This window comes from Neobacillus vireti (genome assembly GCF_036962465.1).
Classification (GTDB): Bacteria; Bacillota; Bacilli; order Bacillales; family Cytobacillaceae; genus Neobacillus; species Neobacillus vireti_B.
Map to the genome: position 1 here is coordinate 1 of NZ_JBALNF010000017.1, position 57,671 is coordinate 57,671.

The 57,671-nt window shown below is 39.7% G+C and carries 54 protein-coding genes, 1 riboswitch and 3 other annotated features; of the genes, 46 read left to right on the forward strand and 8 right to left on the reverse strand.

Features of this window, described 5'->3' with window-relative positions:
- Positions 1–156: 156 nt before the first annotated feature.
- A complete protein-coding gene (locus V7077_RS07820) occupies positions 157–1,077 on the reverse strand; it encodes a nuclease-related domain-containing protein (RefSeq protein ID WP_335500131.1) in 921 nt (306 codons plus the stop codon).
- 197 nt (positions 1,078–1,274) lie between these two features.
- Between V7077_RS07820 and V7077_RS07825 the strand changes: the two genes are divergently transcribed.
- The 13 genes from V7077_RS07825 (at position 1,275) to thrS (ending at position 16,406) form a co-directional block, all read left to right on the forward strand.
- On the forward strand, positions 1,275–1,991 hold the full coding sequence (locus V7077_RS07825; RefSeq protein WP_335500132.1) for a response regulator transcription factor: 717 nt from the start codon (positions 1,275–1,277) through the stop codon (positions 1,989–1,991).
- Complete coding sequence (gene pnpS, locus V7077_RS07830; protein ID WP_335500133.1) at positions 1,988–3,424, forward strand: two-component system histidine kinase PnpS; 1,437 nt, start codon at positions 1,988–1,990, stop codon at positions 3,422–3,424. The genes V7077_RS07825 and pnpS overlap by 4 nt, the downstream gene beginning before the upstream one ends.
- Positions 3,424–6,060, forward strand: coding sequence for a DNA polymerase I (gene polA, locus V7077_RS07835; RefSeq protein ID WP_335500136.1), 2,637 nt, complete (start codon positions 3,424–3,426; stop codon positions 6,058–6,060). Before pnpS ends, polA begins: the two co-directional genes overlap by 1 nt.
- Positions 6,061–6,075: 15 nt before the next feature.
- A complete protein-coding gene (gene mutM, locus V7077_RS07840; protein ID WP_335500138.1) occupies positions 6,076–6,903 on the forward strand; it encodes a DNA-formamidopyrimidine glycosylase in 828 nt (275 codons plus the stop codon).
- A 102-nt stretch (positions 6,904–7,005) separates the two neighbouring features.
- Positions 7,006–7,641, forward strand: a complete 636-nt coding sequence (ytaF, locus tag V7077_RS07845; RefSeq protein WP_335500140.1) for a sporulation membrane protein YtaF — start codon at positions 7,006–7,008, stop codon at positions 7,639–7,641.
- A 19-nt stretch (positions 7,642–7,660) separates the two neighbouring features.
- Positions 7,661–8,266: a dephospho-CoA kinase gene (coaE, locus tag V7077_RS07850; RefSeq protein WP_335500142.1), complete on the forward strand. Its 606-nt coding sequence runs from the start codon at positions 7,661–7,663 to the stop codon at positions 8,264–8,266.
- A gap of 168 nt (positions 8,267–8,434) precedes the next feature.
- Positions 8,435–9,466: a glyceraldehyde-3-phosphate dehydrogenase gene (locus V7077_RS07855; protein ID WP_335500144.1), complete on the forward strand. Its 1,032-nt coding sequence runs from the start codon at positions 8,435–8,437 to the stop codon at positions 9,464–9,466.
- 136 nt (positions 9,467–9,602) lie between these two features.
- On the forward strand, positions 9,603–10,001 hold the full coding sequence (locus tag V7077_RS07860; protein WP_215044049.1) for a hypothetical protein: 399 nt from the start codon (positions 9,603–9,605) through the stop codon (positions 9,999–10,001).
- A gap of 173 nt (positions 10,002–10,174) precedes the next feature.
- The gene (gene nrdR, locus V7077_RS07865; protein ID WP_144564449.1) at positions 10,175–10,636 is read left to right on the forward strand and encodes a transcriptional regulator NrdR; all 462 of its coding nucleotides are present in this window, start codon (positions 10,175–10,177) and stop codon (positions 10,634–10,636) included.
- Positions 10,637–10,694: 58 nt separating this feature from the next.
- On the forward strand, positions 10,695–12,089 hold the full coding sequence (locus V7077_RS07870; protein WP_335500147.1) for a replication initiation and membrane attachment family protein: 1,395 nt from the start codon (positions 10,695–10,697) through the stop codon (positions 12,087–12,089).
- Between the two features lie 10 nt (positions 12,090–12,099).
- Positions 12,100–13,026 carry a primosomal protein DnaI gene (gene dnaI / locus V7077_RS07875; RefSeq protein WP_335500149.1) on the forward strand — a complete coding sequence of 309 codons (927 nt, stop codon included), beginning with the start codon at positions 12,100–12,102 and terminating at the stop codon, positions 13,024–13,026.
- Between the two features lie 143 nt (positions 13,027–13,169).
- Positions 13,170–14,051: a putative sporulation protein YtxC gene (gene ytxC / locus V7077_RS07880; RefSeq protein WP_335500151.1), complete on the forward strand. Its 882-nt coding sequence runs from the start codon at positions 13,170–13,172 to the stop codon at positions 14,049–14,051.
- 87 nt (positions 14,052–14,138) lie between these two features.
- Positions 14,139–14,389: a binding site (T-box leader), on the forward strand.
- An 82-nt stretch (positions 14,390–14,471) separates the two neighbouring features.
- On the forward strand, positions 14,472–16,406 hold the full coding sequence (thrS, locus tag V7077_RS07885) for a threonine--tRNA ligase (protein ID WP_335500153.1): 1,935 nt from the start codon (positions 14,472–14,474) through the stop codon (positions 16,404–16,406).
- 68 nt (positions 16,407–16,474) lie between these two features.
- Here thrS and V7077_RS07890 read toward each other — a convergent pair whose 3' ends face one another.
- Positions 16,475–18,691 (reverse strand): glycerophosphodiester phosphodiesterase family protein, encoded by a 2,217-nt coding sequence (locus V7077_RS07890; RefSeq protein WP_335500155.1) that lies wholly within the window; start codon positions 18,689–18,691, stop codon positions 16,475–16,477.
- Positions 18,692–19,044: 353 nt separating this feature from the next.
- Positions 19,045–19,177 (forward strand) — a sequence feature (ribosomal protein L20 leader region).
- Positions 19,178–19,318: 141 nt separating this feature from the next.
- Here V7077_RS07890 and infC point away from each other — a divergent pair.
- The 4 genes from infC to V7077_RS07910 all read left to right on the forward strand — a co-directional run bounded on the left by infC (position 19,319) and on the right by V7077_RS07910 (position 20,934).
- Positions 19,319–19,822 carry a translation initiation factor IF-3 gene (gene infC, locus V7077_RS07895; RefSeq protein WP_141561135.1) on the forward strand — a complete coding sequence of 168 codons (504 nt, stop codon included), beginning with the start codon at positions 19,319–19,321 and terminating at the stop codon, positions 19,820–19,822.
- Between the two features lie 19 nt (positions 19,823–19,841).
- The gene (rpmI, locus tag V7077_RS07900) at positions 19,842–20,042 is read left to right on the forward strand and encodes a 50S ribosomal protein L35 (protein WP_098532742.1); all 201 of its coding nucleotides are present in this window, start codon (positions 19,842–19,844) and stop codon (positions 20,040–20,042) included.
- A gap of 36 nt (positions 20,043–20,078) precedes the next feature.
- Positions 20,079–20,438, forward strand: coding sequence for a 50S ribosomal protein L20 (gene rplT, locus V7077_RS07905; RefSeq protein ID WP_215044035.1), 360 nt, complete (start codon positions 20,079–20,081; stop codon positions 20,436–20,438).
- Positions 20,439–20,673: 235 nt separating this feature from the next.
- Positions 20,674–20,934, forward strand: a complete 261-nt coding sequence (locus V7077_RS07910; protein WP_335500158.1) for a DUF1294 domain-containing protein — start codon at positions 20,674–20,676, stop codon at positions 20,932–20,934.
- A 21-nt stretch (positions 20,935–20,955) separates the two neighbouring features.
- Here V7077_RS07910 and V7077_RS07915 read toward each other — a convergent pair whose 3' ends face one another.
- The gene (locus V7077_RS07915) at positions 20,956–21,327 is read right to left on the reverse strand and encodes a sigma-w pathway protein ysdB (RefSeq protein WP_335500160.1); all 372 of its coding nucleotides are present in this window, start codon (positions 21,325–21,327) and stop codon (positions 20,956–20,958) included.
- A gap of 136 nt (positions 21,328–21,463) precedes the next feature.
- Between V7077_RS07915 and dut the strand changes: the two genes are divergently transcribed.
- From dut to V7077_RS07930, 3 genes are all read left to right on the forward strand, one after another.
- Positions 21,464–21,907 (forward strand): dUTP diphosphatase, encoded by a 444-nt coding sequence (gene dut / locus V7077_RS07920; RefSeq protein ID WP_335500162.1) that lies wholly within the window; start codon positions 21,464–21,466, stop codon positions 21,905–21,907.
- A 44-nt stretch (positions 21,908–21,951) separates the two neighbouring features.
- Complete coding sequence (locus V7077_RS07925) at positions 21,952–22,545, forward strand: YdeI/OmpD-associated family protein (protein ID WP_335500164.1); 594 nt, start codon at positions 21,952–21,954, stop codon at positions 22,543–22,545.
- Positions 22,546–22,721: 176 nt separating this feature from the next.
- Positions 22,722–23,807 carry a M42 family metallopeptidase gene (locus V7077_RS07930; protein WP_335500165.1) on the forward strand — a complete coding sequence of 362 codons (1,086 nt, stop codon included), beginning with the start codon at positions 22,722–22,724 and terminating at the stop codon, positions 23,805–23,807.
- 161 nt (positions 23,808–23,968) lie between these two features.
- Here V7077_RS07930 and sspI read toward each other — a convergent pair whose 3' ends face one another.
- A complete protein-coding gene (sspI, locus tag V7077_RS07935) occupies positions 23,969–24,175 on the reverse strand; it encodes a small acid-soluble spore protein SspI (RefSeq protein WP_098526887.1) in 207 nt (68 codons plus the stop codon).
- 121 nt (positions 24,176–24,296) lie between these two features.
- Here sspI and V7077_RS07940 point away from each other — a divergent pair, with 121 nt between their 5' ends.
- From V7077_RS07940 to V7077_RS07955, 4 genes are all read left to right on the forward strand, one after another.
- Positions 24,297–25,058: a TrmH family RNA methyltransferase gene (locus V7077_RS07940; RefSeq protein ID WP_335500167.1), complete on the forward strand. Its 762-nt coding sequence runs from the start codon at positions 24,297–24,299 to the stop codon at positions 25,056–25,058.
- A gap of 60 nt (positions 25,059–25,118) precedes the next feature.
- Positions 25,119–25,362 (forward strand) — a binding site (T-box leader).
- A gap of 71 nt (positions 25,363–25,433) precedes the next feature.
- Positions 25,434–26,471 carry a phenylalanine--tRNA ligase subunit alpha gene (gene pheS, locus V7077_RS07945; protein WP_335500169.1) on the forward strand — a complete coding sequence of 346 codons (1,038 nt, stop codon included), beginning with the start codon at positions 25,434–25,436 and terminating at the stop codon, positions 26,469–26,471.
- A gap of 54 nt (positions 26,472–26,525) precedes the next feature.
- The gene (gene pheT / locus V7077_RS07950) at positions 26,526–28,940 is read left to right on the forward strand and encodes a phenylalanine--tRNA ligase subunit beta (RefSeq protein WP_335500171.1); all 2,415 of its coding nucleotides are present in this window, start codon (positions 26,526–26,528) and stop codon (positions 28,938–28,940) included.
- Between the two features lie 232 nt (positions 28,941–29,172).
- Entirely contained in the window at positions 29,173–30,150 is a 978-nt protein-coding gene (locus V7077_RS07955) for a nuclease-related domain-containing protein (RefSeq protein ID WP_335500173.1), read from the forward strand.
- 143 nt (positions 30,151–30,293) lie between these two features.
- On the opposite strand, the gene V7077_RS07960 is transcribed toward V7077_RS07955, so the two are convergent.
- Together V7077_RS07960 and rnhC are read right to left on the reverse strand one after the other, a co-directional pair.
- Complete coding sequence (locus tag V7077_RS07960) at positions 30,294–30,590, reverse strand: 4a-hydroxytetrahydrobiopterin dehydratase (RefSeq protein WP_335500175.1); 297 nt, start codon at positions 30,588–30,590, stop codon at positions 30,294–30,296.
- A gap of 60 nt (positions 30,591–30,650) precedes the next feature.
- Positions 30,651–31,604 carry a ribonuclease HIII gene (rnhC, locus tag V7077_RS07965; RefSeq protein ID WP_335500178.1) on the reverse strand — a complete coding sequence of 318 codons (954 nt, stop codon included), beginning with the start codon at positions 31,602–31,604 and terminating at the stop codon, positions 30,651–30,653.
- A 143-nt stretch (positions 31,605–31,747) separates the two neighbouring features.
- Here rnhC and zapA point away from each other — a divergent pair, with 143 nt between their 5' ends.
- The 13 genes from zapA to V7077_RS08030 all read left to right on the forward strand — a co-directional run bounded on the left by zapA (position 31,748) and on the right by V7077_RS08030 (position 47,160).
- Positions 31,748–32,008 carry a cell division protein ZapA gene (gene zapA / locus V7077_RS07970; RefSeq protein WP_215044009.1) on the forward strand — a complete coding sequence of 87 codons (261 nt, stop codon included), beginning with the start codon at positions 31,748–31,750 and terminating at the stop codon, positions 32,006–32,008.
- A gap of 6 nt (positions 32,009–32,014) precedes the next feature.
- Positions 32,015–32,557 (forward strand): CvpA family protein, encoded by a 543-nt coding sequence (locus V7077_RS07975; RefSeq protein ID WP_335500181.1) that lies wholly within the window; start codon positions 32,015–32,017, stop codon positions 32,555–32,557.
- An 81-nt stretch (positions 32,558–32,638) separates the two neighbouring features.
- A complete protein-coding gene (polX, locus tag V7077_RS07980) occupies positions 32,639–34,354 on the forward strand; it encodes a DNA polymerase/3'-5' exonuclease PolX (RefSeq protein WP_335500183.1) in 1,716 nt (571 codons plus the stop codon).
- Between the two features lie 18 nt (positions 34,355–34,372).
- Positions 34,373–36,730 (forward strand): endonuclease MutS2, encoded by a 2,358-nt coding sequence (locus tag V7077_RS07985; protein WP_335500186.1) that lies wholly within the window; start codon positions 34,373–34,375, stop codon positions 36,728–36,730.
- An 18-nt stretch (positions 36,731–36,748) separates the two neighbouring features.
- Complete coding sequence (locus V7077_RS07990) at positions 36,749–37,156, forward strand: DUF350 domain-containing protein (protein ID WP_335500188.1); 408 nt, start codon at positions 36,749–36,751, stop codon at positions 37,154–37,156.
- Between the two features lie 279 nt (positions 37,157–37,435).
- On the forward strand, positions 37,436–39,142 hold the full coding sequence (locus V7077_RS07995; protein WP_335500190.1) for an AMP-binding protein: 1,707 nt from the start codon (positions 37,436–37,438) through the stop codon (positions 39,140–39,142).
- A 388-nt stretch (positions 39,143–39,530) separates the two neighbouring features.
- Positions 39,531–40,115: a TetR/AcrR family transcriptional regulator gene (locus V7077_RS08000; protein ID WP_335500192.1), complete on the forward strand. Its 585-nt coding sequence runs from the start codon at positions 39,531–39,533 to the stop codon at positions 40,113–40,115.
- A 22-nt stretch (positions 40,116–40,137) separates the two neighbouring features.
- Complete coding sequence (locus tag V7077_RS08005) at positions 40,138–40,911, forward strand: enoyl-CoA hydratase (RefSeq protein ID WP_335500193.1); 774 nt, start codon at positions 40,138–40,140, stop codon at positions 40,909–40,911.
- 109 nt (positions 40,912–41,020) lie between these two features.
- Positions 41,021–41,794, forward strand: a complete 774-nt coding sequence (locus V7077_RS08010) for an electron transfer flavoprotein subunit beta/FixA family protein (RefSeq protein ID WP_335500195.1) — start codon at positions 41,021–41,023, stop codon at positions 41,792–41,794.
- Positions 41,795–41,833: 39 nt separating this feature from the next.
- Positions 41,834–42,811 (forward strand): electron transfer flavoprotein subunit alpha/FixB family protein, encoded by a 978-nt coding sequence (locus V7077_RS08015; protein ID WP_335500197.1) that lies wholly within the window; start codon positions 41,834–41,836, stop codon positions 42,809–42,811.
- A gap of 297 nt (positions 42,812–43,108) precedes the next feature.
- The gene (gene trxA, locus V7077_RS08020) at positions 43,109–43,423 is read left to right on the forward strand and encodes a thioredoxin (protein WP_335500199.1); all 315 of its coding nucleotides are present in this window, start codon (positions 43,109–43,111) and stop codon (positions 43,421–43,423) included.
- Between the two features lie 133 nt (positions 43,424–43,556).
- A complete protein-coding gene (gene uvrC, locus V7077_RS08025) occupies positions 43,557–45,329 on the forward strand; it encodes an excinuclease ABC subunit UvrC (RefSeq protein ID WP_335500202.1) in 1,773 nt (590 codons plus the stop codon).
- Between the two features lie 66 nt (positions 45,330–45,395).
- Positions 45,396–45,572: riboswitch (Lysine riboswitch) on the forward strand.
- A 367-nt stretch (positions 45,573–45,939) separates the two neighbouring features.
- Positions 45,940–47,160: an aspartate kinase gene (locus tag V7077_RS08030; RefSeq protein WP_335500205.1), complete on the forward strand. Its 1,221-nt coding sequence runs from the start codon at positions 45,940–45,942 to the stop codon at positions 47,158–47,160.
- A gap of 96 nt (positions 47,161–47,256) precedes the next feature.
- On the opposite strand, the gene V7077_RS08035 is transcribed toward V7077_RS08030, so the two are convergent.
- A complete protein-coding gene (locus tag V7077_RS08035; RefSeq protein ID WP_335500264.1) occupies positions 47,257–47,682 on the reverse strand; it encodes a YslB family protein in 426 nt (141 codons plus the stop codon).
- Between the two features lie 458 nt (positions 47,683–48,140).
- Between V7077_RS08035 and V7077_RS08040 the strand changes: the two genes are divergently transcribed.
- The 6 genes from V7077_RS08040 to V7077_RS08065 all read left to right on the forward strand — a co-directional run bounded on the left by V7077_RS08040 (position 48,141) and on the right by V7077_RS08065 (position 54,570).
- Complete coding sequence (locus V7077_RS08040; RefSeq protein WP_335500207.1) at positions 48,141–48,752, forward strand: succinate dehydrogenase cytochrome b558 subunit; 612 nt, start codon at positions 48,141–48,143, stop codon at positions 48,750–48,752.
- Between the two features lie 51 nt (positions 48,753–48,803).
- On the forward strand, positions 48,804–50,555 hold the full coding sequence (gene sdhA / locus V7077_RS08045; protein WP_335500208.1) for a succinate dehydrogenase flavoprotein subunit: 1,752 nt from the start codon (positions 48,804–48,806) through the stop codon (positions 50,553–50,555).
- Positions 50,556–50,576: 21 nt separating this feature from the next.
- On the forward strand, positions 50,577–51,341 hold the full coding sequence (sdhB, locus tag V7077_RS08050; RefSeq protein WP_335500210.1) for a succinate dehydrogenase iron-sulfur subunit: 765 nt from the start codon (positions 50,577–50,579) through the stop codon (positions 51,339–51,341).
- Positions 51,342–51,481: 140 nt separating this feature from the next.
- Positions 51,482–52,066, forward strand: coding sequence for a class D sortase (locus V7077_RS08055; protein WP_335500212.1), 585 nt, complete (start codon positions 51,482–51,484; stop codon positions 52,064–52,066).
- A 165-nt stretch (positions 52,067–52,231) separates the two neighbouring features.
- On the forward strand, positions 52,232–52,456 hold the full coding sequence (gene gerE, locus V7077_RS08060) for a spore germination transcription factor GerE (protein WP_007087335.1): 225 nt from the start codon (positions 52,232–52,234) through the stop codon (positions 52,454–52,456).
- Positions 52,457–52,713: 257 nt separating this feature from the next.
- Positions 52,714–54,570 (forward strand): PAS domain S-box protein, encoded by a 1,857-nt coding sequence (locus tag V7077_RS08065; RefSeq protein WP_335500215.1) that lies wholly within the window; start codon positions 52,714–52,716, stop codon positions 54,568–54,570.
- A 49-nt stretch (positions 54,571–54,619) separates the two neighbouring features.
- Here V7077_RS08065 and V7077_RS08070 read toward each other — a convergent pair whose 3' ends face one another.
- Positions 54,620–54,925, reverse strand: a complete 306-nt coding sequence (locus tag V7077_RS08070) for a HesB/YadR/YfhF family protein (RefSeq protein WP_335500217.1) — start codon at positions 54,923–54,925, stop codon at positions 54,620–54,622.
- A 246-nt stretch (positions 54,926–55,171) separates the two neighbouring features.
- Between V7077_RS08070 and V7077_RS08075 the strand changes: the two genes are divergently transcribed.
- The 3 genes from V7077_RS08075 to V7077_RS08085 all read left to right on the forward strand — a co-directional run bounded on the left by V7077_RS08075 (position 55,172) and on the right by V7077_RS08085 (position 57,613).
- Entirely contained in the window at positions 55,172–55,621 is a 450-nt protein-coding gene (locus tag V7077_RS08075) for a MarR family winged helix-turn-helix transcriptional regulator (RefSeq protein ID WP_335500219.1), read from the forward strand.
- A gap of 15 nt (positions 55,622–55,636) precedes the next feature.
- Positions 55,637–56,431 carry a glutamate racemase gene (gene racE, locus V7077_RS08080; protein WP_335500221.1) on the forward strand — a complete coding sequence of 265 codons (795 nt, stop codon included), beginning with the start codon at positions 55,637–55,639 and terminating at the stop codon, positions 56,429–56,431.
- Between the two features lie 126 nt (positions 56,432–56,557).
- Positions 56,558–57,613 (forward strand): GerMN domain-containing protein, encoded by a 1,056-nt coding sequence (locus tag V7077_RS08085; protein WP_420489622.1) that lies wholly within the window; start codon positions 56,558–56,560, stop codon positions 57,611–57,613.
- Positions 57,614–57,671 lie beyond the last annotated feature (58 nt).

The window sequence follows — 57,671 nt, forward strand, 5'->3', positions numbered from 1 at the left end:
CAAAGATGTCCGCATGGAGAGGTCATGAAGACAAAAAGAGTTTACACGAAGGGTTTAAAGTCCTCATGGAACTCTAATATGAAAAGGAAGGGTCAATTCCAGGGTCCCTCGACCTTATAGAGCACCCGAAGAAGACCCCCACCACCATACTATTAATTATTTATTATCCACGTAGTACGAAAACCTACCATGTCCGACTCGTGAAAAACATTTTATTAATAATCTATTGATTTGCTTTTTAGACAAGCCTCCCCCACACCACTCATAAACACAATTTGTCGTAATCCTTTTATCCGGAAATAGCAGCTTAATTTCTCCCACACTTCTTAAAACAGCAGACTCTACTCCTTCCACTTGTCCACAATCTGCACATACAAGCTTCCCACTTGAAACAGAGCATAAAAATGAATTGCACTTAGAACAAGTAAAGCCTTTACGAAACTCCTGATAATCATAACTTGGAATCTTTGAATTAGAATAAGGGGATTGAACCTGATGCAATGAAATGAGCTTATCCGCCATCTTTTTATGCCGATACGTTAATCTAGATGGCGTACTATCAAGCTTTCTCATAAACATTTTTAACTGTGGAGGATAGATTATGGGCTTATCCATTGGTGCTTGATACAAGAAAAATTCTGGGTTTACAAATACAACATAGGCCTCAATAGATTGGGAAAAACCTAGTTTTTGGAATAATTGAAGTAGTAAGGAGTTGCTTCTTTTTATCTGGTCAAGCGGGTTTTTAATAATCTTTCCAAAATTCGTCTCAAATCGTTCCTCTCGATAGATATAATCTCCTTCCAAATTTTTAATCTCAAAGAAATAAAAAGTATTTTGAAAAATAATCGAGGTATCAAGCTGAAATGATGTGTTATTAACTTCAAGATACAAATCATTTAAAATTAAGCAATCACTTTGCAGCTGCTCTGTTAAAATATCGAACCGGACCTCACCTTCAAAACCCTTCTCTTTATAAAGATAGTACTTATGCTGTTCCTGTGTTAACTCTATTCGATTATTTAAAATCCGTAGAACTTTTAAATCTTCTGGTACCGTACGCGGTTTATAGGCCATATTACACATCCCTTCTTTTACAAATACTATTGTATAAAACGAGAATGGCGAAATTGGCGAGAATTGTGAATTCTATGTAAATTTTTTTACAAGAAAGCGCTCTTATATAACAAATATAACTATCAGCCCCTAAAACTAGATAATCCATATTCCTTATAGATATAATGAGAATATCTAGAAGGTGGGGGTTATTTTATATGAAAAATAAAGTACTAGTTGTTGATGATGAACAATCAATTGTGACCTTACTTCAATATAATTTAGAACAGGCAGGCTTTGAGGTAGTTACGGCAATGGATGGGGCAGAGGGAAAACGATTAGCCGAAACCGAGTCCCCTGATATTATCGTTTTAGATTTAATGCTGCCCAAATTAGATGGTATGGATGTTTGCAAAAAGCTCAGGCAGCAAAATATTATGACGCCAATCCTCATGTTAACGGCCAAAGACGATGAACTTGATAAAATTCTAGGACTCGAGCTTGGTGCTGATGATTATATGGTCAAGCCTTTTAGTCCAAGGGAGGTCATCGCCCGGGTAAAAGCCATTTTAAGAAGAGCACAAATTCAAACCGAAGCCGCAAGTGACAATGATCAAGCAGAAGAGCAAATCCAAATTGGGAAATTAACCATCTATCCAGGAAAATATGAAGCTTTTTTCCATGAGGATCAATTGGAGTTAACTCTAAAGGAATTTGAATTGCTCCTATTTCTTGGACAAAATAAAGGTCGTGTATTGACTCGGGATCAATTACTGAGTGCTGTTTGGAATTATGACTTTGCAGGCGATACTAGAATTGTCGATGTTCATATTTCTCATCTGCGAGAGAAAATTGAAATAGATACTAAAAAGCCTGCCTATATCAAAACGATACGCGGTCTGGGCTATAAACTGGAGGAGCCTAAAGGAGAATGATTAAGTTTCGTTCGAGGGCTTTCGTTGTTTTAACTAGTTTAATTATAGTGGTCCTAATTGGTTTAGGAATATTGCTGGGGCAGTTTTTTAAATATAATTTTTTGGACACCCTCAATGACAAAATCAAAGTGGAAATTTGGTTGCTTTTAACAGTAGGTTTAGGATTAGCTGTCATTGTCACAGTCATTCTTGCCATCAGTATTACCACGAGATATACAAAGCCCATTAAAGCGGCCACCGAGGTGGCAATTGAACTTGCACACGGGAACTACCGCGCCCGTACAAAGGTGAACAGGATTGATGATACAGGAATGTTAGGTTCCTCAATTAACATGCTGGCAGAGAATCTGCAAGAACTCACCAAAGTTCGGGAAATCCAGCAGGACCGCTTAAGCGCTTTGATCGAAAATATGGGTGCTGGTTTAATTCTATTTGACAGCAGAGGGTATATTAATTTAGTTAATAAGGGCTATGCTGATATTTTTCATATTGATCCAAGTGATTATATCAATAAACAGTATTATGAGGTTATCGATTATGAAGAGATTCGTCAGCTCGTTGCCGAGGTATTTAGAACTGAACAAAAGGTAAGCAAACAATTACATTTACCTTTGCAGATTGAAAGGAAATATTTTATTGTGTATGGTGTACCCATTATTGGAGCTAACAATGTCTGGAAGGGAGTATTGCTTGTATTCCACGATATTTCAGAAATGAAGAAACTGGAACAAATGCGCAAGGATTTTGTCGCCAATGTTTCGCATGAATTAAAAACTCCAGTTACCTCTATAAAGGGTTTTACCGAAACCCTCTTAGACGGTGCGATGAATAACAAAGAAACGCTCCAATCGTTTCTCTCAATTATCTTAAAAGAAAGCGACCGGCTTCAGACTTTGATTCAAGACCTTTTAGAGCTCTCAAAAATTGAGCAGCACGGCTTTCAATTAAATATACAGTTGATCGATCTATACTCCGTGCTTCAAGATGTCCTGAACCTTTTGGATGTAAAAGCTAAGACGAAAAACATTCAACTTGAGTTTCACAGTAAACGGAACAAAGTCCTATTATACGGGGACCTGGATCGCTTAAAGCAAGTGTTTATCAATCTAATCAATAATGCGATTACCTATACACCGGCAGATGGAGCGGTGAGAATTATTCTAATTGACGGTGAAGAAAGGGTACGTATATCTATAAAAGACACTGGAGTTGGCATTAGTAGAGAAGATATTCCTCGAATATTTGAACGGTTCTATCGGGTTGACCGAGCGCGAAGTCGAAACTCCGGGGGTACAGGCCTGGGTTTAGCCATTGTGAAACATTTAGTGGAAGCGCATCACGGCAGTATTAATGTCCGTAGTAACCTCGGTGAGGGCAGTGAATTTATCATTGAACTGCCAAAAGAAATGATTTTAATGGATGGTGATAGTTAATGGAAAAGAAAAAGCTAGTGCTGATTGATGGGAATAGTATTGCCTACCGTGCTTTTTTTGCGCTCCCTTTACTTAATAATGATAAAGGAATACATACAAATGCGGTTTACGGTTTTACGATGATGTTGATGAAAATATTGGAGGATGAAAAGCCAACCCATATGCTGGTTGCCTTTGACGCAGGTAAAACCACGTTTCGGCATAAGACCTTTGGCGAGTACAAAGGCGGCCGGCAAAAAACTCCGCCTGAGCTGTCAGAGCAGTTCCCTTTCATTCGTGAGCTGCTGGATGCATACGGGATTTCGAGGTATGAGCTTGAAAATTATGAAGCAGATGATATTATTGGCACACTTTCCTTAACCGCTGAAAAGGATGGTTTTGAAGTAAAAGTAATTTCTGGAGATAAAGACTTAACCCAACTATCTTCCCCGATTACCACGGTCGGAATTACCAGAAAAGGAATAACGGATATTGAGGTCTACACACCTGAGCATGTTGCTGAAAAATACGGTTTGACTCCAGAGCAGATCATTGATATGAAAGGTCTAATGGGAGACCCTTCCGATAATATCCCTGGAGTTCCGGGGGTAGGAGAAAAGACAGCCATTAAGCTGCTTAAAGAATTTTCCACCTTAGAAAACTTATTAGCTTCCATTGACCAAGTAAGTGGGAACAAGCTGAAGGAAAAATTAGCTGAGTTTAAGGAACAAGCTTTAATGAGCAAAGAACTAGCGACAATTGAACGGCAGGCACCGGTTGAAATTGAGTTAGATACCATTGCGTACGAAGGCTTTACTAGAGAAAAATTAATCAGCTTATTTAAAGAATTAGGTTTCAACTCCTTATTAGAAAAACTGGGTGATGAACCAATAGACACGGTGGACCATGTACTTGAGGAGATCGACTATAAAATTCCTGAGGAAATTACGGAAGATATTTTTGCGGATGACAATTATTTTTATGTTGAAATGCTTGACGATAATTATCATTATGCTGAAATTATTGGATTTTCAATCGTAAATGAAAATGGACATTATTATTTGTCGACCGAGCAGGCTTTAAAATCACCTGTTTTTAAAGAGTGGGCAGAAGATGAACAAAAAAAGAAAATTGTTTATGATGCGAAACGCTCAGAGGTTTCTTTACGAAGATATGATATTCATTTGAAGGGAACCGACTTTGATATCCTAATGGGTGCCTATTTGGTTAACCCATCGGAAAACATTGAAGATCTTGCTGCCATTGCGAAGAGATATGATATTTATAATATTCAATCAGACGACTCCTTTTATGGAAAAGGAGCGAAGCGGAAAATTCCTGAGGTTACAAAACTTGCCGAGCATCTTGTTCGTAAAAGCCTTGCTATGTCAGAGTTAAAAGAGAAGCTCGAGGATGAATTAAGGGAAAATGAACAATATGAACTTTTTAAAGAATTAGAAATGCCATTATCCCTTATCTTAGCGGACATGGAGTCCACCGGGATTAAGGTCGAAACAGACCGTCTTCAGCAGATGGGGAAGGAACTAACAGAGAGACTAGTAGAAATTGAAGAAAAGATATGTGAGTTAGCTGGTGAGAAGTTTAACATTAACTCGCCTAAACAATTGGGGGTCATTCTTTTTGAAAAATTAGGTCTGTACTCTTACAAGAAAACAAAGACAGGTCACTCGACATCAGCGGATGTGTTAGAGAAATTAGCAGAAGATCATGAAATTATTCAGCATATTCTTCTGTATCGCCAGCTTGGGAAGCTGCAATCCACTTATATTGAGGGCCTGCTTAAAGTCATTAACCCAGAAACGGGAAAGGTCCATACACGATATCAGCAGACGTTAACCGCAACAGGCAGATTAAGCTCAATCGATCCGAACCTGCAAAATATTCCTATTCGCCTGGAGGAAGGGCGGAAAATTCGTCAGGCGTTCGTACCATCCGAGGAAGGCTGGCTCATTTTTGCAGCAGATTATTCGCAAATCGAATTGCGCGTGCTTGCCGATATAGCTGGTGATGAAAAGCTGATTGATGCCTTTAAGCATGATATGGACATTCATACGAAAACTGCAATGGAGGTCTTTCATGTTGATGCAGATGAAGTAACCTCTAATATGCGCCGCCAGGCAAAGGCTGTTAACTTTGGGATTGTCTATGGAATCAGTGATTATGGACTTTCACAATCTTTGGGCATTACTAGAAAAGAAGCAGGACTGTTTATTGATCGTTATCTTCATACGTATCCTGGAGTCAAGGAATATATGGATGACATTATTCATACGGCCCGACAAAAAGGGTATGTGACGACCTTAATGCAAAGAAGACGGTATCTCCCTGAAATTACGGCTCGAAATTTTAATTTACGAAGCTTTGCAGAAAGAACAGCAATGAACACACCAATTCAGGGGACCGCTGCAGATATTATCAAAAAAGCGATGATTGATATGGATGAGGCTTTAAAGGATAAAGGGCTTAAAACAAGACTCTTACTCCAGGTCCATGATGAACTTATTTTTGAAGCTCCCGAGGAGGAGATTGAAATATTAAAGAAATTAGTTCCTAATGTCATGGAAAATGCGCTTGAATTAAAAGTACCGTTGAAGGTGGACTATGCTTATGGACCAACCTGGTTCGATGCAAAATAAAAAGGAGGATCTACATTGCCGGAGCTTCCTGAAGTAGAAACCGTTAGAAAAACATTAAAACATCTCGTTCTTCATAAGAAAATTGCTAACATTACTGTCTTCTGGCCAAAAATCATCAAAAACCCTGTAGAGGTGGAACAATTTATCGATGCCTTAAAAGGGGAAACAATTGTGGATGTAGGCCGAAGAGGGAAATTTTTAATTATTTATACAGATCATTTTGCCTTGGTGTCTCATTTACGAATGGAGGGCAAATATGGTCTCTATCCAAAAGAAGAAGAGTTTGATAAGCACACACATGTGATTTTTCACTTTACGGATGATACCGAGCTAAGGTATCGTGATGTCCGTAAATTTGGGACGATGCATCTCTATAAAAAAGGTGAAGAATTCATACAGCCTCCATTGTTAGAACTTGGTCCTGAACCATTTTCGGAGGAGTTTACAAAGGAATACTTAGCTGAAAAATTAAAAAAGACTAATCGTAGGATTAAAACAGCTTTATTAGACCAAAGATTGTTTGTTGGCCTTGGAAATATCTATGTTGATGAGGCTCTATTTCGTTCAGGTATTCATCCTGAGCGGATTGCGAGTACGCTCAATGAAGAGGAAATATCAATACTGCATGATGAGATAGTTGCGACCTTAAGTGAGGCGGTTAAAAAAGGCGGCAGTACGATTCGTTCGTATGTCAACTCTCAAGGCCAAATCGGTATGTTTCAGCTGGACTTATACGCATATGGCCGAAAAGGGGAAGCCTGTAAAAAATGCGGAACACCCTTAGAGAAAACCACTGTAGGCGGTCGGGGAACACATTATTGTCCAAGCTGCCAGAGAATTTAGGACAGACTTGAGCGTTTTTGAAAAAGAAGAATACCAAAACACATTGGATGGGCTCCTTCCATATACTATCGTAGTGATTTCGGAGGAAGGAGCCTTAAGACAATGGTTCAGTTGTTCTCACTTTTTATATTAGCCTTTGCGCTCAGTCTTGACAGCTTTAGTGTTGGCTTCACCTATGGGTTAAGGCAAATGGTGATGCCGCTTAGATCCGTTTTAATTATAGCCACATGCTCGGCTGTCTCATTAATGATAGCCGTGTCAATTGGACATGGGTTGGAAAAAATATTGTCACCCAAACTAACGGCAAGCCTTGGCGGGATTATTCTAATCGCCCTTGGTGCCTGGGTATTGTATCAATTTTTCCGTCCAGAGAAAGAAAAAGAAGAGCTAACACATGAAAAAACCATAGTTAACTTTGAAATACGCTCTTTAGGAATCGCCATAAACATCCTAAAAAAGCCGATGTCTGCCGATTTTGACCAATCTGGAACTATTACAGGGGTCGAAGCCTTAATGCTTGGCTTTGCCTTATCATTAGATTCTTTTGGTGCAGGGATTGGAGCGGCCATGCTTGGGTATTCTCCCATTTCTTTAGCATTAGCGGTCGCCATCATGAGTTCTCTATTTGTTCTTTTAGGGATCAAAAGTGGCACATTTTTTCATAAATTTGAATGGATTCAAAAATTCACCTTCTTACCAGGAGTCTTATTAATTATCATTGGAGTTATGAAGTTATAACCCTAGAAAGGAACAAAGCATGTCACTAGTTATAGGGCTAACAGGCGGAATTGCCAGTGGAAAAAGTACAGTATCAAACATGTTAAAAGAAATGTCTATCACCGTTATCGATGCAGATGTTGAAGCCCGCTTAGCGGTCATGAAAGGTGAACCTGCTTACCAGAAAATTCTTGCCGAATTTGGCGATGATATTCTTTTAGAAACGGGAGAAATTGACCGGCAAAAACTTGGTGCTATTATCTTTCATCAAGCTGATCGACGGCAGCGGTTAAATGAAATAACCCATCCAGAAGTAAGACGAAGAATGCGTCAACAAGTGGAGACTGCAAAACAGAATAATGAAGGGATAGTCGTCTTGGATATTCCCTTATTATTTGAAAGTAAACTAACCGCGATGGTTGAAAAAACAATTCTTGTTTATGTTGATAGTGACATACAATTGCAAAGATTAGTGGAAAGAAATAACCTAACCCATGCAGATGCCGAAGCAAGAATCAATTCCCAAATGCCGTTATCAGAAAAAATCAAGCTTGCTGACGCTGTAATAAATAATAATGGAACGCTTGAGGAGACGAAACAACAGCTCCTTATGATACTAGCTAAATGGGGAATAAAACAGGAATAATGGAGAAGAGAAGGGACTTAGCCCCTTCTTTTTTTGCTTTACTACATTAAGTTACTCTAAATTTTAAAAATATCCGCCATTAAATGATCACAATTAAACTCGATTGTGTTATACTAATTATAACAATACTTGTTAACAGTATAACACTAATGCGGAAGGGGCCGTAAAATGAAGGCGAGAATTGCAATTAATGGGTTTGGGAGAATTGGAAGGATGGTTTTTAGAAAAGCAATTTATGAAGGGAATCTTGAGGTTGTAGCAATCAATGCGAGCTATCCGGCAGAAACCTTAGCTCATCTCATTAAGTATGATACAAATCATGGGACATTTCAGGGAGATGTTATCCCTTTAGATAATGAATTAATCGTAAATGGTAAACGAGTTAAACTATTAAATAATCGTGTCCCTGAGGAATTACCTTGGAGGGAACTTGGGATTGATATTGTCATTGAGGCAACGGGAAAATTTAATTCTCGTGAACAAGCTGCACGTCATCTGGAAGCAGGGGCTAAAAAGGTTATCTTAACAGCGCCGGGTAAAAATGAGGACGTTACCATTGTAATGGGAGTAAATGAAGAAATGCTTGATCTTAATCAGCATGATATTATTTCTAATGCTTCATGTACCACCAACTGCCTTGCACCTGTTGCAAAGGTCCTGGATCAAAAATTCGGTATCGAATCTGGTTTAATGACAACCATTCACGCTTATACAAATGATCAAAAGAATATTGATAATCCGCATAAAGACCTACGGAGAGCCCGATCATGTGGACAATCTATTATTCCAACGACAACAGGAGCGGCTAAGGCCATCTCATTGGTGCTCCCGCAATTGAAAGGAAAACTGCATGGGATGTCCTTACGCGTGCCAACTCCTAATGTTTCATTAGTGGACTTAGTTGTCGATTTAAAATGTGATGTTACACTAGACGATATTAATCAAGCATTTTTAGAAGCTGCAAATGGCTCGTTAAAAGGAATTTTGGATGTTACGATGGAGCCTTTAGTATCTGTAGACTTTAATACAAACGCCCATTCTGCTATTATTGATGGTCTCTCAACAATGGTAATGGGAACAAGGAAAGTCAAGGTCTTAGCTTGGTATGATAATGAATGGGGCTATTCATCACGAGTGGTCGATCTCGCCCTGTATGTAGCAGAGGAAATCGCTAAACTGTCAAAGGTGAAAGTCAGCTAATTGATCCCAAATTAGTAAATTTTACTGCTTTCTTATAAAAAATATGAAAAGAGGTGTACTAATTCGTACGCCTCTTTTTATATTTTTAACAGAATGTTGTAAAATAGATAAAAAGGAAGAAACTTGGAGGGTTTATATGGCTATCATGGTGAATATTTTTACACGATTTAAAAAGCAACTAGAAACGTCTGACCGAAACACGGATGTTTCGTTAAAAACACACTATTATAAAGGGACCTTTAATCAATTATTTCAGTCTGTTGAGAAATTATTTCATGACGATGCGGATTGTCGAGTCACCACTGTATCCAAAGACCATGGAGAGATTGCGGTTGAAATAAATAAACCTATTCCATGCTTCCTTGTCGTCACTATTGTTTCCGTAAAACCAATGGAAACAGCAGTAGATTTTAATATTTCTTCAGAGAGTTTTTCTCTTCTGGGTATATATCCGCAATTGAAAAAGAGAATTGAATCTTATTATGAACGGATCAATCGGTTACATAACCTTGTCGAAATAAGAAAAAACTCGTAATCCGCTACTTGTGTTAAAGCCCTCTTTTTTATAAGATAAAGTTAAGGATTTTGTTCGGGATTAGAGGGCTGGTTTAGAAGATGTACAAACACAACGTATAACGCCTTTATCTTCGCCCCTAAGGGGAACGCCAGTTGGCAAGTTCTTTTATTCAGATTTGGAGTTGATTAACAATGAAGTGCCCTTCATGTCAAAATTACGGTACACGTGTGCTTGATTCACGGCCTGTTGATGAAGGACGTGCAACACGGAGAAGAAGAGAATGCGAGGAATGCGGTTATCGGTTTACTACATTTGAAAAGATTGAAGAGATACCCCTGATTGTGGTGAAAAAGGAAGGAACAAGAGAAGAATTCAGCCGTGATAAAATTCTAAGGGGACTGATCAAGGCGTGCGAGAAACGCCCTGTTGCTTTAAAGGAATTAGAAGATATAACGCACGGTGTGGAAAAAGACCTTCGCAGCCAAGGGATTTCTGAAATAAAGAGTGAGGCGGTTGGGGAAATGGTAATGGACAGGCTGGCACACGTTGATGAAGTTGCCTACGTGCGATTTGCCTCCGTTTACCGCCAATTTAAAGATATTAATGTTTTTATAGACGAACTGAAAGAATTAATAAAAAAGGAAAAGTCGTAAAAGGAGCTGAGGATTTTAGCTCTTTTTCTTACTTTATAAGAGGAAAGGTTGGATTGATATGGCGCAGCATTGGCAGGAAATTCTTCCTATCGACCGTTATATAGTATCTGCCGGCGGGCTGCTGCATGATTATGACCGTAAAGTGCTGACGTTTTTATATCAGCCGCTGATTGGGTCAGCTTGCTTAAGTTTGTACATGACGCTCTGGGCAGAACTGGAGGAAAATCGCCTCTGGTCTGAATCATCGACACACCATCTATTGATGAATCTTATGGGAATGAATTTAAAGGAGATTTACGAAGCTAGATTAAAGCTAGAGGGAATCGGGTTAATTAAAACCTATGTCAAGACAGATGAAGAGCGCTCCTTCATTTATGAGCTCCAGCCGCCTTTAAATCCGGAGCAGTTCTTTTTAGATGGAATGCTAAATATTTATTTGTTCCGAAAAATTGGGAAGAACCATTTTTCCCGATTGAAGCGATTTTTTACTGATCAACAAAAACCAAAGGAAACGGAATATCAGAATGTAACGAAGGCGTTCCAAGATGTGTTTGCCTCAGCCACACTTGGAAGCATGCAATATATACAAGATGTTTCAGGAGAATTAAAAGCGGAGGATGATGCACAATTCATTAGCCGTCAGGAGCAGCAGGGGATTCAAATTGATATTGATACATTTGATTTTGGTCTGCTAATGGCCGGCTTAAATGAATCACTTGTCCCTAAAAAAGCATTAACGAAAAAGGTAAAAGAAGTGATTAGTAATCTGTCATTCCTATATAATATAAATCCAATTGAAATGAAAAATTTAATTCTTGATGCCATTAATCCAAATAATGAAATTGATCTTGAGGACTTAAGAAAAGCAGCACGAAATTGGTATCAATTTGAAAATAATGAGCAGTATCCGAGCTTAGTGGAACGGACACAGCCGCCTAGATACCGTGATCAATTAGACGAGCCAAAGACGAAAGAAGAAGTATTAGTCCGTTCATTAGAAACCACATCCCCTGTTAAGGTATTTAGAGATGCTTCACATGGAATCGAACCCTCTGATACCGAATTGAAAATTATTGAAGATGTCATGTCCAAGAAGAAACTGCTGCCTGGTGTTGTCAATGTACTCATCCAATATGTTCTGTTAAAAGCAGATTCAAAATTTACGAAGAACTATGTCGAGCAAATTGCCAGCCACTGGGCACGGAAGGAAGTTAAAACCGTTAAAGAAGCTATGGAATTAGCGAGAAGTGAACATAGTAAGTACCTTTCTTGGGATGAAGAGAAGAAAAACCGAAGAGTATCAACTAAAAAACCTATTAGAACCGAACTTTTGCCTGATTGGTTTGATAAAGATCCAAAGAAAGAATCGGCGGAAGGTCCAAAAGAAAAAGATCCTGATTTAGAGGCTAAAAAACGTGAAATAGAAGAAATGTTAAAAGCAATCGATGATTAAGAGGTGACATATGGAAAAGATTAACCGAACGCTAAACCGGATAGCCTCAAGTGAGAGTTTTCAAAAACGATATGAAAAAATGCGCCAAGAAACGTTGTCACATCCGGCAGTTAAATCATTTATTAGGGAACATGAACATGAGTTGACCAAGGGTACAATTGAAAAGGGATTAAATAAGCTTTACGAGTATATTAACCAGAGCCTAGAATGTAATAAGTGTGAAAGTCTGAATGGCTGTATTAATATGATGAAGGGATATCAGCCCGAGTTGGTGTTAGTAAGGAATTCAATTGATGTAAGATATGAACGATGCCCAAGAAAAATAATGGATGATGAAAAACGAAAAAATGAAAAGTTAATTAAAAGTTTATATGTTCCTAAAGACATCTTGAATGCTACATTTGAGGACTTTGAACATGATAATAATCGAATTGATGCCATTCAAAGATCACTGTCGTTTATTTTAAACTATGAACAAGGTAAGCGGGCAAAAGGCTTATATTTATACGGAGAATTCGGTGTTGGGAAATCGTATATACTTGGCGCAATTGCGAACAAGCTGGCCAAAAAGCAAATTTCCTCGATGATTGTTTATGTCCCGGAATTATTACGGGAAATGAAAAGTTCGATCGCTGACTCCACATTAAACGAAAAAATAGAGGCCTTGAAAAAAGAACCGATTTTAATGCTGGATGATATTGGTGCGGAGGCTGTATCAAGCTGGACAAGAGATGAGGTCCTTGGACCAATCCTCCAATTCCGAATGCTCGAGAACCTTCCAACCTTTTTCACTTCAAACTTTGATTTAAAAGGGCTGGAGCATCATTTAACCTATAGCCAGCGCGGCGAGGAAGAGAAAATGAAGGCCCGCAGAATAATGGAAAGAATCCGTACCCTGAGTGAGCCTGTTTTAGTAGATGGGCCAAACAGAAGATAATAGCAGCATGAAAGGATTGCCTGTAAACTTCGGGCAGTCCTTTTTTTTATTTAAATAACAATTCTAACGATGTGTATACTTCTATTTTGGTCAAGTCCCCCATATATATTAAACAGAGATTTTTCTAAAAAGGGGGGATTTGGTTGGCGGAAATCATCTTCCAAAGCAAGATAGATGCGAACCGGTTTTATAACCACTTGCTAACGTATTTACCATTCAATTCTGATGAAAAAACTATTCTTCTAATAGAAGATCGACATATAGTACAAGTGTTAGATGGGGATTTTTCGAATGACACAGTGAATAAGGTGAAAACAGCCTTTTATGATTTTATTACAACGATGAAGCGAGATGACTGGTTTCTAGAGATAATTAAAAGTCACTATTTCTTTCAAGAGGAAGAAGAACAGCAGCAGATTATGGAGATTATTTATTCCATCCTTGAAGGGCAAAGAGAAGACCTTGCCGTTTTTTTAAAGGAAACCAAAAAAGAAACATCTTTTATTGAAGAGGCAGTTGATCATATTTTTCAAGAAAAGGTTTCTTTCTCTTTTGATTCCTTGCTTAAATTTCGCTTGCGGCCATACCTGCAAATGCTCGAGGATTATGTAGAACTCGCCATTGATGAATACAAAATGGAGCAAGAGTATCAAATGTTTATTCAAATGCTCCGGGACTTTTTGGTAAAGCGTGAGCCGAAAATGGCAACGCTCCATGTATTATTTGACGAGGAAATTACGTTTTATAATGAGGAGTTGGCAGAAATTAAACGTGCGGAATTAACGAGAATGATTGACCGAAAACTATTAGTTAATCATCCGGTATATGTTGATTCTGTTTCCATCGCACCACTTTTATCGATTGCACCAACGTCCATTTTTCTATATACAAATAATCCAGATGAGCCGCTGGTAAGAACAATCAAAAATATTTTTGAAGAACGAGTGACGATTAAAAATTTCACTGCCCTAAGGAGTATAAAAAAATGGCCAGCGGATCAAGAGTCATCAGAAAATCATGCATAAAATCTTAAAATCATGTCAATATTTAGTTTTATGTACCTTGCATTTTTAAAAGTAAATCATTATAATAACGTACATAGCAAATATGTAGTAAAAGTAATGATAAGGACAACAGTATTTCTTTACGGTTTAAAGAGAGGAAGACCACCGGCTGAAAGTCTTCTAACACGGAATAAATACTTACCACCTTTAAACTTCGGCAGTGAACTCTTCATTTTCTGATGGGGAAAGTAATTGTTGACGGCCACAGCCGTTACCTGACCAAAGTCATTTTTAATAATGGATTTATTAAAAATGAAAAATTGGGTGGAACCACGTGTTAATTAAAACTCGTCCCTATTCCTAGGGACGGGTTTTTTTATTTTTTTAGCGGCCTTTAAGGGCGTAAAGCCCAGGGCGCAATCATTAAAAGGAGGAGTTAATATGTCAGATGTTGTTAAGATTTCGTTTCCTGATGGAGCAGTAAAGGAGTTTCCAAAAGGAACAACAACAGAAGATATTGCCGCTTCCATCAGCCCGGGCCTAAAGAAAAAGGCAATCGCCGGCAAATGGAACGGACAAATGGTTGATCTTCGCCGTCCCATCTTAGAAGACGGATCTATAGAAATCGTTGTACCCGAATCAACTGAGGCGTTAGAAGTATTACGCCACAGTACAGCCCATTTAATGGCACAAGCGGTGAGAAGACTATATCCAGATGTTAATTTAGGGGTCGGACCGGTTATTGAAGGTGGCTTCTATTATGATATGGACCTCGATGTATCATTAACACCAGAGGATTTGCCAAAGATTGAGAAGGAAATGGCGAAAATCGTCAATGAAAATCTTGAAATTGTTCGTAAGGAAGTCAGCCGTGCTGAAGCGGTACAGCTTTTTAAAGAAGCTGGAGATCCTTACAAGCTTGAACTAATTGAAGCGATTCCGGATGAAGAAACAGTAACAATCTATGAGCAGGGTGAATTTTTCGACCTTTGCCGTGGGGTACATGTTCCGTCTACTGGAAAAATCAAAGAGTTTAAACTGCTAAGTATTGCGGGTGCTTACTGGCGCGGCAACAGCGATAATAAAATGCTGCAGCGCGTTTACGGTACTGCTTTCTTCAAGAAGGAAGACTTAAAAGAGCATCTTCGTTTATTAGAAGAAGCGAAAGAGCGTGACCACCGTAAAATCGGAAAAGAATTAAGTCTTTTCACAAGTAACCAATTAGTGGGTCAAGGCTTACCATTATGGCTTCCTAAAGGGGCAACCATCCGCCGTGTGATTGAACGTTACATCGTCGATAAAGAACAGCGTCTTGGTTATGACCACGTGTACACGCCAATTATGGGAAGCGTAGATTTATACAAAACTTCCGGTCACTGGGATCATTATCATGAAGACATGTTCCCAATTATGGAAATGGATAACGAGCAATTAGTGCTTCGTCCAATGAACTGTCCGCATCATATGATGGTGTACAAAAACAGCATGCACAGCTATCGTGAGCTTCCAATTCGGATTGCGGAACTTGGTCTAATGCATCGTTACGAAATGTCAGGGGCCTTAGCCGGATTACAGCGTGTCCGTGGGATGACATTAAATGATGCTCATATTTTCGTTCGTCCAGATCAAATCAAAGATGAATTCAAGCGTGTTGTGAATTTAATTTTAGAAGTTTATAAAGACTTTAATATTAACGATTATTCCTTCCGACTTTCTTACCGCGATCCGCAGGATACTGAAAAGTATTTTGATGATGATGCGATGTGGGAAAAAGCACAAAGCATGTTGAAGGAAGCAATGGATGATCTTGGTCTTGATTATTTCGAAGCTGAAGGAGAAGCTGCCTTCTATGGTCCTAAGCTTGATGTTCAAGTAAGAACTGCATTAGGTAAAGACGAAACGTTGTCAACTGTTCAATTGGATTTCTTGCTTCCAGAACGTTTTGACTTAAATTATGTAGGTGAAGACGGTAAGCAGCATCGTCCTGTTGTTATCCACCGCGGCGTGGTATCGACAATGGAACGATTTGTGGCCTACTTAATCGAAGAATACAAAGGTGCATTCCCAACATGGCTTGCTCCAGTACAGGTACAAGTGATACCAGTTTCTCCTGACGCTCATTATGACTATGCGAAACAGGTTCAGGAGCAGCTGCAAAATGCAGGCTTCCGAGTTGAATTAGATGGCCGTGATGAAAAGATCGGTTATAAAATCCGTGAAGCGCAAATGCTGAAAATCCCATATATGCTGGTTGTTGGTGACAAAGAAGTGGAAGACAATGCTGTCAACGTCCGTAAGTATGGCGAACAGAAATCCGAAACTATAGCTTTTGGTGATTTCCTTGCAGGACTTCTAGCAGAAGTAAAACGCGGCTAAGCTTATAATGAAAAAATACCACAGCCTTTTTTGGACTGTGGTATTTTTATTATCTTTTTGGAGGGATATTAATCCTCCAACTGGAAAGTATGAGTAAAATGAGTCTTTCCGTTCTCATCCTGTATTTCAACAACAGCCTGCTTGTTTTCAGGGTTCACCTTAAACACACCGAAATTGAAGAAGTTACCTTCTGCGTATAATTTTTCAGGGCCAAAAGTTGGGTCGAGGGTTCCTGGATTGATTTTTACAGCGCCAATCGGGCCACTGATTAGTTCATTATAATCGGTTTTTCCGTCATGGTTGGCATCATATTTGATTACTTCTGCAAAATGAACATCAGTGGTGACGAAAAAGACGTTTTTAATTCCTTTTTCGATAATGAAATCTGAGATTTTTTTGAACTCGTTCTCATAGCCTGTGGGTTCGTTTGGATTTACATTGTCCCCATTTGCCCATCCATCTCTAGCCATGGCTTTTCCCGTAGGCACGGAGATTGGCACGGAAGTCGCTACCAGTTTTACTTTTGCATCTGACTCAAGCAGCAGCTGCTCCAGCCATTTTAACTGTTCATCCCCTAGCATCTGCTTATCTGGACCATCTGCCTGAGTGTTCGGTGAGCGGTAGCCGCGGTTGTTAAGGATCATCATATCCATTGTATTGCCCCAAGAATACTTATGATATAGCTTGTCTGACGAACTGCGCTCACTTGAAATCGGCCAATAGTCCTCAAACGCTCTTAAACCGGTTGGAGTGAGTTCCTGGGATGGCCCTGAAAAGTCGTTCGTTACTTCATGGTCATCCCAAATAGAGAACGTACCTGTTTTTTGTAAAAGGCTGCGCAAACCAGAATCTGTACGGTTTTCTTTATATTTAGCCCAGAAATCCTGAACAGTTTGAGAAGGAGGATTAGGCACAGCCGGTGTTTTATTATCGGCATAAATGGTGTCCCCGCTGAACAGGAAGAAGTCTGGATTTAAAGCCGACATTGCTTTGAAAGAATTATAAGGTGGAATCTCTCCCTGGCCGCCAGTATCTCCGCCCCATACCATTGTCAAGGGCTTTAAGCTGTTTTCCTTCGGTGCGGTTTTAAAGGATCCGGTTACAATATACTTGCTGGAAACAGCATGAGCACGATAATAGTATTTTGTATCGGCTTTTAATCCTTTCACCTCTACGTTTACCGTAAAATCATTCTCTTTAGAAGCATGTCCTGTTTTTACGATAGTTTGATTTTTAAAATTGCTGTCCGTTGAAATTTCAAATTGGACTCTTGCGTCTTCATTCGAACGGGTCCATAAAATAGCTGAAGAATCGGTTACATCCCCGCTTGCCACTCCATGGGAAATAAACGGTTTTTTAAGCAGATCGTCCAACAGGTCAGGATTATTGGTGAATTCTCCGTCAACTCCAAGAGAGAGCATAGAGACCAAATCATCCTGTGAATTGACGGTCCAAGGATGAACCAGGAGTTTGTTTTGATGAGCAGCTTCCATGAGCTTTGGAACGACAAGCTCCTTGCTCGGACCTACACCTGAAGCATAATCGGAGATTCGCTTCATCTCTTGGTATACATCTTTTCCTGCCAGCATTTTTCCATCATAAAGCTGAATCAGCTTGACGTTGGGAGCGAGTGTTTTTAACTTACGAAGGCTATCCTCGCTAAATGATTCTAGAAAAAGTTTTTCATCACCTAAGGCATTGGCTTTTTTTAAGATTTCGATTACTTTCTCTTCCATTCCAGGGTAAACATACGGTGCTTTTGTTTCCATGTAAAGACCAACTTTTCCGTTTCCGTGTTTTTTTACAAAGTCAATTGCTTCCTCAAGGGTTGGCACCTGCTGTCCTATGTATTCTTGTTTCGCTTTATCAGGATAAGCTTTATTAAACCATGAGCCTGCATCGAGGCGTTTGATTTCATCAAGCGTAAAATCCTTTACCCGCCATGGAGCCCGGTCCGGGTAGAGTTCCTTTGCATTCGTTGTTCTCGCCAAGGTTTCATCATGCATCGCGATTAACTGGCCATCCTTTGTCATTTGTAAATCGAACTCCACATAATCCGCGTTCATCGCCATGGCCTGATTGTAGGCGGCAAGTGTATGTTCTGGACCGTATGCAGATGCTCCGCGATGAGCGATAATAGCAACATCGGAATTCATCGGGCGTAATGTAGATGTTCCATTGTCAGTTACTGAACTTTCAATGGGGTGGGCTAATACTGCAAAAGGAGCTGCCGAAGTTACCGAAAGCGACAAACACGCAAGGCTGGCAATCAAGCTTTTTTTCATTTCAATTTCATCTCCTATATGTTTTATGGATTTCAAACATAAAACTATAGGAGAATTGTAAAGTGGGAATTAATAGAATATTAATCTTCTGTAAAAGGAAGATAAACAGTACCTTTTTCCTATCAAACCCGCAGTAAACGTACTTTCGCGTAGTATTATTGATTTAATAAATGGTTGATCATCACGGGTTAACAAAAGTAATAAATAAATGATTACAGCAATTTTTAGAAAAAACTATTGAATAATTTTTGGTTTCTTGCTACAATAAATTTCGTTGTCAAAGAAAAATAGTTTGTTTGACAAGTAATCTTCGCTATGATATAGTTACTAAGGTAAAATTGAATACTTAATTTTGGGAAAAGAAGAAGCACCCGCTTCTCACCTGATTGACGCTAGTTAAGCAGTTGGCAGGTTTTACGTGAACTTTTTGTTTATTACTTATGTTCTGTAAAGTGTGGGTGTATTCATCCGCACTTTTTTGTTTGTTTACTTAAGAAATAGCACTTTTAAAAGTAATTCATGCCTGTCAATCAAATTAGGGTGTCAAACAATAAGGTGATCTTATTCTTGTACCCAGACGTTGTATTCTTGATAAAACCTTGGAGGTGGCTAATTATTAGCAAAGACATGTTGTTGAATGAGGGCATCCGTGCTCGAGAAGTTCGTTTAATTGACCAGAATGGCGAACAATTGGGGATTAAGACCAAATTTGAAGCATTGGAAATTGCCGGAAGAGTAAATCTTGATTTGGTACTTGTAGCACCAAATGCAAAGCCTCCGGTAGCCCGGATTATGGACTATGGCAAATTCAAATTCGAGAATCAAAAGAAAGAAAAAGAAGCTCGTAAGAATCAAAAGATTATTACTACTAAAGAAGTTCGTCTAAGCCCAACGATTGATGAACATGACTTTAATACAAAGCTTCGTAATGCCATTAAGTTTTTGGAAAAAGGCGACAAAGTAAAAGCGTCAATCCGTTTCAAAGGCCGGGCGATTACCCATAAAGAAATCGGTCAACGTGTGTTAGACCGTTTTTCCGAAGCGTGCAAGGAAGTTGCAACGATCGAATCACATCCTAAAATGGATGGACGAAGCATGTTCCTAGTTTTAGCACCTAAAAACGATAAGTAATATAGGGAGGACTATTACAATGCCAAAAATGAAAACTCACCGCGGCGCTGCAAAGCGTTTCAAGAAAACTGGTTCTGGTCAACTTAAGCGTGACCATGCTTATACAAGCCACTTATTCGCTAACAAATCAACAAAAGCTAAGCGTAAGCTACGCAAAGCAGGTCTTGTTTCAAAAGGCGATTTCAAACGCATTCGTCATTTACTAACTTACGTAAAATAATTATAAGTGATCGATTTATTATAGGAGGGAAATTCCATGCCACGTGTAAAAGGCGGTACTGTTACCCGCAAACGTCGTAAAAGAGTTCTTAAATTAGCTAAAGGTTATTACGGTTCAAAACATACATTATATAAAGTTGCTAACCAACAGGTTATGAAATCATTACAATATGCTTTCCGTGACCGTCGTCAGGTTAAGCGCGATTTCCGCAAACTTTGGATTACTCGTATCAATGCAGCAGCTCGTATCAACGGTCTTTCATATAGCCGTTTAATGCATGGCTTAAAGCTTGCTGGTATCGAAGTAAACCGCAAGATGCTTTCTGAACTTGCTATTAGCGATGCAAACGCATTTGCTGAATTAGCAAACACAGCAAAGCAACAATACAATAAGTAAAGCGTAAGCGACCGTTAAGCGACGTATGGACTGGTGCCGAGCCGACTGAGATAAAGGAAACACGAAGAGCGTAAGCGATTCGATGTTGACTTATCGTAGGGAGGAGAGGTCCAGTACACTTGTCGCTGGGAGCTGGAGCTGGAAAGTAGTCAAAGTTCAAAGAGCTTTTACTTTCTTAATACGAAAAAGCCATTCTCTAATGAGGATGGCTTTTTCTATAAAAGGGGAAATATGAATGGCGCTATTTATAATCGTTGTAATTGTTATGAACTTAATCGGGCTGTTGATTATGGGAGAGGATAAAAAGCGTGCCAAAAAGCATGAATATCGAATTAGTGAGAGGACACTTTGGATGGTGGCAATCTTTGGCGGGGCAATCGGGACCACTGCAGGAATGCAGCTTTACCGTCATAAAACAAAACATACATCCTTTAAGCTAGGGTTCCCTATTCTTGCTATCGTAGAGATATTCATCTTTTTCAAAATAATTATTTAGAGCCGCATTATCCCGGCTAGTCTATAAAAACTCCTTCACAGGACTTTTCCAATGAATTTCTGCATTCGGATATTTCATAAGTATTTTTTCAGTTAGAAAAGTGAAGTCTTCTTTTATGAGTCCTTTTAGTCCATCAGTTTCGTCGGGCCAAATAACCACAGAGACAACATTAACGCTGTTATCCTTTTCACCCATATATTTTTCGCCAACAAACACCGCACCTCGATACGTCACAATGAAGTTCTTTCTAATATCTTCATCATCCAGAAGCAAAAATCGTTTATTTTTACGAGCTGTTTCTAGTTTTCGGGATGAGTTGAAATAAGATTTAAATCCCAAGTAAACGATAAGGAAAAGTAAGAACAACAATATTAAACGCAGCAACCAGATCATGGTTATGCCCCCTGCCCTATACTATAATACTTTTAATACGGACATGAAAAACAGAAGTTTCACTAATTTTGTGTTTTGATATAATTTCTTTAAGGAGTTTACCATTTACATAAATTTATACGAACGGAGGATAAAAATGACCTACACGATTAAAGTTAAATTAATTCATGAGGATGCGTTATTGCCAAATCGGGCTTATGAAGGTGATGCGGGGTATGATTTATTCTCAGTAGAAGATAAAGTGATAAAAGCGGGAGAAGCGGCACTGATACAAACAGGTATACAGTTGGAATTGCCAAAATGGACGGAAGCTCAGATTCGACCAAGAAGTGGGTTGGCATTAAATCATTCCATTACTGTTCTAAATAGTCCAGGCACGATAGATGAAGGTTATAGAGGAGAAATTAAGATTATTCTCATTAATCATGGAAAAAGGGATTTTGTCATAAAGAAGAAAATGAAGATTGCTCAAATGGTAATTGCTCCTATTGCTAAAGTTAATCTTATCGAAGTAGATGAATTAACAAGTTCCGAAAGGGGAATGGGCGGTTTTGGTTCATCTGGAATCACTATCGTCTAAAATTAGTGATTGTGGCAGGAAGAATTGAAGGGGGTAAATAATGGATGACAGAGAGTAGAATGAATCCTAAGGTTGATGAATTTTTAAGTAAAGCTAAACAGTGGAAGGAAGAATATGAGAAGTTGAGAAATATCATCCTTGACTGTGAGCTGACCGAAGAATTTAAGTGGATGCATCCTTGCTACACGTTGGAGAAAAAAAACATCGTTTTAATCCATGGATTTAAAGAATATTGTGCACTTCTTTTTCACAAAGGTGCATTGTTAAAGGATGCCCATGGGATTCTAATCCAGCAAACGGAGAATGTACAGGCAGCGCGCCAAATCCGATTCACCAACGTTCAAGAAATCGTTGCAATGGAAACCATCTTGAAAGACTATATTTATGAAGCGATTGAAGTTGAAAAAGCCGGTTTGGAAGTAAATTTTAAAAAGAATACAGATTATAGTATTCCTGAAGAATTTCAACATAAATTAGATGAGATCCCTGCCTTGAAAACGGCTTTTGAAGCATTAACTCCGGGACGGCAAAGAGCATACCTTCTTTATTTTGCTCAACCCAAACAATCCAAAACGAGAGTGTCTAGGGTTGAAAAGTATATGCAGCAAATTCTCAATGGAAAAGGATTAAATGATTAGTCATTTTTATAAAAATTTCATTTAGTCCACAGCTGCGTTAATTTCTTGGCATGTTTGGAAGTAAGGCTGTCAGCTCAAAATAGATCCTGCCGTCGATTATTTGTACCAAAAATTTGTAGCTTGACAGTTTCGTTTTGTATAATAAGTTCGTACATACCTATTAGGGGGGCTTAAGCATGGCAAAATTAGACGAAACATTAACAATGTTGAAGGATTTAACAGATGCCAAAGGTATTCCCGGTAATGAGCGTGAAGTCCGCGAAGTAATGAAACAATACATAGCTCCATATGCGGATGAAATCACTACTGATGGACTTGGCAGTTTAATTGCCAAAAAAGTGGGGAAAGAAGGCGGTCCCAAAATTATGGTGGCCGGCCACTTGGATGAAGTTGGCTTTATGATAACGCAAATCGACGATAAAGGCTTCCTTCGCTTTCAAACAGTTGGCGGCTGGTGGGGACAGGTTATGCTGGCTCAGCGCGTCACAATTGTAACAAGGCAAGGTGAGGTAACAGGTATTATTGGTTCTAAACCGCCACATATCTTATCAGCAGAAGCCCGCAAGAAACCAATTGAAATTAAAGATATGTTCATTGATATTGGGGCTTCAAGCCGAGAAGAAGCACAGGAGTGGGGCGTTCGTCCAGGAGACATGGTTGTTCCATATTTTGAATTCACCGTCATGAACAATGAGAAAATGTTATTAGCCAAAGCATGGGATAACCGGATTGGTTGTGCGATTGCGATTGATGTGTTAAGACAGTTGAAAGATGTTGAGCATCCAAACGTGGTTTATGGTGTTGGGAATGTTCAAGAAGAAGTTGGTTTGCGCGGTGCGAAGACAGCTACCTACAAAATTGAACCGGATATCGGTTTTGCAGTGGACGTGGGTATTGCCGGAGATACGCCTGGAATTTCGGAAAGAGAAGCGATGAGCAAAATGGGCAAAGGCCCGCAGGTAGTTGTTTATGATGCTTCAATGGTTGCACATAAAGGTTTGCGTGACTTTGTTACAGATACAGCCGATGAGTTGAATATTCCCTATCAATTTGAATCCATCCCTGGCGGTGGGACAGATGCCGGTTCTATTCATTTGACACATAAAGGTGTACCTGCGCTTGCAATCACGATTGCGACTCGTTATATTCATTCTCATGCAGCAATGCTCCATCGTGATGATTACGAAAATGCGGTTAAATTGATTGTTGAGGTAATTAAGCGTTTAGACCGTGAAACGGTTGATAAGATTACATTTGAATAAAATAAGAAGACCCTCGGGCTTATAACCGAGGGTTTCTTGCAGTGGAAAAGCAGGACCAAGTCAAAAATTCTCGCTTAAAGCGAGTAACTGGATGTCAGTAAGGGATTGTACCGGCTCTTCCTCATATAAACAAAAAAGCCGCCAAATTGGCAGCCTGTAAATTACTTTACGCCTTTTTCAAGGGTTTCAAGCATTTCTTTCTTCTCATCTTCAGATGAATTTTGCCAAATCACTTCAAATAATACTCCAAGTCCTGGAAGCATCTTCTCTTCGCCACTTTGAATTGCATCGACAATGGTATCTTCTAATTGATCTTGAGTATTTCCGGAAACATTGTGAAGAATCGCATTTCTTAGGTTTAAGTTCATTCTAATGCCCTCCTTTTGTTAACCTTCATTCAATATTATGTTTTCTAGTTTTTGGTTTTATTATGTAATATTTTTAGGATATAATGAGAAAATCATCAGAGTTATTTAAAGGAGCATTGTTTTGAAACATATAGAATCTGTCAATAATCCTAAGGTAAAACATTGGAGAAAACTGTTAACAAAAAAAGAGCGAGATAAAAGCGAATCCTTTATCATAGAGGGTTTCCATTTAGTAGAGGAAGCACTCAGGCAAGGTGAGCAAATATTAGAAATTATTGTTTCCGATCAGGTAGGTCTGCCGTCGCGCTGGGATGTCAGCTCTACACCAGTCACTCTCGTTACGGAAGAAATATCTAAATTATTAACGGAGACTGAAACTCCTCAAGGAATTTACGCGATTTGTCGTGTACCAAGTAAGAATGCGGAAATCTTGGCGGAGGAAGGTAAGACGTTCTTGTTAATAGATGCTGCTCAGGATCCGGGTAATCTTGGAACGATGATCCGTACCGCGGATGCCGCCGGGATTGATGCAGTTGTGGTAGGACGCGGCAGTGTCGATATTTACAACTCGAAGGTCTTAAGGTCAGCACAGGGAAGCCACTTCCACCTCCCAATCATTAGGGGCGACCTTCATGAATGGATTAACAAGCTGCAAAATAAAGATATACCGGTTTATGGGACAGCACTTGAAGGTGCTTCAGCTTATACGGATATTTCCAGAGGGGATTCATTTGGTCTTATCGTAGGCAACGAAGGGAATGGGGTTGCAAAGGACCTCCTTTCTACTACAACCGCCAACCTTTATATTCCGATTTACGGAAAAAGTGAATCATTAAATGTTGCGGTTGCAACAGGAATTCTGCTCTATTATTTGAAAAAATAGTTGGAATAGGTTTGACCTTTTGCAGAAAAACGTTATATAATAATGAACAATTGAAAAAAGTTAAAAACGATGACGGAGAAAAGTACCTAGTTATCGACCATTTAGGGAGAAAGTGCCGTGACTGCAAGCACTTTTATGGTTTTAGATTAGGGAAGTTCACCTCCTGAGTTGGCATCGGGACCATTTTTTAAAAATGTAAAGATGCACCGGCACAGGCCGTTATTCGAATGAAGTGAACACACAATGTTTTTTACATAACGTGTTAACAAGGGTGGTACCGCGAATGATAAACCTCGTCCCTTTCCAGGGATGGGGTTTTTTTGTGTTTTATGACTGCCTAAAGTGACCAATAACCATTAAGGAGGAATAGATGATATGCAAGAACGTTTAAAGGAATTGCAGGAAGAGGCTATTGAAAAAGTAGAACAGTCTTCCAGTTTAAAAGAATTAAATGACATCCGCGTTGCTTACCTAGGTAAAAAGGGGCCAATCACAGAAGTATTGCGCGGAATGGGAAAGCTTTCAGCTGAAGAGCGTCCAGTGATGGGGGCACTTGTAAATGAAGTGCGTGAAACGATTGCGGCTAAAATCGAGGCTAAACAAAAAGGGTTGGAAGAGGCTGCCGTTCTAGAAAAATTAGCATCAGAAAGCATTGATGTCACCCTTCCAGGCAGTCCAGTCAAGGTTGGAAACCACCATCCACTGACTAGAATCATTGAAGAAATTGAAGATTTATTTATTGGCATGGGCTATCAAGTAGCTGAAGGTCCAGAAGTAGAGCAAGATTATTATAATTTCGAAGCGCTTAATTTACCAAAAGGCCACCCGGCCCGCGATATGCAGGATTCTTTCTACATTACAGAAGAAATCCTCCTTCGTACCCATACATCCCCAGTCCAAGCACGGACAATGGAAAAGCATGAAGGCAAAGGGCCGATTAAAATTATCTGCCCTGGTAAGGTTTACCGCCGCGATAATGATGATGCAACACATTCCCATCAATTCATGCAAATCGAAGGTTTAGTGGTCGGTGAAAACATCCGCATGAGCGATCTAAAAGGAACTTTGGAAGTTTTTGCGAAAAAAATGTTTGGTGAAGACCGGGAAATCCGTCTAAGACCAAGTTTCTTCCCATTCACAGAGCCTTCTGTTGAGATGGATATTTCTTGTAAAATTTGTGGCGGCCATGGCTGTAATGTATGTAAAAAAACAGGCTGGATTGAGATTTTAGGTGCAGGGATGGTTCATCCAAACGTGCTTGAGATGGCTGGTTACGATTCTAAGAAATACACTGGATTCGCGTTCGGAATGGGACCTGAGCGGATTGCCATGTTGAAATACGGTGTCGATGATATCCGTCATTTTTATACAAATGATGTACGATTCTTAAAGCAGTTTTCAAAACACGAATAAAACTAGATGCTGAAGCGCCTAGGCGTTGAAGCTGAATAATAGGAGGTTGGCGACATGTTCGTATCATATAAATGGCTGCAGGATTATATTGATTTAACCGGTGTAACAGCAGTTGAACTTGCTGAAAAAATCACAAAAAGCGGGATCGAAGTTGAGGGTGTTGAAGTCCTCAACGAAGGAATTAAAGGTGTTGTTATAGGTCATGTCCTAGAACGTGAACAGCATCCAAATGCCGATAAATTAAGTAAATGTCTCGTCGATATCGGTGCAGAACAGCCTGTGCAAATTATTTGCGGGGCACCAAATGTGGCACAAGGCCAAAAGGTAGCTGTTGCTACAGTAGGAGCAGTGCTTCCGGGGAATTTTAAAATTAAAAAGGCTAAGCTTCGTGGCGAAGAGTCAAACGGAATGATTTGTTCTCTCACTGAGCTTGGTATGGAAGGAAAAATTGTTCCAAAAGAATATTCGGAGGGCATCTTTGTTTTTCCGGCAGAGACGGAAGTTGGCGTTGATGCGTTAGTCCAGCTTAATCGTGACGATGAAGTGTTAGAGCTAAGCTTAACTCCTAACCGCTCTGATTGCCTAAGTATGTTAGGAGTGGCCTATGAAGTGGCGGCCATTTTGGGTAGGGACGTTAAGCTTCCTGAATCGAACCTTGAACCGATTACGGAAAAGGCATCTGATTACGTAAAAATTACGGTCGAAGCTAAAGAGGATAGTCCACTTTATGCTGCCAAAATCATTAAGAATGTAAAAATCGGACCATCACCATTATGGATGCAAACCCGCTTGATGAATGCCGGTATTCGTCCACACAATAATGTGGTTGATATTACAAACTATATTTTATTAGAATATGGCCAGCCGTTACATGCGTTTGATTATGATCGATTAGGTTCAAAGGAAATCCTCGTCCGGCGTGCGGTTGATGGTGAAAAGTTTGTAACTCTTGATGATACGGAACGGACATTAACTGCGGACCACCTTGTCATCACGAACGGAAAAGAACCCGTTGCTCTTGCTGGGGTTATGGGCGGTGCCAATTCAGAGGTAACTTCAGATACCACTACTGTTCTTTTAGAAGCTGCTTATTTCAACGGTCAGACTGTCCGAAAAGCTTCAAAAGATCATGGATTAAGAAGTGAAGCAAGCGCACGGTTCGAGAAAGGTGTTGATCCAAACCGTGTTCGTGCAGCCGGAGAACGCGCTGCGTACTTAATGGCGAAATATGCTGGCGGTGAAGTGTTAGAGGGAACTTCAGAGGTTGATACGCTAACAGTTGAACCAGCGGTTGTATCCATTACCCTAGAAAAAATTAATCGTGTCCTTGGCACAGAGCTTCAAATGAACGAAGTAAAGGAAATCTTTGATCGTTTGCAATTCCCTGTAAGTATTGAACAAGATACCATTACAGTAACGGCTCCAACTCGACGCGGGGATATCAGAATTGAAGAGGATTTAGTGGAAGAAGTTGCACGTCTTTTTGGCTATGACGATATTCCAAAAACATTGCCAGTTGGTTCGACCACTCCAGGCAAGCTATCTGCTTATCAAAAGAAACGCCGTGTGGTTCGTCAGTACTTAGAGGGTGCAGGATTGTATCAGGCCGTAACATACTCTTTAACGAGTGTGGAAAAAGCTGCCCAATTTGCCCTTGAAAAGCGTAACCCAATTCGTTTGGCCATGCCAATGAGTGAAGAACGCAGCGTACTTCGTTTAAGTATCATGCCTCAATTATTGGAAGTATTAAAATATAATAGTGCACGTCAAAACGACAGTTTAGCTGTTTATGAAACGGGCGCTGTATTTTTATCAAATGGGGAAGAAACGCTTCCGGTTGAAAATGAGCATTTAGCAGGGGCTGTTACGGGTTTGTGGCACAGCCATTCATGGCAGGGCGAGAAGAAGGCAGTTGACTTCTTCGTAGTCAAAGGGATTTTAGAAGGGATGTTTGCAAAGCTCGGCCTTGAAGGGCGTATTGAATATGTTCAGGCACAAGTTGAAGGTATGCACCCAGGCCGTACTGCCGAAATCCGGTTGGACGGTGTCAGCGTTGGTTTCGTTGGCCAAGTCCATCCAACCGTTCAAAAAGAACTCGATCTAAAAGATACCTATGTATTCGAACTTTCCTTACAAGCCGTTCTCCAAGAAGAAACGGCACCATTACAATACAACAGCATCCCGCGCTTCCCAACCATCACAAGAGACATTGCCCTTGTGGTAAACAGAGAAACGGTGTCAGGCACCTTAAAGGAGATCATTCTAACAACTGGTGCACCACTTCTCAAAGAAGCTGAAGTGTTTGATTTGTATGAGGGAGATAAAATGGAAGAAGGCAAGAAGTCGATTGCTTTCTCGTTAAAGTATTTGGATCCGGAACGTACTTTGACGGATGAAGAGGTAACAAAAGTTCATGAGCGTGTGCTTGATGCCTTAAGAGAAAAGGCTGGAGCTGTGCTTAGAGGATAAGTAAAATGGCTGGCTCGAAACTAATTCGAGCCGGCTTTTTTGTGTAAGTGCTGATAAAACATTGAAAAGTGCTGATAAAACATTGAAAAGTGCTGATAAAACATTGAAAAGTACTGATAAACATATAAAAACTGCTGATATAAAAAATGACATGCAAAGTTCGCTAAATTTCTGCAGGATTTTCGGGGCTCCTATTAGAATAGTTAGCTTAAAACGAAAGGAGTGAACATATTTGCTTATAAAAGAAAGGAAAATTCCCCTAGCTATACTTATTTTAGAAGCCCTATGCCGACGACTTCCCCCTAACCATCCAAAATACCAAGAGATTCAAGAGGAGTTAGGAAGGAGGCGTGCTGGTTTCCAAGGTGAAGTTGCGTTTGACTACTATCTTAGGTTCCTGCCTGAGGATAAATACATGATTCTTCACGATTTAAACCTTCCTGATGGTGATTACAACTGCCAAATCGATACCCTCCTCCTATCAAGAGAATACGCCTTAATTATTGAAATAAAAAATATGGCTGGTAAGTTGGTATTTGATACCGAAAACGAACAGTTTATCCAAATCAATAATGAAAAAGAAAAAGGTTCCCCCTATCCAATCGCCCAAGCACAGAGACACCAAGAATACTTAAGAAAGCTTTTAAAAACGCACAAATACCCCAACATCCCCATTGAATACGAAGTAGTGATTAGTAATAGCTATGCCATATATGTCGTTACTGGGAAAAATACTCATAAAGTAAAGCCTCGTGTATGTAAAGCGGACGTGTTCCAAAATAAAATCCGTTATTTTGAAAATCAACACATGAAGCCTGTCCTTGAGGCACGGGATCTTCGTAAGCTATGTCGACTTCTTATCAAAATGAATACGGTACCCACAAACTATATTTTGCAAAAATATGGAATCAATAAGGATAAATTATCAATCGGTGTTTTCTGTCCTCACTGTAATTATTCTCCGATTATTGAAAATAGAGCTAAATGGTTCTGTCCATCCTGTAATATGTATTCAAAAGATGCCCATATTAGTGCTTTAAGGGACTATTTTTTGCTAATTGATTCTCAAATAACCAATCAGCAATTTCGAGAATTTTGCCATATAACATCGCCTCATACTGCAAAGCGATTTTTATTATCGGCAAATCTTAGTTATGATCTGGGTACAAAAAAGGGGAGGTCCTATTCTCCGAAGACCATCCCCTGGTAAAAGTGCTGATAAATTCTAACTTGCGCTGATAAATGACAGGAAAGTGCTGATAAATATACAAAAAGTGCTGATAAGTAACTAAAAACTGCTGATAAAAAAATGCAAACAATCCGCATTCTCTTAAAAAACTCATCAAATTAGTCTTAGACCTTATTTTTTTCATAAATTTCATCATAAACCTTCGCCAAAGCTGTATCCAAATCCGTCAATCCCCCGGCATTCCAAGAAGTAAGCCTTAGCGTCACTAATTTATAATCAATTGCAATAAAAGGATGATGGTTTTTTTCCTCTGATAACTCCGCAATTTCATTCACAAACGCTACCCCACTCAAAAACTCCCGAAAACGATACTTTTTAACAATAAACTTACCGTCTAATTTCCATCCTGATAACTCGGTTAGAGCTTGTTCGATTTCTGCTAAACTTAGTTTGTTTGCCACTCAGGACCCCTCCAATTACCATTTACTATTACCCTATTCACCGATACACAACTTAACGACTTAGTTCCGTTTTTTATTTACAATCGCCATCGCCTTATCGGTATTGGCAAAGTGTAGTTTGACAAAGGAAGGAAGACTTTCCCGACCTTTACTCAAAATCAGCTTGGCCGCTGCCACATCCACCTGTGCCCCAGCCCCCTTAGGAATCTTAAATCCTGCCGCCTCACTAAGCTTATCAATATACTGAATGAACGCGTAACGAGCCAAGATACTAGCCGCAGCCACTGCTAAATGAATTCCTTCTGCTTTCGTACTAAAATACACATCTTGATTGGCAATGGCCTTCTGTCCTTTTAGATGCTGAAAATAAGTACTAGGCTGGACAAATTGATCAATTAAAATAGCCTCCGGTTTCGCAGGGGATATCTTCTCAAGCACTTTTAAAATGGCCTGATTATGGAGCAGTGCCTTCATTTTTCCTTGGGACATTCCTGAACGCTGCACCTGATTATATTTTTCGTTTTTCAAGGTCATCAAGCTAAAAGGAACTACGTCCTTAATGACCTTGGCGATGGAAATTATTTTTTCATCATTCAAATCCTTTGAATCACGTACACCTAATTCCTTTAATAATGGAATATCTTCTTTTCTGACATAGGCTGCTACAACGGTAATAGGGCCAAAAAAGTCACCCGTGCCAACCTCGTCCGAACCGATGGCTGACATCTCGCCAATACCTGGAGGAAGATCGCCTTTTGCCACTGCTTTTCCCTTCAATGCAGCAGGCTTTTTACTTGGAACACCAACAGAACTGCTGCCCCATTTCCCAGCCTCTGATTCACTATTGTTTCCTTGAAACAACACCTTCCCTGATTTATAGGCCGTAATCATACAGGCCGGTGTTTTGGCAGCAAACACACTTCCGGGAATACTTTTATCTAAAAGCTGCCGGGCATAATAGTTTTTCATTTCATTAATCTTCGCCATTTCTAAATTGAGGACAACATTTCCCACTTAGACACCACATTTCTATAAAATTTTTGAAAAAAATTAGTTTGGAATAAAGTCCAGCGCTTCATTTTTGATTTGTTTGACTTTTCGACTTATGTCCGTTCGTGTTATAGTATAGAGTAGGATTCTGGAATGGAGGCTTTACGTTGTCAAATATACAAAAACACAAAACAACCGTTGCTATATACGGACAGCAATACGTCATAATGGGTACGGAAAGTCCAAGTCATGTGCGACTTGTGGCATCGTTAGTTGACGACAAAATGCGCGAAATTAGTTATAAGAATCCAACTTTAGACGTAAATAAACTAGCTGTTCTAACTGCGGTAAATGCAGTCAATGATTATATTAAAATCAAAGACGAGTTAGAGCGGCTGCAAGCAGAACTACAAAAAGAAAAGGACTAAAAAAATATGTTAGGTTTAGCTATTATTATTTTACTTATTATGGGATTCTTTGTTGGGCTTAAAAGGGGTTTCATTCTCCAGCTTGTTCATCTGCTAGGATTTATTATTGCATATGTCGCCGCCACTTCCTACTATGAAGAACTTTCCACAAAGCTCATTTTATGGATTCCCTATCCAAACTTCGGCGATGCCCCGGCACTAAAGATTTTAACCGGCTCAACCGATATGGAGAGTGCTTTTTACAGGGCGATTGCCTTTGTAATTATCTTCTTTGCTGTGAAAATTTTATTCCAAATTATCGGCTCCATGCTTGACTTTATTGCTCATTTGCCGGTTTTAAAACAGCTGAATGTATTAGCTGGCGGCCTATTAGGTTTTTGTGAAGTTTATTTAATTATCTTTATTTTATTATATATTGCGGCTCTAATTCCAATCGGATTTATTCAGGATGCACTGGATCACTCCGCACTGGCAAAAGCAATTGTGAATCACACTCCTATCCTTTCACAGCAAATCAAAAGCTTGTGGATTGAATATACAACTGCTTGAACTTCTCTGTAGCAGAGGAGTTTTTCTCATTCTTGCAAAAATAGGTTAAAATGATAATGCTAAATAGGGCAGGTGTTTATAATGGAAGTCACTAAAAAGGAATTAATTCGGTTATTAGAAACCATCGCAATTTATATGGAATTAAAGGGTGAGAACCCATTTAAAGTTTCTGCTTTCCGTAAAGCAGCAAATGCGCTTGAAACAGATGAACGCGTTTTAGCAGAAATTGAAGACTTTACCAGTATTTCTGGGATTGGCAAAGGTACGGCCGCAGTCATGGATGAGTACATGAAAGCAGGGGAGTCCGCCGTTTTAAACGAGCTGAAGGAAGAAGTCCCAGCTGGCTTAATCCCTTTGCTGCAGCTCCCAGGCCTTGGTGGAAAGAAAATAGCCAAGCTCTATAAGGAACTGGGGATTGTCGATGTTGGCAGTTTAAAAGAAGCCTGCCTTGCTGGCCGAGTCCAGGCTCTTGCTGGATTTGGCAAGAAAACGGAAGAAAAAATTTTAAGTGCCATTGCCAATGTGGGAACAAGGCCGGAACGGCTTCCACTGGCGTACATGCTTCCAATTGCCGAACAAATTGAAGCGAAACTGGGGGAAATGACGGATATCATTCGGTTTTCTAGAGCAGGAAGCTTGCGAAGAATGCGAGAAACCATTAAAGATCTTGATTTTATCATTGCGACAACCCAGCTGGAAAAGGTCCGGTCGCAACTGTTGAATCTGCCGCGTATTAAAGAAGTAATCGGTGCAGGGGATACAAAGGTTTCCGTTGTTTTAGAGCTGGATTATGACGTTTCTGTTGATTTCCGTCTCGTAAAACCAGAGGAGTTTATCACCACGCTTCATCATTTTACCGGCTCCAAGGACCATAATGTCCGTATGCGGCAGCTGGCAAAAGAACGCGGAGAAAAAATAAGTGAATATGGTGTTGAAAATGTTGAGTCAGGAGAAGTTCTCACCTTTTCATCAGAACAAGAATTTTTCAAACATTTTGATTTGCCGTTTATTCCGCCGGAAATTCGCGAGGACGGAAAAGAAGTCGAGCAATTCTCGGCATCTGAGGAATTAATTGAACTTGCAGACATTAAAGGTGATTTGCATATGCATACCACCTGGAGTGACGGGGCTCATACAATTGAGGAAATGGTCGAAGCCTGCCGGGCTAGAGGCTATCAATACATGGCCATCACCGACCACTCGCAGTATTTAAAGGTGGCAAACGGTCTTACTCGTGAGAGATTGTTAAGGCAAAAAGAAGAGATTAAAAAATTAAATCAACAATATGATGATATTCTCATCCTATCGGGTGTAGAGATGGATATATTACCTGATGGGACATTAGACTATGACGATGAGCTATTAGCGGAAATGGATTTCGTTATTGCCTCGATTCATTCAGCATTCAGCCAGCCAAGGGAAAAGATTATGGCACGGCTTAAGACAGCACTTGACAATGCGCATGTTGATTTAATCGCCCATCCAACCGGCAGAAAGATTGGCCGCAGGGAAGGGTATGATGTCGATGTTGACTTATTGATCCAACTAGCAAAAGAGACGAATACAGCATTAGAATTAAATGCCAATCCTAACCGTCTCGATTTAGCAGCAGAGTATTTACGAAAAGCCCAAGAAAATGGCGTTAAAATCCTGATTAACACGGATGCCCATCAATTGGACACATTAAAGCATATGGAAATAGGGGTTTCGGCCGCCAAAAAGGGCTGGATTAAAAAATCTACCGTGATTAACGCATTAGATAAATATGACTTACTCGAATTTTTACATCAAAGATAAGAAAAGGGGGGAAACTCCATGCACGAAAGAGCGTTAAAAGTTTTAGAATTTACAAAAATAAAAGAACTGCTTTTTGATCATGCCTCTTCTTCACTTGGAAGAGATAAAATAAGGAATTTAGTGCCTTCTACAGACTTTGAAGAGGTTGTTAGACTTCAAGCAGAAACAGATGAGGCAGCGACCGTTATCCGGATAAAAGGAAATGTTCCTTTATCGGGAATTCACGATATCCGTGCCCATATAAAACGTTCAGTGATTGGCGGCGTTTTGAGCGCTCATGAGCTGGTTCATGTTGCAAGTACAATCCATGCCAGCCGCCAAATGAAACGATTTATTGAGGAACTTGCTGAAGAAAGAACGGAACTGCCTATCCTTGTGGAACAGGTAGCAGATATTATTCCGCTTACTAATCTGGAACATGAAATTAAGCATGCGATTGATGAAAGCGGCGAAGTGTTAGATGGTGCGAGTGATTTGCTGCGCTCACTAAGACATCAGCTCAGAGCAAGTGAATCACGTATTCGTGAACGCCTAGAAAGTATGATCCGTTCCTCAAACGCGGCAAAAATGTTGTCCGATGCGATCGTAACCATCCGGAATGACCGCTTTGTTATCCCGGTAAAACAGGAGTATCGCGGCCATTATGGCGGAATTATTCATGATCAAAGTTCTTCAGGACAAACTTTATTCATTGAGCCGCAGGTCATTGTTCAATTGAATAACCAACTCCAGGATATTCGTGTCAAGGAACAGCTGGAAATTGAACGAATCCTGACAGATTTGTCTGCCAAAACCGCTGAGTACGAAAGTGAACTCAGAGTGATTGTCGATATTTTAGCCAATCTAGACTTTATTTTTGCAAAAGCAAAATACAGTAAAAAAATAAAGGCATCAATGCCAATTATGAATGATGAAGGAAGAATTGCTTTATATAAAGCCCGTCATCCGCTCATTCCAATGGATGAGGTAGTGGCTAACGATATCTTGCTCGGAAAAGAGTATACAACGATTGTCATAACAGGTCCCAACACCGGTGGTAAAACTGTTACCTTAAAAACGCTTGGCCTATGCTCGTTAATGGCACAGGCGGGACTACAGATACCAGCTCAGGATGGCTCGGAGCTGGCGGTTTTTGATGCTGTCTATGCCGATATTGGTGATGAGCAGTCAATTGAACAAAGCTTAAGTACTTTTTCATCCCATATGGTTAACATCGTGGATATATTAGATCGGGTTGATTTTAACAGCTTAGTCTTATTTGATGAGCTCGGTGCAGGTACTGACCCACAGGAGGGTGCTGCTTTAGCAATCTCGATTTTAGACGAGGTTCACAGGCGCGGGGCAAGGGTGATTGCAACGACTCATTATCCAGAATTAAAGGCGTATGGTTATAATCGCGAGGGTGTCTTAAATGCAAGTGTAGAATTTAACGTGGAGACCTTAAGTCCAACTTATAAATTATTATTGGGGGTACCTGGCCGGAGTAATGCCTTCGAAATATCGAAACGTTTGGGCTTAAATGATCGGGTAATTGATGCAGCCCGCTCACATGTAAGTGAAGACACCAATCAAATAGATAAAATGATTGCTTCACTTGAGGAAAGCAAACGCGCGGCAGAGCGGGAACACGAAGAGGCACGCGACTTTTTAAAGGAAGCGGAAAAGCTTCATCAAGATTTACAAAAACAACTGATGGAGTATTATGATAAAAAAGATACAATGATGGAAAAGGCAGCTGAAAAGGCTGCTGATATTGTGGATGAGGCCAAACAAGAGGCAGAGAAGGTTATCCGCGATTTGCGTAAAATGAGAACGGAAAAACACGCAGATATTAAAGAGCATGAGCTCATTGATGCGAAAAAACGTCTGGAACAAGCAGCACCTGAAATTAAGAAATCCGATAAATTGACCAATAAGAAAACGAAAAAGCATGCGTTTACGCCAGGTGATGAGGTAAAAGTCTTGACTTTTGGCCAAAAGGGAACCCTGGTGGACAAAGTTTCAGACAATGAGTGGCAGGTTCAAATTGGGATTTTGAAGATGAAGGTCAAAGAGAAGGATATGGAGTACTTGAGTACACCAAAACAAGTGGAAACCAGACCTATGGCGATTGTTAAAGGACGGGACACTCTGGTTAAGCTGGAATTGGATCTTCGCGGGGAAAGGTATGAGGATGCCCTTATGAAGGTAGAAAAATATATTGATGATGCTCTTCTGGCAAGTTATCCGCGAGTTTCCATTATCCATGGAAAAGGTACGGGAGCGTTAAGGCAGGGTGTACAAGAATATTTAAAAAACCACCGTTCCGTTAAGAAAATCCGCTTTGGAGAAGCTGGTGAAGGTGGTTCAGGGGTAACCATCGTCGAATTTAAATAATACCCGGGGAGATACGTAATGGACCAGTTTTGGGAGAATAGGTACGTTCAAATTGCTGCATATTACAGTGTTGTAATTTTATGTATGGTTGTCTTTTTAGCTGTTTTTGAAATGGTAACCAAATATAAAAATTGGGAAGAAATAAAAAAAGGAAACCTGGCTGTGGCAATGGCAACCGGTGGGAAAATATTGGGGCTGGCTAATATTTTTCGAGCTTCCATTAAGGAGAACAATTCCTTAGTTGAGATGGTTGGCTGGGGTGTTTTCGGCTTTGCCCTGCTGCTTGTTGGCTATTTTATTTTTGAATTTTTAACGCCTAAATTTAAGATTGATGAGGAAATTCAAAATGATAACAGAGCGGTTGGTTTGATGTCACTGATTATCTCGATTGGGCTGTCTTTTGTAATTGGTGCAGGAATTTCGTAAGGGGAGAAGAAATAGTGGAGACGTTAGCCAAAGTATTGCTGGGATTGTGCGGTTTATTTTTGCTTATCGGCATTATCTATATGGTGTTTTTTGCTTAATAAAAATCATCGCTAAAGTCATTTGGCGATGATTTTTTTTGTTGATTAGATTTGGCTTTGATAAATTAATCTTACCAGCCCTGTACCACAATCGAAAGTCTCATTGTCTATTGTGTAGTGCTGTACTATAATAGAAGAGAGTTTAATTTTTTCCATATATAGATAAAAAAGGAGGTTACTTATGTTGGAGTCAAAACCATGGTTGGATCTTTATCCTGAGGAAATTCCTGCCACACTTGAATACTCCAGTGAACCAGTACAAGAATACTTAGTCAATGCAGCCAGAGAGTTTCCGGAGAAAATAGCCATTTATTTTATGGGAAAGGAAATAACCTATAAACAACTTTATGAAGAAGCATTAAGTGTTGCCAGTTATCTACAACAATCTATTGGCATCCAGAAGGATGATCGGGTTGCGATTGTGCTTCCTAATACTCCTCAATCCGTCATTAGTTATTTTGGAATATTAATGGCAGGAGGAATCGTTGTTCAAACGAATCCTTTATATACCGAACGAGAACTGGAGTACCAAATGAAAGACTCCGGGTCAAAAGCTATTATCACCCTAGACATCCTTTATCCACGAGCCACCAAAGTTATGCCGCAAACTAACTTACAACACATTATTGTAACCGCTATCAAAGACTACTTGCCATTTCCTAAAAATCTTGTCTATCCTTTCATCCAGAAAAAGCAATATGGGATTGTTGTAAAGGTAAAACATGAAGGAAACGCCCATCTGCTCACCGAAATAATCAAAACCAGTTCAAGAGAAGTAAACCGCCCTGAATTTAATCCAGAGGAAGATATTGCCCTGTTACAATATACCGGGGGAACAACGGGTTTTCCAAAAGGAGTTATGCTGACCCATAAAAATTTAATCGCCAACACTTGTATGAGTGAAGCCTGGTTATATAAATGTAAACCTGGGGAAGAATCTGTTTTAGGTATTTTACCGTTCTTTCATGTTTATGGAATGACCACGGTGATGATTTTATCAATTAAAATGGCTTGTAAAATGATTTTATTACCTAAATTTGATGCCCTAACAACACTGAAAACCATCCACAAACAGAGGCCAACTCTATTTCCTGGTGCACCTACCATCTATATTGGCTTATTGAATCACCCAGATTTGAAAAAGTTTGATCTTTCTTCGATTGATTCTTGTATCAGCGGGTCCGCACCACTCCCGGCTGAAATACAACAAAAATTTGAGGAAATAACGGGTGGAAAACTGGTTGAAGGCTATGGGTTATCTGAAGCATCTCCTGTCACCCATTCCAACTTTTTATGGGATGTTCCAAGAGTAAAAGGCAGTATCGGTGTTCCCTATCCAGACACAGATTCCCTCATTTTGTCCGTTGAAACGGGTGAACCGATGCCTGTTGGCGAAATTGGTGAAATTGTAATTAAAGGACCTCAAATTATGAAGGGCTACTGGAATCGTCCAAAAGAAACCGAGGAGGTCCTTAAGGATGGCTGGCTCTATACAGGAGATCTTGGTTACATGGATGATAAGGGATACTTTTATGTAGTGGACCGTAAAAAAGATATGATTATCGCGGGCGGCTTTAATATTTATCCTCGAGAAATTGAAGAAGTCCTTTATGAACATCCAGATGTAGTAGAGGCTGTGGCTGCCGGTGTTCCTGATCCATACCGCGGTGAAACGGTGAAAGCCTATCTTGTCTTAAAAGAAGGTTCCAACGTGACAGCGGAGGAAATGAATCAATTTGCAAGGAAATACTTGGCAGCATATAAAGCACCAAGAGTGTATGAATTTAGAAAAGAGTTACCGAAAACAGCAATTGGTAAAATACTAAGAAGAACACTTGTGGAAGAAGAGAAACAAAAAATAGAGCAAGAAACCCAAAAACATGCCTAACCTTAAAACTATTTTTTTTTTGAGCAGGAAGGCTTGTCACACCAATCAATTTATATTAGGATGAATGGGTCAGTTTTTCTTGACAGCAGATAATTTAAATTTTATTATAAAATTATGAATGATGATTCATTCATAATTTCTTTTTTAAGATTATAAATTTGATTAATGTCTAGCTGCAGCGCCTAGGGGCTCTTTGGTCTAAGCCAATCCGGCAAGAAGGTTAAAAAGCAACCTTCTCACCGGCTCGTCTTATGCTTGGCTACAGAAAGCTAACGCTTCCTGTACGCATTAAGGGAGACTAAGTCGATTTTCAATCGACTAAATCTCCCTATATCGCCCCTTAACAAGGCGCTTCCGCTTTTCGATTTTCTTCAAGAGGGTGGACATTGTGAAAAAGAGCAAACCGAAATATATGCAAATTATAGATGCAGCGGTCATTGTGATCGCTGAAAATGGCTACCATCAAGCCCAAGTTTCTAAGATTGCGAAACAGGCAGGGGTGGCAGATGGAACCATTTATCTATATTTTAAAAACAAAGAAGACATCCTTATCTCTCTCTTTGAAGAAAAGATGGGCGAATTCGTTGAAAAAATTGAAGAAAAAATAGCAGGAAAAGTGACAGCAGAAGAGAAGTTATTAATGATGATTGAAACCCATTTCCAACTTCTATTTGAAGATCACCATATGGCGATTGTTACCCAATTGGAGTTACGTCAATCCAATAAAGAATTACGCTTAAGAATCAATGCGGTTCTTAGAGGATATTTACAGGTGATAGACAAAATCATTTTAGAAGGAAAAGAAACAGGGGAGTTTTCTAGTGATCTTGATGTTCGTCTAGCCCGGCAAATGATCTTTGGGACTATCGACGAGACTGTTACATCGTGGGTGATGAACGAGGAAAAGTATGATTTATTGTCTCTGGCATCCCCAGTCCATCGACTGTTAATTAATGGCTGTGGGAAAAGGTGAGGAATGAAAAGGGGGAGTTGCTTTGGAATACTTAAAATGGTCGTATCAGGATCGGATTGCCACAATTACGATCGAGCGTCCGCCCGCAAATGCACTTTCATCAGGTTTGTTGAGAGAATTGTCAGCAGTACTTGATGAAATTGAACCAAACGGTGAGATTGGGGTTATCATCATTCATGGCGAAGGCCGATTTTTCTCAGCGGGAGCCGACATTAAGGAATTTACAACTGTGACTTCAGCAGATGGATTTGCAAACCTTGGCAAGTATGGGCAGGATTTATTTGATCGGATGGAAAAGTTTCCAAAGCCAATCATCGCTGCTATCCATGGTGCCGCTCTTGGCGGTGGTCTCGAATTGGCGATGGCATGCCATATCCGCTATGTAACCGAAAATGCCAAACTTGGACTTCCTGAGCTGCAGCTTGGGTTAATCCCAGGATTTGCTGGTACACAGCGTTTACCTAAATATGTAGGCGTTGCCAAGGCTGCGGAGATGTTATTTACCTCTGAACCTATTTCAGGAATCGAGGCGGTGCAATTTGGTTTAGCAACGCGTGCATTCCCAGAAAGCCAACTATTAGATGAAACCTATAAACTAGCTGGTAAAATTGCTAAGAAAAGCCCTGGGTCAATAAGGGCAACCATTGAATTATTAAATTATGCAAAAACAGAAGAATTTTACGAAGGAACAAAAAGAGAAGCTGAGCTATTTGGCGAGGTATTTGTTTCTAAGGATGCAAAAGAAGGAATCCAGGCCTTCCTTGAAAAGCGGGAGCCTGATTTTAAAGGGGCATAACTTCTGACGGCAGCGAACTGTCTCGAAGTTCTAATAAAAATTTTTTTGCCAATAATTTTCTCAATCTTTCGAACTGAGTTAATGTTTGAAATTTACTAGGAGGGAAACCATGAACATTTATGTATTAATGAAAAGAACCTTTGATACGGAAGAGAAGATTGCCATTTCTGGCGGCAAAATCAACGAGGATGGTGCAGAATTCATCATCAATCCATATGATGAATATGCAATAGAAGAAGCGATTCAGGTCCGTGATGCCAATGGCGGTGAAGTAACAGTAATATCCGTAGGCAGTGAGGAATCTGAAAAGCAATTACGTACAGCTCTTGCGATGGGTGCAGACAAGGCTGTTCTTATCAATATAGAAGATGATGTAGAAAATGGAGATCAATTTACGACTGCAAAGATTCTTGCCGAATACTTAAAAGAAAAAAATGCGGATCTAATTTTAGGAGGCAATGTCGCGATTGATGGCGGTTCAGGCCAAGTTGGCCCGCGTGTGGCTGAATTGCTTAATATTCCCTACGTAACAACCATTACAAAGTTAGAAATTGATGGAACAAGCGTAACGGTAACTCGTGATGTTGAGGGAGATTCTGAAGTGATCGAAACCAGCCTGCCGCTATTGGTTACGGCACAGCAAGGCCTTAACGAGCCACGCTACCCTTCTCTGCCAGGAATCATGAAGGCAAAGAAAAAGCCGCTTGAAGAATTAGAGTTAGATGACCTCGATCTTGAAGAAGATGACGTCGAAGCCAAAACCAAAACGATCGAAATATACTTACCGGCAAAGAAAGAAGCAGGAAAGGTTTTAGCAGGGGATTTAAATGATCAAGTGAAGGAACTTGTTCATCTTCTTCATACGGAAGCGAAAGTAATCTAATCCATTCACATAAAAATTGTTTTTCAGGAGGGTAATCGAATGTCAAGAAAAGTGTTGGTACTAGGAGAAGTTCGTGACGGGTCATTACGTAATGTTTCTTTCGAAGCGGTTGCTGCAGCTAAAACAGTGGCGGAGGGCGGAGAAGTTGTTGGGGTTATAGTTGGTGAATCTGTAAGCGCTTTAGGTACTGAACTAATACAATATGGAACAGACCGTGTGGTAGTCGTCGAGAACGAGAAATTAAAACAATATACCTCGGACGGTTTTGCCCAAGCCTTATTGGCAGTCATTGACCAAGAAAAGCCTGAAGGATTAGTGTTAGGACATACAGCGTTAGGAAAAGATTTAGCGCCTCGAATTGCCGGGAAACTTTCATCCGGCCTCATTTCCGATGCTACAGCAGTTGAAGCCGCTGGTGGAAATATTGTGTTTACAAGACCAATCTATTCTGGTAAAGCATTTGAAAAGAAAATTGTTACTGACGGAATGATTTTTGCTACTGTGCGTCCAAATAATATTGCACCTTCCGAAAAGGATGAAAGCAGAACTGGCGAGGTCTCGTCTCTGTCTGTTGATATCAAGGATCTTCGTGCAATTATAAAGGAAGTGGTTAGAAAAGCCAGTGAGGGTGTAGATTTAAGTGAAGCAAAAGTGGTGATCTCTGGCGGCCGAGGTGTGAAAAGTGCTGACGGATTTGCGCCATTAAAAGAATTGGCAAAAGTATTAGGCGGCGCAGTCGGAGCTTCTCGTGGTGCTTGTGATGCGGACTACTGTGACTACTCGTTACAAATTGGCCAGACTGGCAAGGTTGTGACACCAGACTTATATATTGCTTGCGGTATTTCAGGGGCGATTCAACACTTAGCCGGAATGTCTAATTCGAAGGTGATTGTCGCGATTAACAAGGATCCGGAAGCCAACATTTTTAAAGTGGCGGACTACGGCATTGTCGGTGATTTGTTTGAAGTCGTGCCGTTATTGACAGAGGAATTCAAAAAATTAAAGGTTCACTCTTAATGAAACACTGCTGGACCTTGGGTTGAAAAGCGCGATTAATTGGGTTTACGAATGGAAAAGCAGGTCAATAATAAAAAGCGGGCGGGTTGCTGCTCGCTTTTTATCATGGTACGTTAAGCTCCAGCGCTCCGCGGCTAATGTACTTAGCTAAACGGGGCTTCCGCTGGTGTAGTGTATGGCATAGAATAACTATAGTAAAAATGGGGAAATTATTTGCGAGACATATTATTAGCGTGATATGACAAACAAATGTTATACTTTCCGTAGTATTCCAGTATTTTAAGGAGGTCAATATAAATGGCTATTTCACACGTAACAGATCAAAATTTTTCTGCTGAAACAGGTTCAGGCCTTGTGCTTGTAGATTTCTGGGCACCATGGTGCGGACCTTGTAAAATGATTGCTCCCGTTCTTGAAGAACTTGACGCAGAAATGGGCGAAAAAGTAAAAATTACCAAGCTTGATGTTGATGACAACCCACAAACGGCTGCTAACTTTGGTGTTATGAGCATTCCAACTTTGTTGGTACTCAAAGACGGCGAAGTAGTAGACAAAGTAGTTGGCTTCCAGCCTAAAGATGCGTTAGCAAGCGTCTTAGAAAAGCACGTTTAATACCATTGATCCCAAGAACCTCAGCTAATTGGCTGAGGTTTTTTACTTTTGACAATAGTCTCCTACTTCCTTTTATTGACGCTTTGCATTAAAATTTTATATGGTATGAAAAAAGGACGGAGGAGTGGCCGGAATGAATGAAATTATAAAGCAAAAATTAACCCTGCTGCCTGATCAGCCTGGCTGCTACTTAATGAAAGACCGTCAGGGAACGATTATTTATGTGGGAAAAGCGAAAGTTTTGAAGAACCGTGTACGTTCTTATTTTAACGGATCACATGATGGGAAAACATTAAGACTTGTTAATGAAATCGAGGACTTTGAGTATATTGTTACCTCTTCAAATATAGAAGCGCTGCTGCTTGAATTAAACCTGATTAAGAAATATGATCCAAAATATAACATCATGCTCAAGGATGACAAGACGTATCCGTTTATTAAACTAACAGCGGAAAGACATCCGAAACTAATTATTACGAGAAAAGTAAAAAAGGATAAAGGAAAGTATTTTGGGCCTTATCCAAATGTCATGGCGGCAAACGAAACCAAAAAGCTGCTCGACCGAATCTATCCGTTACGCAAGTGCTCTACTTTACCTGACCGGGTTTGCTTGTACTATCATTTAGGACAGTGCCTGGCACCATGTGTCAATGATGTACGTGAAGAACAATATAAACAAATGACGGACGAAATCACCCGTTTTTTAAATGGCGGTTATAAGGAAATTAAGAAAGAGTTAACAGAAAAAATGACCGCTGCCGCAGAAGAACTTGATTTTGAACGTGCTAAGGAATACCGCGATAAAATTGTTCATATCGAGACTATTATGGAAAAGCAAAAAATTACGATGACCGATTTTACCGACCGCGATGTGTTTGGATATGCAGTCGACAAAGGCTGGATGTGTGTCCAAGTATTTTTTGTCCGTCAAGGCAAGTTGATTGAGCGGGATGTCTCTATGTTCCCAATCTACAATGAACCTGAGGAAGAAATCTTGACATTCCTGGGTCAATTTTATACAAAAGCTAATCATTTTAAGCCAAAAGAGATTCTGATTCAAGATGAAGTAGATCTTCATTTGGCGGAACAACTGCTAGAGGTAAAGGTACTCCAGCCGCAAAGAGGTGCCAAAAAGGACCTCGTTAAAATGGCGATTAAAAATGCCAACATAGCCTTAAAGGAAAAATTCTCGCTTATCGAAAAAGATGAGGAAAGAACGATTAAGGCCGTTGAAAATCTAGGTGAACTTCTAGGGATTTATACCCCGTACAGGATTGAGTCATTTGATAACTCGAATATTCAAGGGACAGACCCCGTTTCAGCGATGGTTGTTTTTACAGATGGAAAAGCAAACAAACGTGAATATCGAAAATATAAAATTAAATCAGTCATAGGCCCTGATGATTATGAATCGATGCGGGAAGTCACCAGAAGACGATATTCGAGAGCTTTGAAAGAAAATCTGCCTCTGCCAGATTTAATTATTATTGATGGTGGTAAAGGACATGTTGAGGCAGTTCGGGATGTTCTAGAAAATGAGCTTGGTTTAGATATCCCCCTGGCAGGTCTTGTCAAGGATGAGAAGCACCGCACTTCGCAGCTGCTTTATGGAAATCCGCTTGAAATTGTGCCATTAGCGAGGAATAGCCAGGAGTTTTATTTGCTGCAGCGGATTCAGGATGAAGTCCATCGTTTTGCAATTACCTTCCATCGGCAAATTCGCGGGAAAAGTGCCTTTCAATCATTACTCGACGATATTCCAGGGATTGGTGAAAAGCGAAAAAAATTATTGCTAAAACAGTTTGGCTCAGTGAAAAAGATGAAGGAAGCCAGTCTGGAGGAATTTACTGCCCTTGGTATTCCGACCAATGTCGCAGAGGAATTAATCGAAAAACTTCGTCAATAATTATTGTCATATAAAAATGAACATGTTATAATGGTGAAAATTTAATCAGTCACTTTATTGTACTAAAGTGAAGGTAGAGGTGCGAAATTCAATAGTAATGGTTCTGAGAAGGATGAGCTTCGATGAAGGATCATGAAAGGGAAGGTTCGCCGAAGTAAACAAGGACTCATATCCTTTTTTGCTGGTTCTGTATTGAAGAAATCCAGAATTGTCAAGACGATGTCTTGGAGAGCTATCTTAACGTTATTTGCACAGGAATTTTTATTTTCGTGTTCAAAAAGCAATGAGATACCCTTCTCATTGCTTTTTTTATTAGATAATAAAGTATAAAAGTCTTTGACTTTGAGAATTGTCTAGCTCCAGCGCCTAGCCCCTCGATGGTCTACAGCCAATCCGTCCAAAAGGTTAAAAAGCAACCTTTCGGCCGGCTTGTCTTATGCTTGGCTACATAAAGCTATCGCTTTCTGTACGCATTAAGGGCGACTAGTCTTTGACCTTGCTTTCGCAGGTCAGTCGACAAGTCGCCTTATATCGGGGCTGACCAAGGCGCTTGCGCTTTTCTAATTTACTAGCATACTAGTGACAGTTAATTTGAAAGTAGGGGAAAAAGATGGGTTTAGTTGTACAAAAATTTGGCGGCACTTCCGTTGGAAGTGTTGAAAGAATTTTAAATGTTGCAGCATGTGTTAGAGAAGAAAAAGAGCGCGGTAATGATGTGGTTGTTGTCGTTTCTGCGATGGGAAAATCAACGGACCAGCTTGTAAGACTGGCCAAGGATATAACTAAAGAGCCCAGCAAGCGTGAAATGGATATGCTTTTGTCTACAGGCGAGCAGGTTACGATTGCGTTACTTTCCATGGCTTTACAACAACAAGGAATGGAGGCCGTATCCTTTACAGGCTGGCAGGCAGGAATTGTTACTGAACCTGTACATGGTAATGCTCGAATTGCCAAAATCGATACAAAAGCTATTCAAGCACAAGTTTCAACTGGAAAGGTTGTTATTGTCGCGGGTTTCCAAGGAGTAACCGAGGATGGGGAAATTACAACATTAGGCCGAGGCGGATCAGATACAACCGCAGTTGCTTTAGCAGCAGCTCTAAAAGCAGATAAGTGTGACATTTATACAGATGTAACCGGCGTGTTTACGACGGATCCAAGATATATAAAAAATGCCCGAAAACTATTATCTGTTTCATATGATGAAATGCTCGAGTTGGCCAATTTAGGTGCCGGTGTGCTTCATCCTAGAGCAGTAGAGTTTGCAAAAAATTATAAAGTACAGCTTGTGGTCAGATCAAGTATGGAGAAAGAAGAAGGAACAGTGATCGAGGAGGAAGCAACGATGGAACAAAATTTAGTGGTACGCGGAGTGGCCTTTGAGGACGAAATTACAAGAGTTAGCGTATTGGGGTTAACAAACTCGATTACAAGTCTATCAACTATTTTTACAACTCTAGCACAAAATCATCTCAATGTAGATATTATTATTCAAAGCACAACTGAAGGCGGCACTGCTAATCTGTCCTTCTCAATCCAAACGAATGACCTTTTAGAAACACTGAAGGTACTGGAAGATAATAAGACTGAATTAGGTTATGAACAGCTAGATGCAGAAAATAAATTAGCTAAAGTATCGATTGTCGGTTCAGGAATGATTTCCAATCCGGGTGTCGCAGCGAAAATGTTTAAGGTACTTGCCGAAAATGATATTCAAATCAAAATGGTCAGCACATCCGAAATTAAAGTCTCTGCGGTTGTAGAAGAAAAAAATATGTTAAAAGCAGTCGAAGCCCTGCACACAGCCTTCGAGCTTGGCCAACAACAATAATAAGATAGTAGAAAGAGTAAAAATGGTGTCAGGCACCGAAAGGGAACCTGACACCATTGATAACGGTGCAATCATATTTACTCGGATGGGCCTAGATTACTCAAGGGAGTCTTTTAGGTCCCATTTGACGGTAAATTGCACTTTGTTTGATTTTTTGACTGGGTGCTCGAAGGCTTCGGCGATAACTCCCTTTTGAAGTTCCATTTGCTGGGCGAGGAAGCCTGCTTCAAGCTGGAAGAATTGCTCAGCCTTTGATTTTACCCTTGATACAATCAAGGGGCTAAACAGTTCAATCTCAAGTTCATTTTTGTTTTCTTTTTTTATTTCCAACTGACCCCATGAAGCTTGATTGAAAAAATCAATAACCTGATCAAAATCAGCTAATGGATACTTCCGAGCCAGCCGTTTACCTGCCCAATATAATATTTCTGGTGCATCCTTCCCAAGAATCTCAGGCAAAAGGATTTCCCTAATTAATTCATATCCGAAGATCGATATGGTACGCGGTTCTGAAGTGGTCATACTTACATCGACGACAGTACTTTCTTTCACTATGTTTCCCCTCTTTCCTATCATTCTATTATATACAATTTAACTCGGATTTCATTATCAGTTTTATTAAGATTAAATTAATTATCGTGCAATATTTAATCCTATTTCTCATCATAATTATTATTTCCTATAGTTGAAAATTTCTACCAGTTAGATGTTGGAAATAGATTGAAAAGATTGGGATTACTACATATTTATAACCTGTAAACTCTTACAAGAGGCATGTCTAGTATAATATCAATATATTTTAAAAATTTTCTATTTTTGATAAAGAATCTGTATCCGTTTTCTTGACGCTCTTAAATGATGGGAGTAAAATGAACATGTCACATAATTGTCACAGTGGTGACATTTATACATTTGTAAGGAAAATATAAAAGAGGAAACAGTAAAAAACATTTTTTGAAAACTAAAAGGGGGGTAAAATAATGGCGGGTAATCGAGAGTTTGTTAATCGAAGATTGCACTCATTGCTAGGAGTTATTCCGATTGGATTATTTGTTACGCAGCATCTTATCGTCAACCATTTTGTTACAGGGGGACCAGAATCCTTTAATAAGGCAGCAGGTTTCATGGGGAATCTTCCTTTCAAAATCATCCTGGAAACAGTTCTTATCTATTTACCATTGTTATATCATGCAATCTATGGACTTTATATTGCCTTTACCGGAAGCAGCAATGTTAATAGGTTTGGCACTTTTAGAAACTGGATGTACATGCTGCAGCGTATTACAGGCGTTTTAACCTTAATCTTTATTGCTTGGCATGTATGGCAAACCCGTGTGGCGGCGGCATTTGGGACTGAAGTAAACTATAATATGATGCATGATATTCTATCATCGCCATTTATGTTTGGTTTCTATTTAATTGGGATTCTCTCAGCTATTTTCCACTTTGCCAATGGTTTATGGTCATTTTTAGTAAGCTGGGGAATTACCGTGTCACCACGTTCACAAAAAATTACAACATACGTAACAATTGGTGTGTTCGTTATTCTCTCATTAATTAGCATTCAAACTTTAATTGCGTTTATTTCTTAATAGATTGTAGTCGGAAAAAATTGTATTTGGATTAGAAGGAGTGAGTCACAAATGGGTAAAGGAAAAGTGATTGTAGTCGGCGGCGGTCTTGCAGGTCTAATGGCTACGATCAAAGTGGCAGAATCAGGAACACCGGTAGAGCTTTTTTCTCTAGTACCGGTTAAACGTTCTCACTCTGTTTGTGCCCAAGGTGGTATTAATGGAGCGGTAAATACAAAAGGGGAAGGGGATTCCCCGTGGATTCACTTTGACGATACCATTTATGGCGGTGATTTCTTAGCGAATCAGCCTCCGGTTAAGGCAATGTGTGATGCAGCACCTGGTATTATTAATCTATTTGACCGGATGGGGGTTATGTTTAATCGTACACCTGAAGGTTTACTAGATTTCCGTCGTTTTGGAGGAACACAGCATCACCGGACAGCATTTGCTGGAGCAACAACAGGACAGCAGCTTCTCTATGCCCTTGATGAGCAGGTTCGCCGCCATGAAGTGGATGGATTAGTAACGAAATATGAAGGCTGGGAATTCCTTGGTGCGGTATTAGATGATGAAGAAGTATGCCGTGGGGTAGTCTGCCAAAACTTAAAAACAATGGAAATTAAATCCTTTGCAGCAGATGCTGTGATCATGGCAACGGGCGGTCCCGGGATTATTTTCGGAAAGTCAACCAACTCCGTTATTAACACAGGTTCAGCTGCATCGATTGTTTATCAGCAAGGTGCTTACTATGCAAACGGTGAAATGATACAAATCCATCCAACTGCTATTCCTGGTGATGATAAGCTTCGTTTAATGAGTGAATCTGCACGTGGTGAAGGCGGTCGTATTTGGACCTATAAAGACGGAAAACCATGGTACTTCTTGGAGGAAAAATATCCTGCCTACGGAAACCTTGTACCACGTGATATTGCAACTCGTGAAATCTTTGATGTATGTGTTCGTCAAAAGCTTGGTATTAACGGCGAAAACATGGTATTCCTTGATCTATCTCACAAGGATCCGCATGAATTGGACGTAAAACTTGGAGGAATTATCGAGATTTATGAAAAATTCATGGGTGATAACCCACGTAAGGTACCAATGAAAATTTTCCCTGCGGTTCACTACTCAATGGGCGGATTATGGGTTGATTATGACCAGATGACAAGTATCAAAGGTTTATTTGCTGCTGGTGAGTGTGATTATTCACAGCACGGTGCAAACCGTCTTGGGGCAAACTCCTTGTTATCAGCCGTTTACGGCGGAATGGTTGCAGGACCTAATGTTGTTAAATATATCGAAGGTCTTGAAAAGAGCTCGGATGCTATTTCTTCTACTGTATTTGATCGCCATGTGAAAGAACAGGAAGAAAAATGGAATAATATTATGTCTTTAGATGGTACGGAAAATGCCTATGTACTTCATAAAGAGCTAGGCGAATGGATGACAGATAACGTAACCGTTGTCCGTTATAATGACAAGCTGTTAAAAACAGATGAAAAGATTCAAGAACTATTAGAACGTTATCAACACATCAATATCAATGATACTTCAAAATGGAGCAACCAAGGGGCAGCTTTCACAAGACAATTACAGAATATGCTGCAATTGGCCCGTGTTATTACGATCGGTGCTTATAACCGGAATGAGAGCCGTGGTGCTCATTATAAACCTGATTTCCCTGAGCGGAATGATGAGGAATTTATGAAAACGACGATGGCTAAATTCGTTGATTCTAAAACTGCTCCAGCTTTCCATTACGAAGAGATCGACGTTTCGTTAATTCAGCCAAGGAAGCGCGATTATACAACAAAACATTAATAGAAAGGGGAGTAGGGAAACATGTCTGAAAATAAAAAGGTAACTTTTATCATTACTCGTCAAGATAGCCCAGATGCTGCTCCTTATGAGGAGACATTCGAAATTCCATACCGTCCGAATATGAACGTTATTTCGGCCTTGATGGAAATACGTAAAAATCCAGTAACTGCACAAGGAAAAACGACTACTCCAGTCACTTGGGAAATGAACTGCCTTGAAGAGGTTTGCGGTGCCTGTTCAATGGTTATTAACGGGAAGCCTCGTCAATCATGCTCGGCGTTGGTTGATCAATTAGAGCAGCCAATCCGTTTAGCGCCAATGAAAACATTCCCTGTTGTCCGCGACCTTTCCGTTGATCGGAGCAGAATGTTTGATTCATTGAAAAAGGTAAAAGCATGGATTCCAATAGATGGAACATATGATTTAGGACCTGGACCACGGATGCCTGAAAGAAAACGTCAGTGGGCATATGAACTTTCTAAATGTATGACTTGTGGTGTTTGTCTAGAGGCTTGTCCAAATGTGAATAGTAAAACAAACTTTATGGGACCAGCAGTATTTAACCAAGTTCGCTTATTCAACGCACATCCAACAGGTGAAATGAACGCGGCAGAACGTTTAAATGCTTTTATGGAGGATGGCGGTATGCAGGGCTGCGGCAATTCTCAAAACTGTGTAGAGGCATGTCCAAAAGGAATTCCAATTACAACTTCGATTGCAGCGGTTAACCGTGCTGCCACGATGCAAGCATTTAGAAACTTCTTTGGAAGTGACAGTGGTAACTAAAAAGTCTTATCTAAAAAACCTTCTTTTCGAATTTAGGAAAGAAGGTTTTTCTTTTGTACAGGAAATAGTTTCATTAGTTCATTTTTGTTACTTTTTGATATACTGAAACAAATGATCTATTAAAAAGGCAGGTATTCAAGGTGAAAACAAAATTTCCCTTTTTCCTTATTGGAATTGGACTTATTTTATTGGGCGTCGGTGTTTGGCAATATGCCCATACAAAAGTAACATCCACTACGGCTCTTCAACAGGCAAAGGAAATTATCAGCCAGAAACAGCCGGTTGCTGCGGATAAAAAGAAACTAGACACTAATACACCTCCCGCTATAGGAGATACTGTTGGCATATTAAAGATTCCAACCATTAAAGCTAAATTAGCCATCGTGGAAGGAACTGACCCTGATGATCTTGAAAAGGGAGTAGGTCATTATAAAGGCTCTTATTTTCCGGGGGAAAAGGGGCAAATCGTTTTGTCGGGTCATCGTGATACGGTTTTTCGCAAATTAGGTGAGCTAAAAGTAGGTAACCAACTAAAGATACAGATGCCGTATGGGAATTATACATACGAGATCATTCGTACAAAAATTGTTAAAGCAAACGATAAAAGCATTATTACGTTACAAAAACAGCAGGAAGAATTAATCCTGACCACGTGTTATCCGTTCCATTATGTTGGTAATGCGCCCAAACGATACATTATTTATGCAAAAATAGTTAACTCTTAAACAAATAATAAAAAAATTGGAATAAATTTGTGATTTTTTAATAAAAACCCACTCCTTTCAGTTAATTATAGTCACTCCATTTGCATCGTTTACATAAGATATGGTGACTAAATATAGACCCATCCCACGATACATTACTGGCGAAGGCAAGGAGGGTTACAATACTTGAAGGAGAATGATTATAATCACAAGCCATTACTCACCAAACGGGAAAGAGAAGTATTCGAACTATTAGTACAAGACAAAACAACGAAAGAAATCGCTGGTGAACTATTTATAAGCGAAAAAACAGTTAGGAATCATATTTCAAATGCCATGCAAAAGCTTGGTGTTAAAGGGCGTTCACAAGCTGTTGTAGAGCTCCTTCGAATGGGAGAGCTAGAACTTTAATGATGATCGGCTTCCAATTTGGGGGCCGTTCATTTTTACGAAAATGTTTTTTTAGAAAAATAAAAGTAGCCTTACTCATGTTAGTTTCCCTAACTGGTTCATACAATTTCTTCTTTTGTTGGCTAGTTTAGAAGATAACATAAGTTAATGGAAAATAGTAGAAATCTATTGAAAGTTTTATCAGTAAAACTTAAAATGAAAATTAGAGTGATCATTATATAAGTATTATTTGGGGAGAAAGGAACGGAAAGAGAAAGATGAACAGTCCTGTTGAAGCGATTAAAAGTGAAAAGAGAATGCTTTTATTAAAATATTTGAAAGAAAATCACCGCAGATATGAGACGTTATTTTCCTGCAACGAAGATAGTATTTTTGTATTGGATATTGAAGGACATGTTATTCAATCGAATCCGGCATTCCTACAATTAACTGGTTTTTCCCCCGTGGAAGCGGACAAGTTAAAACTTCAATTTCTATTTCCCATCGACCACATAAATAAGGTGTTCCATCATTTTAGCAATGCGGTATTAGGCCGTTTCCCAAACTTTGATACCAAGATCATTACAAAAATTGGACAAGTCCTTGATTTAAATATATCCTTTATCCCAATTTGTGAAGATGACCAAATCGTCGGGGTGAGTGCAGTCGGGAAAGACATAACGGAATTAAAAAGAAAAAAAGAAGAAATTCGAAAAGTAGAAGAAATGCAGCGTGTTTTAACCGATAATATTGTTGATGTTATTGTTAGTACGAACTTGCAAGGAGAAATTGTCTATGTTTCTCCTTCCTGTGAATATATTCTCGGATATGATCCAAACGAAGTGTTGAATCAAAATTTTTTGTCATTTGTGCATCCTGATGATGTTGAAAACGCCTTTCACAACCGAAGAAGGGTCCTCGACGGCCAGGAAAATGGACGAGACAGCTATCGTGTCCGAAAAAATAGCGGTGAATATATGTGGGTGGAATCGCTTTGTAAACCAATCATCGCCCATGATACTCTGCATGTTTTAGAGGTTGTCAGTGTAATAAGAGATATAACTGAGCGTAAAAAGGTAGAAGAAGAAGCTAAAAGACGGGAAGAAACCTATCGGGATCTAGTTGAGTATTCACCAGATGCTGTCATTATTGCCAAAGATGCCGAGATTCTCTTTATCAATGAAACAGGTGCTAAATTATTCGGGGCATCAGATAAAAGGGATATTTTAAATAAGACAATGACTGATATTATCCATCCGGACTATCATGAGATATCCAAGGAGCGTCAGCAAATTGAGACATCTGGTAATGTTACGGAATTTATCGAGTATAAACTCCTGCGCTTAGACGGATCTCAATTTGTTGCCGAAGTGAAAGGAATCCCAACCATTTATCAGAATAATCGGGCGAGGCATATCATAATTCGGGATATTACTGAACGAAAAAAGACCCAAGAACTCCTTCTTAATTCAGAAAAATTAAATGTAGCAGGGCAGCTGGCCGTGGGAATTGCACATGAGGTACGAAATCCCCTTACCGCCATTAAAGGCTTTCTGCAGTTAATGGAGTCTGAAGAGGATCGGAATAGACCTTACTTTGAAATCATTCAGTCTGAAATGGACAGGATTGAATTAATCCTAAGTGAGCTGCTGGTCCTGGCCAAACCACATGAATTAAAATTTGAAGCTGTTGATCTTATCACCCTGCTGGATAATGTAAAGACGTTAATCGATACACAGGCCATTATAAATGGAATTCAGATTGAGACCCGTTACAATTATCATAACTTTATCATTAATTGTGATCCAAATCAGTTAAAGCAAGTATTTATTAATATTTTAAAAAATGCCATAGAAGCGATGCCAGAAGGCGGGAAAATTACGATTGAGGTGAAACAGTACGGCTTTAATATGGTAAAGGTCTTTTTCCAAGACACGGGAAAGGGTATGCCGCAAGAAATATTAAAACGTGTGGGAGAACCTTTTTTCACCACCAAAGAGGACGGCACTGGACTTGGAGTGATGATTTCTAAACAAATCATAGAAAACCATGGTGGTACCCTCAATATATGGAGCGATAAGCAGGGGACCTTAATTGAAGTGATATTACCTAAAGCAAGTAAAAGACTTCATTAAGAATACCTAGAACATAAAAACCGGCATCGTTTTAAGATGCCGGTTTTTATTACTTCTCACCTGGGAGAATATAACTAAATTCTAATTCATCAATTTGATTATTGTAATCAACATGTAAATCATGACCATTAAAGAACCATAAATCAGCACCCTCGATGAAAAAGGTCAGCCCTTCTTTTTCAGTCTTAACCGCAATGTCGATGGGCTCATTATCCACGGTAAAGGCAAGTGAAAACCCTTCTTGAACAGGGCTGCTTCCGTAAATTTTTACATAGAATCTAACCTTATCCCCATTTTTTAAGTCTACTTCTTCCTTAAACCATTGGATCGCTGTATTGCTTAAATCTATTTTCATATTCTTCTCACCTTTGTTTTAAAATTCAAACATAAACATATTATGAACGAATCTGTTAGAATAAATTTATTATAGCATTTGATTTAGTAAATGGCTTTTCAGGAGTAGCGAAAAGCAAGTTTCTTCTTGAAATTTCAGCAAAAAAAGTAGAAAATAAGTACAAGCTTTAAGACATTTAGCTTTTTTCAGCCGGTTATGACTTAGTCTCGTCTTGAGGAGAAGCAATTTATAGGAGTGTATACAAATATGGAACTCGAAAACCCACAAAAAGTTACAGTGGATATTATCGCTAATATTGAAAAGGACTTACGTTATATTTCTGGTATCATTAAACAAAAGGGCCGGGAAATGTTAAGTCAATATAAAATTACTCCACCACAGTTCGTGGCCTTGCAATGGCTTTTTGAAGACGGAGACATGACCATTGGCGAGCTATCGAATAAAATGTTTTTAGCATGCAGTACGACAACAGATTTAGTCGATCGGATGGAAAAAAATTTACTTGTTGAGCGAGTAAAGGATCCTAGTGACCGCCGTGTCGTACGAATTCACTTATTAGAAGAAGGTAAAAGAATCATTGATGAAGTCATTAAGAAGCGTCAGGCGTATTTAGAGGAAATATTAAAAAACTTTTCAATGGATCAAATCTTACTTCTTCAATCCAGCTTGAGCAAAATGCATCAAGAAATGCGTTAAAAAGAGGCGAGATTTTTGAAACAACCAATCGGTGTTATTGATTCCGGTGTCGGTGGACTAACCGTTGCCAAAGAGATAATGAGGCAGCTTCCCAATGAGAAAATTATCTATTTGGGAGATACAGCTCGCTGCCCGTATGGCCCAAGATCAAGACAGGAAGTTAAGAAGTTTACTTGGGAATTGACCAATTTTTTATTAGAAAAAAATATTAAGATGCTTGTCATAGCTTGCAATACCGCTACTGCTGCTGCATTGAATGAAATCCGCAAGGCATTATCAATTCCGGTTATTGGGGTGATTAATCCCGGGGCACGAGCTGCGATAAAGCAGACAAAAAATTATCGTGTCGGGATTATTGGTACAATTGGAACAGTCAAAAGCGGAGCCTATGAAATAGCTCTAAAATCGCTCAACAGCAGGCTGTTTGTCACTAGTCATGCATGCCCGAAATTTGTCCCTTTGGTGGAGAGTGGAGAATACGCAGGTGCCATTGCTGAGAAAATTGTAGATGAATCTTTGAAGCCGCTGTTGGAGCAAAATTTAGATACTTTAATTTTGGGATGTACCCATTATCCATTGCTCGAACCACTTATTAAAAATGTAATGGGTGAAAAGGTAAAAGTGATTAGTTCAGGGGATGAAACTGCACGAGAAGTAAGTGCTATTCTTCAGTATAATGATTTGCTTGACACCTGTGAAGACGAACCAGAGCACGAATATTACACAACAGGTTCTAAATGGCTTTTTTCAAAAATTGCCTCCCAATGGCTCGGGATTCCTGTCCACAATGTAAATAAAATAAAACTTTAAAGGGAGCTCCTGACATGGGGCTCCTTTTTGATATAAATTTTATTCTATTTTTCTTTCTTAAGGCGGTCTATTTTTTCGTAAGGCTCGTATACATGATAGTACAAACTGTCTTAGGGGGGAATTAATGTGTCTAAAAATAAAGCAAAAATAATTGGTATAACGGTGTTAACTTCGACAATGCTACTTTCTGGCTGCGGACTATTTAACACAGAAGTACAAAAGAAAATTGATCCGCCAAAAACGGTTACGGTGAAAGATGAACCGGTAAGCAAGGTAACGACGGCGAAAGATAAAGAAGCGGCCCAGAACACCGTTAAAACGGAACTATATTTGATTGATAAGGATGGCTATGTGGTTCCTCAAACACTTGCTCTTCCAAAAACCACTTCAGTAGCAAAACAGGCCCTTGAATATTTGGTAGCAAATGGTCCAGTGACCGACTTGCTTCCAAATGATTTTAGAGCTGTTCTTCCTGAAGATACAGAGATATCAGTTAATATTAATAAAGATAATGGGGTTGCAACTGTAAACTTCTCAAAAGAATTCAAAAATTATCAGCCGCAGGATGAACAGAAAATCCTTCAATCAGTCACCTGGACATTGACGCAATTTAATAATATCAAATCGGTCAAGCTTAAAATGAACGGGCATGACTTAACAGAAATGCCTGTCGGCGGTACACCGATTAGTGAAAATCTATCAAGAGCAACCGGGATTAATATTGATACCACAGATGTCGCGGATATTACCAATACAAAACCAGTAACGGTCTATTATATTGGCGGTGAAGAGGGCTCTTATTACTATGTGCCGGTAACACGCCGGATTAGCAATACGGAGAAAGACAATTATGCCGCTGTCATCAAAGAATTAATTCAAGGACCGAGTGAGAAGTCAACGCTTGTATCTGAATTTATGTCAGATGTGAAGCTGCTTGAAGCCCCTAAATATGAAAACGGTACGTTAACCTTAAACTTCAACAAGAATATTTATGACAGCTTTAAGGACAAAGAAATCTCTCAATCGTTACTAGATACGCTCGTTCTTTCTTTAACAGAACAACAAGGTGTCGAAAAGGTGGCAGTCGAGGTTGAAGGAAAAGTAGACATTAAGAATGATCAAGGTAAGAAAGTCTCTGAACCGGTAACCCGTCCAGAAAAAGTCAATACAGGTAGTTTTTAAAAAACCATTTTTGTTATACTATATAGTGACCATGAAAGAGGTTGGCTTCTTAGGCCCG

What these genes read in the sequence shown, in the direction of transcription:
- V7077_RS07820 (WP_335500131.1), bottom strand. Translation starts at nt 1,077, where the DNA reads ATGGCCTATAAACCGCGTACGGTACCAGAAGATTTAAAAGTTCTACGG.
- V7077_RS07825 (WP_335500132.1), top strand. Translation starts at nt 1,275, where the DNA reads ATGAAAAATAAAGTACTAGTTGTTGATGATGAACAATCAATTGTGACC.
- pnpS (WP_335500133.1), top strand. Translation starts at nt 1,988, where the DNA reads ATGATTAAGTTTCGTTCGAGGGCTTTCGTTGTTTTAACTAGTTTAATT.
- polA (WP_335500136.1), top strand. Translation starts at nt 3,424, where the DNA reads ATGGAAAAGAAAAAGCTAGTGCTGATTGATGGGAATAGTATTGCCTAC.
- ytaF (WP_335500140.1), top strand. Translation starts at nt 7,006, where the DNA reads ATGGTTCAGTTGTTCTCACTTTTTATATTAGCCTTTGCGCTCAGTCTT.
- coaE (WP_335500142.1), top strand. Translation starts at nt 7,661, where the DNA reads ATGTCACTAGTTATAGGGCTAACAGGCGGAATTGCCAGTGGAAAAAGT.
- V7077_RS07855 (WP_335500144.1), top strand. Translation starts at nt 8,435, where the DNA reads ATGAAGGCGAGAATTGCAATTAATGGGTTTGGGAGAATTGGAAGGATG.
- V7077_RS07860 (WP_215044049.1), top strand. Translation starts at nt 9,603, where the DNA reads ATGGCTATCATGGTGAATATTTTTACACGATTTAAAAAGCAACTAGAA.
- nrdR (WP_144564449.1), top strand. Translation starts at nt 10,175, where the DNA reads ATGAAGTGCCCTTCATGTCAAAATTACGGTACACGTGTGCTTGATTCA.
- V7077_RS07870 (WP_335500147.1), top strand. Translation starts at nt 10,695, where the DNA reads ATGGCGCAGCATTGGCAGGAAATTCTTCCTATCGACCGTTATATAGTA.
- dnaI (WP_335500149.1), top strand. Translation starts at nt 12,100, where the DNA reads ATGGAAAAGATTAACCGAACGCTAAACCGGATAGCCTCAAGTGAGAGT.
- thrS (WP_335500153.1), top strand. Translation starts at nt 14,472, where the DNA reads ATGTCAGATGTTGTTAAGATTTCGTTTCCTGATGGAGCAGTAAAGGAG.
- V7077_RS07890 (WP_335500155.1), bottom strand. Translation starts at nt 18,691, where the DNA reads ATGAAAAAAAGCTTGATTGCCAGCCTTGCGTGTTTGTCGCTTTCGGTA.
- infC (WP_141561135.1), top strand. Translation starts at nt 19,319, where the DNA reads ATGTTGTTGAATGAGGGCATCCGTGCTCGAGAAGTTCGTTTAATTGAC.
- rpmI (WP_098532742.1), top strand. Translation starts at nt 19,842, where the DNA reads ATGCCAAAAATGAAAACTCACCGCGGCGCTGCAAAGCGTTTCAAGAAA.
- rplT (WP_215044035.1), top strand. Translation starts at nt 20,079, where the DNA reads ATGCCACGTGTAAAAGGCGGTACTGTTACCCGCAAACGTCGTAAAAGA.
- V7077_RS07910 (WP_335500158.1), top strand. Translation starts at nt 20,674, where the DNA reads ATGGCGCTATTTATAATCGTTGTAATTGTTATGAACTTAATCGGGCTG.
- V7077_RS07915 (WP_335500160.1), bottom strand. Translation starts at nt 21,327, where the DNA reads ATGATCTGGTTGCTGCGTTTAATATTGTTGTTCTTACTTTTCCTTATC.
- dut (WP_335500162.1), top strand. Translation starts at nt 21,464, where the DNA reads ATGACCTACACGATTAAAGTTAAATTAATTCATGAGGATGCGTTATTG.
- V7077_RS07925 (WP_335500164.1), top strand. Translation starts at nt 21,952, where the DNA reads ATGACAGAGAGTAGAATGAATCCTAAGGTTGATGAATTTTTAAGTAAA.
- V7077_RS07930 (WP_335500165.1), top strand. Translation starts at nt 22,722, where the DNA reads ATGGCAAAATTAGACGAAACATTAACAATGTTGAAGGATTTAACAGAT.
- sspI (WP_098526887.1), bottom strand. Translation starts at nt 24,175, where the DNA reads ATGAACTTAAACCTAAGAAATGCGATTCTTCACAATGTTTCCGGAAAT.
- pheS (WP_335500169.1), top strand. Translation starts at nt 25,434, where the DNA reads ATGCAAGAACGTTTAAAGGAATTGCAGGAAGAGGCTATTGAAAAAGTA.
- pheT (WP_335500171.1), top strand. Translation starts at nt 26,526, where the DNA reads ATGTTCGTATCATATAAATGGCTGCAGGATTATATTGATTTAACCGGT.
- V7077_RS07975 (WP_335500181.1), top strand. Translation starts at nt 32,015, where the DNA reads ATGTTAGGTTTAGCTATTATTATTTTACTTATTATGGGATTCTTTGTT.
- polX (WP_335500183.1), top strand. Translation starts at nt 32,639, where the DNA reads ATGGAAGTCACTAAAAAGGAATTAATTCGGTTATTAGAAACCATCGCA.
- V7077_RS07985 (WP_335500186.1), top strand. Translation starts at nt 34,373, where the DNA reads ATGCACGAAAGAGCGTTAAAAGTTTTAGAATTTACAAAAATAAAAGAA.
- V7077_RS07990 (WP_335500188.1), top strand. Translation starts at nt 36,749, where the DNA reads ATGGACCAGTTTTGGGAGAATAGGTACGTTCAAATTGCTGCATATTAC.
- V7077_RS07995 (WP_335500190.1), top strand. Translation starts at nt 37,436, where the DNA reads ATGTTGGAGTCAAAACCATGGTTGGATCTTTATCCTGAGGAAATTCCT.
- V7077_RS08010 (WP_335500195.1), top strand. Translation starts at nt 41,021, where the DNA reads ATGAACATTTATGTATTAATGAAAAGAACCTTTGATACGGAAGAGAAG.
- V7077_RS08015 (WP_335500197.1), top strand. Translation starts at nt 41,834, where the DNA reads ATGTCAAGAAAAGTGTTGGTACTAGGAGAAGTTCGTGACGGGTCATTA.
- trxA (WP_335500199.1), top strand. Translation starts at nt 43,109, where the DNA reads ATGGCTATTTCACACGTAACAGATCAAAATTTTTCTGCTGAAACAGGT.
- uvrC (WP_335500202.1), top strand. Translation starts at nt 43,557, where the DNA reads ATGAATGAAATTATAAAGCAAAAATTAACCCTGCTGCCTGATCAGCCT.
- V7077_RS08030 (WP_335500205.1), top strand. Translation starts at nt 45,940, where the DNA reads ATGGGTTTAGTTGTACAAAAATTTGGCGGCACTTCCGTTGGAAGTGTT.
- V7077_RS08035 (WP_335500264.1), bottom strand. Translation starts at nt 47,682, where the DNA reads ATGACCACTTCAGAACCGCGTACCATATCGATCTTCGGATATGAATTA.
- V7077_RS08040 (WP_335500207.1), top strand. Translation starts at nt 48,141, where the DNA reads ATGGCGGGTAATCGAGAGTTTGTTAATCGAAGATTGCACTCATTGCTA.
- sdhA (WP_335500208.1), top strand. Translation starts at nt 48,804, where the DNA reads ATGGGTAAAGGAAAAGTGATTGTAGTCGGCGGCGGTCTTGCAGGTCTA.
- sdhB (WP_335500210.1), top strand. Translation starts at nt 50,577, where the DNA reads ATGTCTGAAAATAAAAAGGTAACTTTTATCATTACTCGTCAAGATAGC.
- V7077_RS08065 (WP_335500215.1), top strand. Translation starts at nt 52,714, where the DNA reads ATGAACAGTCCTGTTGAAGCGATTAAAAGTGAAAAGAGAATGCTTTTA.
- V7077_RS08070 (WP_335500217.1), bottom strand. Translation starts at nt 54,925, where the DNA reads ATGAAAATAGATTTAAGCAATACAGCGATCCAATGGTTTAAGGAAGAA.
- V7077_RS08075 (WP_335500219.1), top strand. Translation starts at nt 55,172, where the DNA reads ATGGAACTCGAAAACCCACAAAAAGTTACAGTGGATATTATCGCTAAT.